We start from the raw sequence: 53,806 nt of genomic DNA, 5'->3' as shown, positions 1-53,806 counted from the left end.
CGCGCCGGACGGCCAGTCCGCAGCGCCGCCACGGTTGGCCCGGCCGCCGGACGGGCACCCGGCGGGCATGGCCCCCGAAGACCGTCCCGAACCGCCCCGCCCCGACGACGCTCTCGACCGCATCCGCGAGGCCCAGCGCGACCTCGAGGAGGCCGACGGCACGCCGAGCGACACGACCGAGCGCACCGCCCGCAGCGGTGTCCCCGAGCTCAAACCGGAGGACGTCACCTCCATCATGCGTGCGCACGACGAGCGCGCACGGCAAGAGGGGCGCTGACCCCGCCCCGGGGACGGGGCGGGCGGCTACTCCCCCACGAACTGCGTCAGGCCGATCCAGTTGCCGCAGGTGTCGTCGAAGATCGCCCCGATGACGGGGCCGGTCTTGATCGGCTCGCCACGGAACTCGACGCCTGCGGCGACCATCCGCTCGTAGTCGGCCTGGACGTCGTCGGAGGAGAAGTTCGTCAGGGGTATCTTCTGGTCGTAGAGGCCCCGCTGGAACTCCTGGGCGATCGGCAGCGCGTTGGGCTCGAGCAGGAGCTCGACGCCGTGCGGCCCGGCGGGCGAGGCGACGGTGAGCCACCGGAACCCCTCGCCGAGCGGCACGTCCTCGCGCTTCTCGAACCCCAGGACGCGCGTGTAGAAGTCGAGCGCGCGCTCCTGGTCGGCGACGAGGACGCTGGTGATGGAGATCTTGATCACGGGGGGCTCCGGCGGGTCGGGTGGGCGACCCGGCGGGCCGCGGTGCCCTGAGCATGCCGCGGGACGTGCACGCTGTCCACCGGTACGCGTCCCACGGCGGACGGGGAGCGCCCCGGAGCCGTCCCCCGCCCCTGGCACACTCGCCGCCATGTTCGACCACGTGACCCTGCGCGTCGCCGACCGGGCGACGTCGGAGCGCTTCTACGCGACGGTGCTGCAGACGCTCGGCTTCGCCCCGCCGACGGGTGGCGACGACTACGCGGAGTGGGAGGACTTCTCGCTCGCCGACGCGACCGCGGAGCGGCCCGTCACCACAGGGCTGCACGTAGCGTTCGCGGCGCCGAGCCGCGAGGCGGTCGACGCGTTCTGGCGCGCGGGCACGGCGGCCGGGCATCCCGACGACGGCGCCCCCGGCCCGCGGCCGGAGTACAGCCCCACCTACTACGGCGCGTTCCTCCGCGACCCCGACGGCAACAGCGTCGAGGCCGTCCACCGCGACGGGCAGCGCACCGACGGGCACGTCGACCACCTCTGGATCCGCGTCGCCGACGTCGCGGCCGCCCGCAACTTCTACGCCGCCGTCGCCCTCCATGCCGGCTACGCGCTCGTCCACGACGCCCCGGAGCGCGCGTCCTTCGACCGCGCCGGCCCGGGCGGCGGCACGTTCTCCGTGGTCGCGGGCGAGCCGACCCGCCACCTCCACCTGGCGTTCGCAGCGCCGGACGAGGCGACGGTGCGCGCGTTCCACGCCGCGTTGACCGGCGCGGGATACCGCGACGAGGGTGCGCCCGGCGAGCGCCCCGAGTACCACCCGGGCTACTACGGAGCCTTCGTCCTCGACCCCGACGGCAACAACATCGAGTCGGTGCACCACGCGCGGCGCTGACGCGGAACGGCCGGGCGGGGCCAGCGGGGCGGTGCGCGGACCGGGAGGGCGACCACGGGCGGGGTTGGGGGCGGACCGGGCGGGCGCGAACCGAACACTCACCCCGCCGGACCGTGACCGGCATCACACGGTCGCGGTAGGCTCACACGTGTGCACCGGCCTGTCCGGCGCGCCCACCCCGCCCCAGGGTCGACGCCGTCGCGGCTCCCGGCCCGCCGCCCAAGGAGTCCCCATGCCGTCAGTCCGCCGGACCGTCCTCGCCGTCGCCATCGCCGGCTCGATCACCGCCGGCTCAGCCGGGGCGGCGCAGGCCGCCACCGGCCCGCGGACGGAGAGCTTCGCCGCCGCGTTCGCCACCTCGCTCGTCGCGCCCGAGCTCGACACGCCGGGTGCGAACGACCCGACGTGCAAGCCGACCGCGGCGCGTCCGCGGCCCGTCGTGCTCGTCCACGGCACGTGGGAGAACCGCTACGACAACTGGGCCTCGCTCGGCCCGCGGCTGAAGAGCGCCGGCTACTGCGTCTTCGCACTGAACTACGGCGACGACGCCCGCAGCCCCGCGTCGTACCTGCCGTCGCTGAAGGGCACGGGCGACATTCGTGACTCGGCCGCCGAGCTCGCGAGCTACGTCACGCAGGTCCGCGGCTGGACCGGGGCGGCACAGGTCGACATCGTCGGCCACTCCCAGGGCGGCCTGCTCGCCCGGCAGTACCTACGGTTCAACGGCGGCGCCAACCCGGCGGATCCGGCGCAGAACGTCGTCAAGCGTCTCGTCACGCTCGGCGCAACGCACCACGGCACGACGCTGTCGGGGATCGCGACGTTCGCGCAGACCTTCGGCCTGCTCGGCGCGTCCGAGCCGCTGCTCGGCACCGCCGCCACCCAGCAGATCCGGGGCTCGAGCTTCCTGCAGACCCTCAACGCGGGCGGCGACACGGTCCCTGGCGTCGACTACACCGTGATCGCCACGCGGTACGACCAGGTGACCACCCCGTACCGGTCGACCTTCCTCACCGCCGGGCCGGGCGCGACCGTCCGGAACGTCACGATCCAGGACGGCTGCCCGATCGACCTGAGCGACCACCTGAGCATGAGCTACGGCCCGCGCACCGCCGGCCTCGTGCGCAACGGCCTGGAGCCCGAGGCCCAGCGGACGGCTCCGTGCCTGCCGAAGGCGCCGGTGCTCTGAGGGCGCTCATCCCGTGGCGGTGAGCACGATCTCGCCCCGGCCGAAGTTCGACGCGCGGTTCGACGAGCACCGAACCGCGACAGCGTGCTCGCCGGGCGCGACGGCGACGCGGCGGTCCGTGGAGAGCTGTGCCACCTCGAGGTCCTCGTGCGTGACGACGACCTCCGACCCCAGGGGCTGCCCGTCCACCGCCACCCGGCACTCGGAGCGCGCCGCCCCCTGGTTCGTCGCCACCAGGACGTTCGCCGCGATCGTCATCGCGGCGGCGCCGTCCGGGACGTCGAGGACCTCCGTCACGACCGTGGTCACCTCACCGGGCTGCGTGGTGGTCCCGCTGACGACCGACCGGCCCGCCGATGCCGAGGGCCCGACGGGTCCGCGCGCACCCGTGGCGCCGGCCTCGCCGCGGGGCCCCGGCGCGCCCGGCTCGCCGGCCGGTCCCGCCTCGCCCCGTGGGCCGGCCGGCCCGGGGTCACCGGCGCGTCCGCTCGGGCCCGCGGGGCCGTCGGCGCCGCGCGGTCCCGTCGCGCCGGCGGGGCCGGCCGGACCCTGCGATCCGGTCGCGCCGCGATCCGGTTCGGGCAGCTCCCCGGCGCGGAAGTCGCGCGCGCGCAGGCTGCCGTCCCGCACCTTGGCCGACGTCACGGCCCCGGTCCTGAGCTTCGGTGCGCTCACGGCCCCGGAGCGCAGCTCCCGGGGCCCGACGGACTTCGCCGGCAGGGTGATCGCGGCGTAGCTCGTGCCTCCGAGAGCGACGAACAACGCGGTGGCGCTCATGACGGTGGCGGGGTTGAGATGGCGCAGCACGCGGCCGCGGCGGACGGGCGGGGTGGACATGCCGCGGAGTGTCGCCCCGACGATGAACGCCGTCAACGCGCATGGACCGGCGGCCGATCGACTCCGGCCCGCGCAGCGTACGCTGGTCCCATGCGCCTCGTACTCAACGTCCTCTGGCTCGTCCTCGCGGGGTTCTGGATGGCCGTCGGGTACGTCGCCGCGGGCCTGCTGCTGCTGATCCCGATCGTCACGATCCCCTTCAGCCTCGCGGCGTTCCGGATCGCCGGGTTCTGCCTGTGGCCGTTCGGCCGCACCCTCGTCCCCGCCCGGGGCGCGGGGGTCGCATCCGGCGTCGGCAACGTGCTGTGGATCCTGCTGGCCGGCTGGTGGCTCGCGCTCGGGCACCTGATCACCGGCGTGGCGCTGTGCCTGACGATCATCGGCATCCCGTTCGGGATCGCCAACTTCAAGCTGATCCCGGTCAGCCTCGTGCCGCTCGGCAGCCGGGTCGTGCCGATCGGGTCTGCGGAGGACACGGCCGGGGTGGCGTTCTAGCGCCACCCAGGCGGCGTTCTCGCCCGCCCGGGCGGTCCGGTCGGCGGCTCGCCGGCTCGTCCCGGGCGCCGGCCGGCGCCCGCCTTCGCACGGGCGTGCGGCCGGCCCTCAGGTCGAGCGCTCTCCCAGCGCGTCGACCATCCGCTTGGCCTCGAGTAGGCCGATCCTGCCGGGCACCCCACGCCGGAGCTCCCGCACGGCCTTGACGAGCTCCCCGTCCCGTACGTGCTGCCGGACGATCGGCGGGACGTCCCACAGCGGCTCCCGCATGCCGAGCGCGGCGGAGAGCACGGCGACCTGCCGGCGCAGGTCGTCTGGGGACGGGTCGGCGTTCGCGTCCCCGGAGGCGGACGGCTCGGGGTGCGCGCCCTCGGGGGCGGACGCCTCGGCGACGACCGACGCCCACGGCGAGGTCGCCCGCTCGATCGGCGGCCGGCCGGCGTAGGCGACCCTCGGGTCGGTCGTCTCCTCCGGCACGTCGGCGCCGTACCGCGCCGCCACCGCGTCGGGCGGATAGGTCGTGACGCCCGCCGCCGTGCGCGTGCCCGCCATGAGGATCGCGCACGGCCCGTCCCCCGCCCCGACGGTGATGTGGGCCGTGCCGGGCGGGCAGTGGAAGACGTCCCACTGCCGCATCCGCCGCTCCTCGCCCTCGACGATGAGCAGGCACTCGCCGGCGAGCACGAGGAAGCTCTCCTCGTCGTCCTCCAGGTGGTACTTGCCGTTCGCCTCGCCCGGCTGCAGCACGTGCACGCCGATGCCGAGGGTCGGCGACGGTGCCTGCGGCGACTCGAACGCGCACCACCTGCCGCCGTCCTCGGCGTGGTCCCACGCGATCTCCTCGAGGTTCAGGACCCACCAACCGTCGTCGGCGGGGATCAAGCCTTCGGGCGTCTGCTCGACGCGCGCCTGGTGCATGGCCCGCACGCTACCCCGCAGGTGCGTCGCCCCCGAGCTCACGGCCGTAGAGGACGACCTTCTCCAGCGTCGCGACCTGGTCATAGAGCGCGCGGGCGCGGGCGTTGTCGTGGTCCGTCTGCCAGTAGAGCTTGGTGGCGCCGCGGCGCCGGGCCTCGGTCGCGACGGTCTCGATCAGGGCGCGCCCGACGCCGCCCGTGCGGGCGTCCGGGCCGACGAAGAGGTCCTCGAGGTAGCAGTAGCCGCCGGGCGACCACGTCGACGGGTGCAGCATCGCGTGGACCAGGCCGATCGGCCGGTCGTCCGCGTCGCAGGCGACGAACCCGAAGACGCCGTCACCCGCACACAGCCGCGCGAAGCTCACCTCGGTCACCTGCGGGTCGAGGTCCTCCTCGTAGAACGCCAGGTAGCCGTCCCAGAGCGCGCCCCACGCCTCGCGGTCGCTCTCGCGCAGCGGGCGGACGGGGATCGCGGCGCGGTCGCTCATGCGGCCACGCTACCGGCGGCCGCGGTGGCGTCTTCCGCGCCCGCCTCGAGGACGTCTCCCGCGCCGCCGACGGGAGAGGCCTCCCCGGGAGCCGCGGCCCGCGCCCGCCACGCCTGCGGGCTCATGCCCCGCAGACGCTTGAACGCCGTGCTGAGGGCGAACGCGCTGCCGTAGCCGACCCGTGGGGCGACGGAGCCGACGGTGGCGCCCGGCTCGAGCAGCAGGTCGGCGGCGAGGGCGATCCGCCAACTCGTGAGGAACGTCATGGGCGGCTCGCCGACGAGCTCGCCGAACCGTCGCGCCAGCGCCGCCCGCGACGCGCCGACCTCGCGGGCGAGGTTCGCGACGGTCCACGACCGCTCCGGCGCGTCGTGCAGCAGCCGCAGCGCGGGACCGACCACGGGATCCGCGTGCGCCCGGTACCAGCCCGGGGCGTCGGCCTCGGGCCGGGCGAACCACGCGCGCAGCACCGCGATCAGCAGCAGGTCGAGCAGGCGATCCAGCACGGCCTCCTGCCCCGGCTCGTCCTTCCCGATCTCGCCCGCCAAGAGCGGGACGAGCGGGCAGTCCCACTCCGCCTCGCGCAGCACGAGCACCGCCGGCAGCGCCCGCAGCAGGCGCTCGCTGACCTCGGCACGATGCTCGTACGTGCCGGTGAGCAGGACCGTCTCGCCGTCCTGCCCCGTCCCCCACGCCCGCACGCCCTGGCCGGTCAACCGCACCGTCTCCGTCCCGTCGGGCGTGGTGCACCGCTGGCCGGGATGGATGACGGCCTGGGGCGCGGTCGCCGGGTCGTCCGCCACGCGGTAGGCGCCGGGGCCCCGGAGGACGGCGACGTCGCCCTCGACCAACCGCGCCGCCTCGCCGTCGTCGGGCAGCAGCCACGCGGTCCCGCGCACGACGGCCACGACCGTGAGCGGCGCCTCGTCCTGCACGCGCAGCGCCCACGGCGGCTCGAGGACCGAGCGCAGGAGGAACGCGCCGCGCGCCCGCGGCCCGTCGAGCAGTCCCGCCACGGCGTCCATGGGGCGCAGCGTAGACGCTGACACATGGATTTGCGAGTTGAGGCCATTCTCCGTCTCGCTCCGCGGTGGTTGGATCGTCCCCATGACCCACACCCCGCAGGACCCCACGCCTTCCGGAACGCCCGCCGCCGAGGCGGACGCCGCCGCCAGGGCCGACGCCGCCGCCGTACCGCACGCCGCCCACGGACCGCAAGGCGCAGCCGGGCCGCGCGCCTCCACCCCGACCGCGGTCGCCCCGTCCCGCGACGCCCTGGTCCTCGTCACGAGCGCCACCGGCAAGACCGGCCGGCGGGTCACCGAACGCCTGCGATCCCGCGGCTTCGCCGTGCGGAGCGGCTCGCGCACCACCACGCCGGCGTTCGACTGGGACGACGCGAGCACGTGGGACGCGGCGCTGCGCGGCTGCACCGCCGCGTACCTGGCGTACGTCCCGGACCTGGCCGTGCCCGGTGCCGCCGAGACCGTCGCCGCGTTCGCCGCCCGCGCGGCCGCCGCCGGCGTCGAGCGGCTCGTGCTGCTCTCGGGCCGCGGCGAGACCGAGGCCCAGCGCGCCGAGGAGCTCGTCCGCGCCGTCGGCGTGCCGTGCACCGTGGTGCGGTCGAGCTGGTTCGCACAGAACTTCAGCGAGAGCTTCTTCCTCGACCCCGTCCTGCAGGGCGAGCTCGCCCTGCCCGTCGCCGGCGGCGTCCGCGAGCCGTTCGTCGACCTCGACGACGTGGCGGACGTCGCCGTCGCCGCGCTCACGGAGGACGGCCACGCCGGCGAGACGTACGTCGTCACGGGCCCGGAGGCGCTCACGTTCCATGAGGCGGTCGCGGCCGTCGCGGGGGCGTCGGGCCGCGACGTCGCGTTCGTCCCGATCCCGCTCGACGCGTTCACCGGCGCCCTGACGGCGGACGGCGTACCGCCCGAGGTCGTCGGGCTCATGACCTACCTGTTCACCGAGGTCCTCGACGGCCGCAACGCGACCCCGGCCGACGGCGTCCTCCGGGCCCTCGGCCGGCCGCCGCGGAGCTTCGCGGCGTTCGCGCGCGACGCCGCGGCGGCGGGCGCGTTCTCAGCGGGCGCGGCAGCGGGCGCGGGACCGACCACGACGGCGGCGGAGCCGGTCCGATGACCGGCCTCCCGGCGGCGGCGACGCTGCTCACCGCCGTCGGCTGCGGTCTGTCGGCGGGTGCGCTGGCCGCGTTCTCGACCTTCGTGATGCCCGCGCTGAACCGGCTGGCGCCCGCGGCCTCGACGGTGGCGATGCAGGAGATCAACCGCGCCGCGGTGACCCCGGCGTTCATGACGCTGCTGCTCGGCTCGACCGCCGCGTGCGGCGGCCTGGTCGTCCTCGGCCTGGCCCGCCGTGGCGCCCCGGAGTCCCCGTGGCTGATCGCCGGGGGCGTGCTCTTCGTCGTCGGCGTCTTCGGCGTGACCGTCGTGCGCAGCGTGCCGCTGAACGACGCGCTCGCGGCCGCCGACCCGCACGCGGCCGACGCCGCCGCGCGGTGGGCCGCCTACGCCCGGGACTGGACGCTCGCCAACCACGTGCGGTCGGTCGCCGGGGCGGTCGCGGCAGGGCTGATCACCGTGGGGTTCGCGGCGGGGTGACGCCGGGCGGTCCCGGCCGACCCGCGGCGCGGGCGCCGTCGGGCGGCGGCGCGAGACCGGCCAGCGGGCCGCCCAGCGCCGCCTCCGCCGCGCGCCGCAGGGCGTCCTCGCCGCCGCGCTCCGCCGTCCCGAAGACGACGCCGTCGGGCCGCACGAGAGCGGCGTGGGCCGGGGCGAGCCACGCCGCAGTGACGGCATCTGTGCTGCCGGGCCACACGGGTGAAGCGGGCGGAGACGACGACGCGGCCACTGCGGACGCATCGCCGCCGGCCCAGCTCCAGCCCGGTCCGACCGGCGGCGCCCCGGGCCCCTGGGGCAGCGGCTCGCCCGCGCGCCACCCGTGGGCCCCGGACGCCACCAGACCGCGGCGGATCGCCGAGGGCGGCTTCCAGCCCCCGCGGGCGACCCAGGCCTGCACCCCGGCCCGGCGGGCGAGGGCGCGCATCACCCCGTCGCGCACCCGGGCCGCGCGCCGACGGCGCAGCTGGACCACGGCGCCCAGGGCCTCGGCCAGCACGGTCATCCGGACGACGTGCGGCCGGCGCTCGGCGGCGTAGGAGTCGAGGACCCCCGCGGCCGCCTCGTCGCGCACGACGACCGCGACCTTCCACGCGAGGTTGTGCGCGTCGCGCAGCCCCGCCCCGAGACCCTGCCCCGCGAACGGCGGCGCCAGGTGCGCCGCGTCGCCCAGGAGCAGGATCCGCCCGACCCGCCAGCGTGCGGCGACGCGGGCATGAAAGACGTAGACCGCGGCCCGCCGCACCGCCGGGGCCGGCCCGCCGAGCCGGGCGCTCAGGAGGTCGGCGACGACCCCGGACCGCTCGATCGCCGCGGCGTCCTCCCCCGGCCCGAGCAGGAACTCCCACCGGTGCTCGCCGCCCGGCAGCGGGCCGTGCACCCAGGGTCGCCGGGGGTCGCAGACGAACTCGAAGTCCTCCGGGGCGAACGCGGCCGGCGCGGGCGCCGAGCCCGGAGCGGTCGGCGCGACCCCGGCCTGCGCCGGACCCGCGACGGCCGAGGCGACGGGCGCCCGCGGCGGGACAGGTGCCGCCGTGTCGACGACGAGCCAGCGCTGCCCCGACGTGCGCCCCACGAGCCGGATCCCCAGGCCCCGGCGGATCGCGCTGCGCCCGCCGTCGCACGCCAGCACGTAGGAGGCCCGGACCGTCTCCTCGCCACCGCCTCCGTCGGCGGCCCGCACCGTGAGCGTCGCGCCACGCCCGTCCTGCCGGACCGCCGCGACCTCGACGCCCAGGCGCACCTCGACGAGCGGCTCGACGGCCAGCCGCGCCCGCAGCAGCCGCTCGAGCTCGGGCTGCCGGAAGAACGCCAGCGCCGGGTGGCCCGTGGTCGTCGGGGGCGGCGGCAGCACGACGAGCGGCCCGCCGTCGGCGCCGCGCAGCCGCACGGTGTCGCCGGCACGCAGGCTCAGGCCGTCGAGCGCACCGGCCGCGTGCAGCACCCGCAGGGCGTCGTCGTCGAGCGCGACGGCGCGGGGATGCGGGTAGACCGCCTCGTCGCGCTCGACCGCCACCACCCGCACGCCCTGCCCCGCCAGCAACAGCGCGACCGTCGCGCCGACGGGACCGAGGCCGACCACGACGACGGGATCGGGGGCGGCGCCGCTCACCCGCGCCACCCTAGGGCCGGCGGGCGTGGCGTGACTCCCGCGGCGCACGCACCCCGCGACGGGCGACGACGCGAGACGCCGGCCCCGCGCGCCGCTAGGCTCGCCGGGTGAGCCCCGAGCCCCCGCGCCGCGCCCCGAACGACCTGCGGCAGTACGACGACCTCGCCGACCGGTGGTGGGATCCGCTCGGCCCGTTCTGCTCCCTGCACTGGCTCGCCCGCAGCCGCGCGCAGCTCATCCCCCCGGCGCCCGCCGGGGGCGGCCGGCTGCTCGACGTCGGCTGCGGCGGTGGCCTGCTCGCGCCGCACGTCCACGGCTACGAGCACGTCGGCGTGGACCTGTCCGAGCCGGGCCTCGCGGTCGCCGAGGCGCACGGCGTCCACGCGGTCAAGGCCGACGCGGCGGACCTGCCGTTCGCCGACGCGAGCTTCGACGTCGTCGTCGCCGGCGAGATCCTCGAGCACGTCACCGACCTCGAAGGAACGGTCGCCGAGGCGCTGCGCGTCCTGCGCCCGGGTGGCACGTTCGTCTGCGACACGATCAACCAGACGCCCCTCGCGCGGCTGGTCCTCGTGACGATCGGTGAGCGGATCCACGGCGGTCCGCCGCCGGCCTGCCACGACCCGGCGCTGTTCGTCGACCCCGCACGGCTGCAGGCGCTGTGCGCGCGTCATGGCGTCACGCTGTGGGTGCACGGCATCCGCCCCGCCGCACGGGCGTTCGCGGGCTTCGCGCTCGGGCGCTCCCAGCGGGTGGAGATGGTCCGCACGGGCTCGCTCGCCGCGGTCTACCAGGGCGTCGGCGTGAAGGACGCGGGGGCACCCGGCACGGGCAGGACGCCGGCCGAGCACGCCGCGGGCCACGCGGGACCGCCCGCGGCCTAGCACCCGCCGGGTCAGGCGCGGACGCGCAGCAGCGCGGCGTAGAGCGTCAGGCCCGGCCCGAACGCCATGAAGATCACCGGGTCGCCGTCGGCGAGGTCGCGCCGCTGACGGATGCGGTCGAGCACCATCAGGACGGTCGCCGACGAGCAGTTGCCGTGGTCGCGCAGGACGGCGGCGGTCTCCTCGAGCTCCTCCTCGGGCAGGCCCAGGCGCTCGCAGACCACGTCGATGATGCGCGGGCCGCCGGGGTGCACGGCCCAGCCGCGCACGTCCTCCGGCGTCAGGCCGCGGGGCGCGAGCAGCTCATCGACGACGCCCGCGACGTGCTTCTCGAGCACCTTCGGGACCTTCGACGAAAGCGACATCAGGAACCCGCGGTCCGTGATGTCCCAGCGCATCTTGCCCATGTGCTCGACGTCCGTCCGAGCGACGAAGTCGACGACCTCGAAGCCCTTCGGCGCGTTCGGCGCCACCGCCGTGGCGACCGCGGCGTCGGAGAAGAGCGCGTGCGCCACGACCTGCTCGAGGTTGCGCGTCGGCGGCTGCAGGTGCAGCGACGTCAGCTCCAGGCAGAGCATGATCGAGACCTTGTCGCGGGCCGCGGTGGCGTCCGAGACCGCCGCCAGTCCCGGGACGGCGGCGTAGCAGCCCATGTGGCCGATGTGCAGCCGCTGGACGCTGTCGTCCAGGCCCAGGTCGCGCGCGAGCAGGATGTCGAGGCCCGGAGTGGCGTAGCCCGTGCACGAGACGACGGTGAGCTGCCCGATGTCGGCCCGGTCGATGCCGGCGTCGGCGATGCACGCCTCGATCGCCTCGCGCCCCAGCGGCAGGCCCTCCTCGAGGAACCGCTGCATCCGTCGCTCCGTCCCCCACTCGCGGACGTCCTCCTCGAACGGGTCGACCGCGCCGTGGCGGGTCTCGACCCCGCTGTTCATGAAGATCTGCTCCGGCACCGTCCGGCCGCCGAAGTGCTCCTTGAAGAACCCGTCCCACGCCTCGGCCTGCGTGCGGGTGGGCGGCAGCGCCGTGCCGATGCCCACGACGGTGGGGACGGAGAGCGTGCGCGGCGCCGTGGCGGCGAGGACCCCCGGGGCGCTGGTCGGGACGTCGACGACGCGGGGAGGCATGTCTCTCAAGTGCCCCCGCCGCGGCGGCGTCAAACGACGAGCTGCCGGCCACTCAGGCCGGGGCGCCCTGCGCGTCGGGCGCCTCCGGGACGAGCACGACGACCGTCGTCCCCGGCTCGCCGTCGTCGTAGCGGACCCGCCCGCCCGCGCTCGCGACGCGACGACCGGTGGCGTCGAGCCCGATGTGGCCGCGCGCGATGGCGTCCGCCCGGTCCTCCGGCGTCATCCCCACGCCGTCGTCGCGGACCGCCAGGACGATCGTGCCGTCCGGTCCGCGCGAGACCACGACGCTCGCATGGGTCGCGTGCGCGTGCTTGCGGACGTTCGTGAGCAGCTCGTGCGTGGCCGCGACCAGGAGGCCGTCGTGCGCCCCTGAGGACGAGACGCCCACCTCGACGGTGACCGGCGGTCCGCCCTGCTGCTGCACCTGCGCCGCGGCGTGCCCGAGCGCCGCCGCCAGACCCGCGTCGTCGAGCACGGAGGCGTAGAGGTCGCGGGTCATGTCGCGCATCGCCGCGATGCTGCGCTGGAGCGTGTCGCTGACGAGCGCGAAGTCGATCTCCTCCCCCGCCCGGTGCTCCTCGATGTCCTGGTACGCGCTCGAGACGAGCTGCAGCGGTCCGTCGTGCAGGCGTGCGGTGAGGCGCTCGTGGTGCAGGCGCTCCCGGGCCGCGAGCTCCTCGGCGTGCTCCGCTCGCGAACGCTCGAGGGTCAGGCGCATCGCGTCGGCGCGGGCGTGCCCCTTCGCGGCCAGACGCGCGAAGACCGTCGCCCCGGCGTAGAGGACGAGGAACCGGACGGCGGTCTCGAGCGCCCCCTCCGCCCCGAGGTCGGTGGCCGCCACGACGGCGTAGCCGACGGCGGCCGAGCCGGCCAGGAGCACGAAGGACGGGGTCGCGATCGCGGCCCACGTCGCCGGGACCGCCAGGAGCAGCCAGCGCATGTCCGACTCGGTGCCCCCGGTCGTGGCGACGCCGGCGAGGATCACGAGCACGTCGATGAACGCGACGGGGACGCCGATCGCCCGCCGCGTGCCGTCGCCGGATGCGGCCCGCCAGGCGACGACCCCGGTGACGGCGACCCACGCCGCCACGACGCCGATCGCCGGCCAGGTCCACGGGCCCGCGGGCCCGATGAGCACCACCGCCATCGCGACGAGCAGCAGGACCACCCGGGCCGCGATGACGTCGCGCCACCACCGGCCCCCCGGGCTCGCGCCGCCGGGCGGGGTGCGGTCCACCGCACCATCGTCCCCCGTCGTGCGGGTGCGGGAGGTGGCGGAGGAGGACGACGGACGGTCTCTGATGGTGCGCCGCAACATCTGGTCCCCGAGCGCGCGCACGGGTCCCGGTACAGGTCTTCCGCAGTTATACCTCGGGCGGGACGTGGTGGAACTCCGCCAGACGGCCGAACGCCACGGACGCGGCCCCGCCGCCCGAACACCACGTTACGACCTTCGACGTACGGGGTAGACGTGGTCCATGCTGGCCAGGGATCGAGCGGACGCCGTCGTGACGGCCCAGGAGCTCCAGCGCGTCATCGCCGCGCAGCGGGCCCTCGGCCGTCGGGACCGGCGAGGATCAGCGCGACGCACGGCAATGTCGTCCGTCGTCGCGCCCGTGACCGCGGAGGCGGTGCGCGTGGCGCCCGTGCTGCGCGCGCACGACGCACGCGCCGCCCCGAAGCACTGAGGCCGGTACGGGACCGGCACCGCCGAGGGCCCTTAGGCCAGCAGGTCGCCCGGGTCGGCCGGCACGTCGACGGCGTGCTCGCGCAGCACCGCGAGGGGCACGAGGTCGAGCGCCTCCTCGTGCGTGCAGGCGAGGACGACGAACGCCGCCGCGCCCGAGCGGTGCGCGCGCAGCCAGTTCGCCGTCGTCACGCACCAGCGGTCGCCCGGCACCAGGCCGGGGAATCCCCACCGCGGCCGCGGCGTGCTGAGGTCGTTGCCGATCTCGCGCTGGAAGCGGAGGAACTCCTCGGTGACCACGGCGCAGATCGTGTGGCTGCCGGGGTCCTGCGGGTCGGCGGTGCACGAGCCGTCGCGGAGGAACCCGGTCATGGGATCCGTGCCGCAACGCTCGAGCGGGCCTCCGAGGACGTTGCGCTCGCTCACGCGCGCAGTATCGCCGCCGCGGCCGCCTGTCGGGCGGTCCGCCGGGGCGCTAGGGTCGCCGCCGTGTCCGCCGAGCCCTGGCTGATCTGGATCGCGAAGCGCGTGTCCCCCGCCCCCGGCGGCCGCCACGACGTCGAGGTGCCCGCGGAGCTGGGCCCGCTGTCGGACGACGGCCGGATGATCGTCGCCTCGCGCTGGAAGGCGGCGCTCGACGTCCACGACGTCGAGCTGTGCGACGGTGGCGCGGCCGTCCGCTTCGTGGGCCTGCGCGTGCTCCCCCACGACGACGCGGAAGAGTTCGAGGACCGCGCCTCCGCGGTGCTGCGTCAGGCGCACGCGGACCTCGTCGCCGGCCTGACGGTGGGCGACGAGATCGCGCGGGGCGCGGCGTCCGCCGGCCCGGGCGGGCCGGCGACGTAGGACGGGCGGACGGCGGGCGGGCCCGCGGTCCGGGGTCAGACGGCGGTGGTGCCGTCCTCGCCCGGGACGCTGGGCTCCGGCGCCTTCATGCCGAGCAGCTTGTAGGCACGGGTGTTGTCCTTCAGGGCCTTCTTGAAGCCCTTCGCGGCGTCCTTGAGCTTCGCCTGGTCCGCGGCCGAGGCGTCCTCGCCGGCGGGGGTGCGGGTCACGACACCGGTCAGCGTCTTCAGCCACGTGCGGAGCCCGCTCGTGGCGCTCATCAGGAGCTTGCGGGCCTGGCGGCCCTTGCTCGTCGAGCCGCGCTCGTCGGCGATGCCGGAGCGGTACGACGCGAGCAGCTTGTCGAGCTTGGCCGTGGCGGCGGCGTAGTCCTTCGCGAAGGTCGAGCTCTTGGGGTCCTCCGGGAAGGCGACGGCGCCGGCCTTCTTCTCGAGGCTCCGGTCGAGCTTCTTGATGGTCTGCTTCAGGCTCGCATCGCTCGCGGAGGCCGGGGCGACGGAGCCCAGGGCGACGGCGAGTGCGAGCAGGATCCCGGCCAGGTAGCGGCCGAGGGTGGGACGGGACACGGTGGTGCTCCAGTGCGGAGGGGACGGACAGGCGACATCTGCCCCCGGGGGGCCCACGGCAAACGGCGCTGGACGACCCGGTCCGCGGCGCGGCGACGGACCGACCCGTTCTCGCGACGCAGGAACCGGCGGCCGCAGACCCGAATGCGCTCCCGGGACCGCGCGCCGTGACGCCCGGACCGCCCCCGTTATCGATCGCCGCGCGGCGGGCAGGGGCCGGACATGAGCACCTCCGAGAGCACTCCCGGCATCCCCACCCAGGCCGCCGACCCGGCGCACCGGTTCGCCGTCGTCACCGGCGCCTCGAGCGGCATCGGCCTCGAGCTGGCCAGGCAGTTCGCGCAGAACGGCTTCGACGTGCTCGTCGCCGCGGAGGACGACGGCATCGACGCCGTGGCGCAGGAGCTGCGCGGTACGGGCCAGCACGCCGAGGCGCTCCGCGTCGATCTGGCGACGACCGCCGGCACCGAGGAGCTGGCCCTGCGCATCCGGACCATCGGCCGGCCCGTCGACGCGCTCGCCCTGAACGCCGGCGTGGGCGTCGGCGGCGGTGCGTTCCTCGAGACGCCCCTCGAGGACCACATGCGGCTCATCGACCTCAACGTCGGCCACGTCGTGCGGCTCGCGCGGCTCGTCGTCCCGGCCATGGTCACCCGCGGGGCGGGCCGTGTGCTCGTCACCTCCTCGGTCGCGGCCTCCATGCCCGGGCCCTGGTACGCCACCTACGCCGCGTCGAAGGCCTTCGTGCAGTCGTTCGCCGAGGCGCTGCGCGTCGAGGTCCAGGGGACCGGCGTGACGGTCACCGCCCTGCAGCCCGGTCCGACCGACACGGAGTTCTTCGCCCGCGCCGGCATGGAGGACACCAAGGTCGCCGGGGGCAAGAAGGACGACCCGGCCAAGGTCGCCGCCCAGGGCTTCAAGGCGCTCATGGACGGGGACGACCACGTGGTCGTCGGCCTGCGCAACAAGGGCCAGGTGCTCACGGGCAACGCCCTGCCCGACGCCGCCGGCGCCCGGATCCATGGGTCGATGACCAAGCCGCAGGACGAGGACTGAGACCGGTCGGCGGCGGGCGCCGAACGGCACTCGCAGCCGTCCGGCGGGGCGCACCACCGACGTCGATGCGGGCGAAGGGACTCGAACCCCCACGGCTTGCGCCACGGGCACCTAAAGCCCGCGTGTCTACCAATTCCACCACGCCCGCTCGGCCGGAACGCGACCGGCGGTCGGAAACCGCTGCCACGTGCCGTCGTGGAGTGTAGGCTGCCGGACGGCATGGCGCGAAACGTGAAGCTCGAGTACCCCAACCGCGACAAGGCGTCGAGCAAGCTCATGCGCGTGCTGGTGATCGTCGCGCTACTGATCTCGTCCGCGCTGATCCTGATCGTGTCGATCCGCGGTTGGCACCTGATGCAGGACGCCAAGACGCTGAACATCGTCTTCGTCGCCCTCAACGTCATCTTCGTCATCCAGCTCCTGCGCTGGAGCCGCGGCGTGCTGCCGATGTCGGCCGGCCTCGCCGCGTTCGTCGCCATCTTCTCCGGCGTCTCCGTCCGTTCCTGGTACGAGCGCGACGCCCCCGGCTACGCCGACGCGGCCCTCTCCGCCGACCTGGGCTTCCTCACCATCCTGATCTTCGGGATGCAGCTCGTGATCATCGTCCTCGCCATCGCCGCGTTCACCCAGAACTGGCAGGTCGAGGTCGAGCGCCGCCAGCGCGACGACGCCGGCGGCGACACCGACCGCCGCCGCGGGGACGCCGTCACCGCCTGAGCAGCCGACGCGCCCCGCCCCGAGGCGCCTAGGATCAGCACCGCACACCTGCCCGGGTGGCGGAACGGTAGACGCGGCGGACTCAAAATCCGCTTCCCGTGAGGGAGTGAGGGTTCGATTCCCTCCCCGGGTATGTATGCGGGCCCCGGCCCGTGCTTCTCGGGTTCGGGCCTGATCGGACGTCGGCGAGGCACGGGCCACCCGCATCTGCCGCGCAGGGGCCCACGTCCCTGCGGGCCCCGGCCCGTGCTTCTCGGGTTCGGGCCTGGTCGGACGTCGGCGAGGCACGGGCCACCCGCATCTGCCGCCGCAGGGGCCCACGTCCCTACGGGCCCCGGCCCGTGCTTCTCGGCCGGCCCCCTACTCCTGCGGCCCGACGATCACCAGCAGCTCCTGCAGGAGCTCCGGCGGGGCGATCATCTTGCCGTCGGGGAGGGCGCCGTGGCCGTGGAGGGTGGCGACCTCGAGGCCGACGGAGCGGGCGATGACCTCGCCCGCCGCCGTGTCCCACGCCTTCACGCCGAACTCGAAGTACGCGTCCGCGCGGCCCGCCGCGGTCCAGCACATGTCGAGGGCCGCGGCGCCCGCGCGACGGATGTCGCGCACCTGCGGCAGCAGGCGAGACAGGATCTCGGCCTGGGCGACGCGGACCTCGGCGTCGTACCCGAAGCCCGTGGCGATCAGGGCGTGGCCCAGGCCGCCCGCCGGCGCGACGAAGGGCGGGAGCTGGCGGCCGTCGACCGTCGCGCGGCCGTCGGCGGCGCCGGCCCACAGCTCGTCGCGGCTGGGGTCGTAGACCACGCCGACGAGGCCCTCGCACGCGACGCTCACGCACCACTGCGGGATCCCGTAGAGGTAGTTCACGGTGCCGTCCAGCGGGTCGACGATCCAACGGCGGCCGGTGGTGCCCAGGACGTCGTCGCCTTCCTCGCCGACGATGCCGTCGTCCGGCACCCGGCGCGCAAGCACGGCGCGGACGGCTTCCTCGGCCGCGACGTCCGCCTCGGACACCGGGTCCGTGTCCGTCGACTTCGTCAGCACCCGCAGGGCCGACAGGTCACCCGCGCGGCTCGTCAGCTCGGCCGCCGCGGCGCGCGCGGCCTCCTCCGCCACCTCGAGCAGGGTGTCGAGGTCGGCGGAGGAGGCAGTGGCCGGCGGGGTGCTCATGCCCCCATCGTGCTGGATGGGGCGGCCGGGCGTGTTGCCGACGGGTGGCGGGCCGGGGCCACCGCCCCGGCCCGGCCGGGCTAGGGCACGCCCGACCGCCGACGTCCGCCCCCGCTCAGGCGAACGCGGCCGGCCGGTCCTGCGCCCACGGGCGGTCACGCTCGAGCTGGCCCGACAGGGAGAGCAGGCGGCGCTCCGTGCCCGGCAGCCCGACGAGCTGGGCCCCCATCGGCAGGTCGCGGCGGTCGCGCCCGATGGGCACCGCGGCGACGGGATAGCCCAAGACGTTCCACACCGGCATGTGCGGCATGCGCTGCGAGACGCCGAGCATCGTCGTCAGGGCCCCGCGCTTCTGGAACGCGCCGATCCTCCACGGCACGTCCGTCATGCCGGGCTGCAGCACCACGTCGACGTCGGCGAAGTACGGCGCGAGGCGCTCGTGGAGCACCGCCTCCTGCTGCAGCGCCCAGCGCAACGCGCGGTCGGGCAGCAGCCGGCCCAGGCGGTAGGAGCCCCGGGTCCGCGGCTCGAGCCACTCCTTGTGCGGCAGCGGCTCGACGTCGTCGGCGATGCCGCGCAGGTACCGGACGAGGAACTGCGGGAACGCCCGCGGCCCGAACGGGACCTCGCGCTCCACGACCTCGTGGCCGAGCGCGCGCAGGCGGGCCGCGGTCTCCTCGATCGCGGCGCGCCGCTCCTTCTGCACGGGCACGCGGCCCACGGGTGCGCGCCACGAGAGGGCGATGCGCAGCCGGCCCGGATCGCGATCGGCCGCCTCGCGGTACGTGCCCTGGGGATGGGCCGGCGCGGCACCGCCGGACGCCCAGCCGTCGTTCGCCAGCACGTCGAGCATGGCGGCGGCGTCGGCCACGGTGCGCCCCAGCGGGCCCGCGACGCCCAGGCCGTACCAGCCCTCGTCGTTCGGGGCGGTCGAGACGAGGTCGCGCGTCGGCTTCAGGCCGAACAGCCCGCAGATCGACGACGGGATGCGGATGGACCCGCCGCCGTCGGAGCCCGTGGCGACGCCGACGACCCCCGCCGCGACCGCCGCGGCGGTGCCGCCGGACGAGCCGCCCGGCGTGCGGTCGAGGTCCCACGGGTTGCGCGTGGCACCGAAGGTCAGGGTCTCCGTGAACGGCCACTGCATCCGCTCCGGCACATGCGTCCGCCCGACGACCACCGCGCCCGCGGCGCGCAGACGGGCGATCGGGGCCGCGTCCGCCGTTGCCGGCGGTCCCTGGGGGCGCCCGCCGAGCGGCGTGACGTCGCCCGCGGCGTCCTGGTCGTCCTTCACCGCGACGGGGACGCCGAGCAGCGGGGTGGTCTCCCCCGCGTCCAGCCGCGACTGGGCGGCGCGCGCCTCCTCCCGCGCGCTGTCGGCGTAGACCGCGCGGAACGCGTTCAGGCGCGGCTGCGTGGCGTCGATCCGCGCCAGCACCGCCTCCGTCAGCTCCGGCGCGGTCACGCGTCCGTCACGCAGGGCGACCGCCTGTGCGTCCCCGCCGGCCCACAGCAGCTCGTCGATCTCCATGGCGCGAGGCTATCCGCGCCGGCGGCGGGGGTGACACCCCCGAGGACGTTCGCGCAGGACCGGCACGGCTCCGTGCTAGAACCGGCGCATGTCCGACACGTCCGCCGCCCGTCCCGTCGCCGTCGTCACGGGGGCCAGCGGCGGCATCGGGGCCGCGACCGCCCGCCGCCTCGCCGCCGAGGGCTTCGAGGTCGTCCTCGGCGCGCGGCGGGTCGACCGGCTCGAGGCGATCGCCCGCGAGATCGACGGCCGCGCGCTGCCCCTCGACGTCACGGACGACGCCTCCGTCGCCGCCTTCGCCGCCCAGGTCCCCGAGGTCGCGGTGCTCGTCAACAACGCCGGCGGGGCGCTGGGGACCGACCAGGTCGTCGACGCGGACCTCGACGGCTGGCGCTGGATGTTCGAGGCCAACGTGCTCGGCGTGGTGCGGGTGACGAACGCGCTGATCGACCGGCTCGAGGCCTCCGGCGACGGCCGCGTCGTCGTCATCGGCTCCATCGCGGGCTTCGAGATCTACCCCGGCGGCGGGGGCTACATCGCCGCGAAGCACGCGGTCTCCGCCGTCACGAAGACGCTGCGGCTCGAGCTGCTCGGCCGGCCCGTGCGGGTCACGGAGATCCAGCCCGGCATGGTCGAGACGGACTTCTCGCGCGTGCGCTTCGGGGGCGACGAGGCGGCCGCCGCGAAGGTCTACGCCGGCATGACGCCGCTCGTGGCCGACGACATCGCCGACGTCGTGGCGTTCGTCGCCACCCGCCCGTGGCACGTGAACATCGACGAGGTCGTCGTCCGCCCCCGCGACCAGGCCAGCGCCCGCGACGTGCACCGCGCGGGCTGAACCACGCCCGGCCGATCCGCCGGTCGCAGGTGGCAGGTCGCACGTGCCTCGCCCGGGACGCGCGAACCCGCCGGCCGCTCGCTCAGTCCTCGCCCTCGTCCACCACGGACTCCGACGGCGCGATGACGAGCCGTCGCGGCCAGGGCACGGGGTCGGGCGGAGGCTCCTGGTGGGGCGCCGGGCCGTCGGGCACGCGGTGCGCCACGGGGCGCAGCGCCACGGCGACGAGGACGGCCCCGGCCGCGGCGAGCGCGGCCGCCCAGCCCGCGCGCCCGCCGTCGGCGATGACGGCGAGGGCCGCGACGAGGGCGAGCGCCCCGAGCCAGCCCGGGCCGGTCTCATGAAGCGTCGAGCCCAGCCCCACGAGCCCGAAGCCGGCCGCGAGCAGCAACAGCTCCCACCCGAGTCCCGCGCGTCCGTCGCCCGGCGTCAGCCCCAGGGCCTCGGTCGCGCCGGGGACGTCGTCGATCAGGAACGTGGCCGCGAGCAGGAGGAAGACGACGGCCAGCACGTCGACCAGCGCCACCGCCTGCCGGTAGCGCCGCTCGAGCCGCAGCACCACCTGGACGAGCAGGACGGCCGCGGCGAGCACGAGGACGAGCCGCATGCCCGCGCGCGGGTCGCCCTGCGGACGCGCCGCGTCGGCCCCCGCCACGAGCGCCACCACCGCGAGGATCCCGGCCGCCGCGAGCACGATCGTCCCGCCGCGCGCGCGGGTGAGGACCGCGCCCACCGTCGCCCCCGTCGCGGCGGCCGCGGCGATCCCCCAGGCCGGGAAGGCGGACGCCGACGCGGCACCCGTCAGCACGAGCGCGTGGGACACCACCGCCACGCTGGAGATCGTCGCCAGGGCCAGCAGGATCTCCTGGTAGGTGCGCGGGCCGTCGCCCTCCCGCGGGGAGCCGAGCGCGCCGAGCAGCGACAGCCCGAGGAGCCCCAGGGCCAGTGCCAGACGGGCCGCGACGGGGGTGCCGTGGCGGAGCTCGAGCTCCGCCGCGAACGCCGCGAGGACGACCGTCCCGGCGGCCAGCGTGTTGCCCCGGTGGGCGTGGACGAGCATGCCGGCCCCACGGTCGCAGGTGGCCCCCGTACGCGTCCAGTCGCCCCCCTCGGGGTGCCTATACTCCCCCGTCGTGTCTTCTCCGGTGGCGATACTCGGCGGTACGGGTCAGCTCGGCTTCGGCCTCGCGCTCAGGCTCGGCCGGGCCGGCGTCCCCGTCGTCCTCGGCTCCCGCGACGGCGCGCGTGCCGTGGAGGCCGCGGTCCGTGCTTCGGCACGCGTCCCCGGGGGCGACTTCTCGGGTGCGGAGAACGCCGAGGCCGCGTCCCGCGCGGACCGCATCGTGGTGCTCTCCGTGCCGTACGCGTCGCAGGCGTCCACGCTGAAGGGGCTCGGCGAGGCGCTGCGCGAGGACCAGATCCTGCTCGACGCCACCGTCCCTCTCGGCCCCGCGGTCGGCGGCAAGCCGACCCAGCTCATCGGGGTCTGGCAGGGCTCCGCCGCCCAGGCCGCGCAGTCGCTGGTGCCGAAGGGCGTGCGCGTCGTCTCCGGCCTGCACACGCTCTCGGCGTCGCTGCTCGAGGACCTCGACCACGACCTGGACCAGGACACCCTGATCTGCGGCGACCGCAAGGCCGACAAGGAGCCCGTGGCCGAGCTCCTCGGCCGCATCGAGGGCCTGCGCGTCGTCGACGCCGGGCGCCTCGAGCAGAGCCGGATCGTCGAGGGCCTGACCCCCCTGCTCATCGGCATCAACATCCGCCACAAGACGCACGCCGGCGTCCGCATCACGGGCCTCGCATGACCGACGAGCGCCCCTTGGGGCTGCCCGAGCGCCCCGTCGTCGTCCTGGCGGGCGGCACGGGCGGGGCCAAGCTCGCGCGCGGGATGCAGGACGTCGTGGGCGACGACCTCGTCGTGCTGGCCAACACCGGCGACGACGTCGAGATCCACGGCGGCCACGTCTCCCCCGACCCCGACCTCGTGACCTTCTGGCTCGCGGACCGCATCGACGAGCGCGGCTGGGGCCTGAAGGACGACACGTTCCTCGTGATGGACGCCCTGCGGGAGCTCGGCGACGACGTGTGGTTCAACCTCGGTGACCGCGACCTGGCGCTCTGCGTCCGCCGGGCCCGCCGGCTCGCCGAGGGCGCCCGCCTGACGGAGACGCTCGCCGAGGCCGCAGCGGCCTACGGCGTCACGGCCCGCGTGCTGCCGCCGTCGGACGACCCCGTCCGCACGCGCGTGCGCGCCGACGACCGCTGGTGGCCGTTCCAGGAGTTCATGATCCGGCGCGCCGCGCTGGTCGCGGACCCCGGTCCCGTGCAGGACGTCGCCTTCGACGGCGCCGACGCCGCCAGCCCGACCCCCGAGGCGCTGCAGGCGCTGCGCACCGCGCGCGCCATCGTCATCGGTCCCTCCAACCCCGTGATCTCCATCGGACCCATCCTCGCCGTCCCCGGCATCCGCCGGGCCCTCCGCGACGCCGAGGCGCCCGTCGTGGCCGTGGCCCCGCTCGTCGACGGGCAGGTCCTCAAGGGCCCCACCCGCGACTTCCTCGCCTGGGCCGGCGTGGGGCTCGACGCCGTCGGCGTCGGTCGGGTCTACGACGGCCTGCTCGACGGGCTGCTGACGGACGAGCAGGCCGAGGTCCCGGGCGTCGCCGTCCGCACGACGGACGTCCTGCTGGCCGATCCGGAGGCCCGCGCGCGGGTCGCGCGGGAGACGCTCGCGCTCTGCGAGGAGCTCGGCGACGGGTCGCGCGCCGTGGAACGGGCACGGGGTACCGCATGAAGACGTTCGCCATCGTGCCCGTGAAGCGGTTCGGTCAGGGCAAGACGCGCCTGGCCGACGCCCTCCCGGCCCGTTCGCGCGTCGCGCTGATGCAGGCGATGGTCACGGACGTCCTGATCGCGCTACGTCGCTCGGAACTCGTCGACGCCGTCATCGTCGTCACGGGCGAGCCGATCGCGGAGCAGATCGCGATCAACTACAACGCCGAGGCGCTGATGGACCCCCGCGACCTCGGGCACTCCGCAGCGGCCGCGCTGGGCATCTCCGTGGCGCAGTCCCGCGGCGCGGAGCGCGTCATCCTGCTGCCCGCGGACGTCCCGACGATCGACCCCGCGGAGATCGACGGCCTGCTGACGACCGCACCCGAGGGCCGCGAGGTCATCATCGTCCCGGACCGCCACGGCGCCGGCACGAACGCCCTGATCCTCACCCCGCCGGACGTCATGGAGACGTCGTTCGGTGACGGCAGCCGCGCCCGCCACGCCGCCGCGGCCGAGGCCGCCGGCGCCGCGGTCTACGAGGCCGAGCCCGCGACGATCGTGCTCGACGTCGACACGGGTGACGACCTCGCCGCGCTGCAGACCCGCCTCGGCGACGTCCGCGGCGGAGCGTCGCACACCCGCGGCCTGCTGCCGCGCATCCTCTAGCGGCTCGGCCCTCGAGCGACCGCACCGCCCTGAGCTCTCCCGCGCCGTCCCCCGCCCTGAGCGTCCGCGCGCTCGCGCCGCTGCCGGAGGTCCGGGCGGGCGACGACCTCGCGGCGCTCGTGCTGGCCGCGCACGATGGCGCGCCGTTCCCGGCGGACGCCTGCGTCGTCGTCTCGCACAAGGTCGTCTCGAAGGCCGAGGGCGCCCTGGTCGAGCTGGCGCGCGTAGAGGTCTCGGAACGCGCCGCCACGCTGGCCGTCGAGCTCGACAAGGACCCCCGCCTCGTGCAGGTGGTCCTGGACGGCACGCGGGAGATCATCCGGGCGCGCCGGGGCGTGCTCATCTGCCGCACCCCCCACGGGTTCGTCTGCGCCAACGCGGGCGTCGACCGGTCGAACGTGGCCGAGGGCTGGGCGGTGACGCTGCCCGTGGACCCCGACGGGTCCGCCCGCCGGCTGCGGGCCGCGCTGCCGGGCCGGCCCGCCGTCGTGATTGCGGACTCCTTCGGCCGCGCGTGGCGCCACGGCCAGGCCGAGGTCGCGATCGGCTGCGCCGGCCTGCGCGCCGTGGCGGACGAGCGCGGCACGGGCGACCGCCACGGCCGCGAGCTGCAGGCGACGGTCATCGCCGTCGCCGACCACGTGGCCTCGGCGGCCGACCTCGTGCGCCGCAAGGCGTCGGGACAGCCCGCCGTCCTCGTCGGCGGCCTCGGCGCCCTCGTGACCGCGGACGACGGCCCGGGTGCCGCCACGCTCGTGCGCGCGGCGGCCGAGGACCTCTTCGGCGCCTGAGGCGGGTCCGGCGCGGACCGACAGGGGCGACGGCGTCCCCGGTCCGACGAGCCGCAAACGTCGTCTCGGGCGATGGTCACATACGGGACACGCGGCGTTCACGCGGCGGTGACCGCAGGCCGCCGGGGCGTTCCTACGCTCGGTCGGAGCTGCGCTCGCGAGCCGCAGCGCCCCCGCCCCCACGCGAAGGACTCCCCCGTGTCACGTCTCACCGGTCCCCCACGGGGCCGCAGGTCCCTGCCTACCCGCCTCGGCGCCGTCGCGCTCGCCGCGGCCTCCCTCGGCTTCGCGGCCGCGCTCCCGTCGGCCGCCTCGGCGTCGGCCTCCGGCGTCGTGATCAGCGAGGCCCGCTTCGGCGGCCCCGGCGGCGCGAACGACGAGTTCGTCGAGCTCTTCAACGCGTCCTCGTCGCCCGTCACGATCGGCGGCTGGAAGCTCCAGGGCTGCGCCTCGGGCTCCGGCGCCGCGAGCGATCGGGTCACGATCCCCACCGGCGTGACGCTTCCCGCCGGCGCCCGCTACCTCGTGGCCAACACCGCAACCGGGGGCTACAGCGGCACCCCGGCCCCCGACGCGACGTACGCGTCCGGGTTCGCCAACAACGGCCAGTCCGGCGCCCGCCTGGTGCAGGCCGACGGCACCGTGGTCGACGGCTTCGGGAGCGCCACGAGCGCGAACTGCAAGGAGGGCACCGGCATCGACCTCGCCGCCATCTCGACCCCGAGCGGCGTGACGGCGCACCGCAAGGGCGCCACCGAGGCACAGGACACCGACGACAACGCTGCGGACTTCGAGAACGCCGCCGCGAACCCGCAGGGCGGCGGCGGCACCGGCGGCGGGACGCCGGACCCCGGAACGGGCGGCGTCACGCCCATCCACGTGATCCAGGGCGCCGGCGCCACCAGCCCGCGCGTGAACCAGACCGTCACGATCGAGGGTGTCGTCACCGGCGTCGACGACGAGGACGGCGCGAACTTCACGCGCACGTTCCCGGAGGACGCCGGCGTCTTCGTGCAGACGACGCCGGGCCAGGAGGACGCCGATCCGAACACTTCCGAGGGCGTCTTCGTCGGCTACGTCGACGGCCCCGGCGGCAAGCGGTCCGACCTGGTCGGCAAGCGCGTGCGCCTGTCGGGCAAGGTCATCGAGAAGTTCGGCCTGACGATGATCCAAGAGACGCAGGACACCGAGCCCACCGTCCTCGGCGACAGCCCGCTGCCCGCCCCGGTGGTGATCGACACGGCCAAGGCCAACGCGCAGACGAACGTCGACCCGGTCGAGAACGGCACGCGCCCGTACTACGAGACGCTCGAGAACATGCGGGTCACGCTGCCCGTCGGCATCGCCAACAGCGGCGGCACCACGAAGTTCGGCGAGCTGTTCGTCACCCCCGGCCTGACGAAGGGGCGCATCTTCCGCCAGAACCCCGCCGTCTCGAACATCGCCCTGATCGACGACGCCGGCGCGGGCGACCCGAAGAACCCCTACGACCGCCCCGACAGCACGACGCTCGTGCGCGGCGACCTGTTCTCGAAGACCGAGAACGCGACGGGCCCCCTCGCCTTCTCCTTCTACAACTACGCGATGGTCGTCCAGCCCGGCGGCCTGCCGAAGGTCACCCGCGACCCCGAGGTCCCCGAGGTCTACGACCTGCCGGCGAAGCCCGCCGGTCACGCGCGGATCTCCGGCTTCAACGTCGAGAACCTCTTCCCGCCGGGCGCCGACCTCGACCTCGGCATCGTCACGCAGGCCCAGTACGAGGAGAAGCTCACCGGCCTCGCCGCCGCGATCGGCGACCGCCTGAAGGCGCCCGACGTCGTCGCGGTCCAGGAGGTCGGCGACAGCCAGGGCAAGGCCGGCGTGCCGGCCAAGACGAGCCAGCAGGTCCTGCAGGACCTGGCCGACCGCATCGGCGGCTACCGGGCCTACGCGCTCGAGGGCTTCGACAGCCGCGGCATCGACGTCGGCTTCCTCGTCAAGGACGGCGTCACCGTCGACGGCGCGCCGCGCCAGCTCGGCCGCGACGTCCCGGCGCAGTCCGGCACGAAGTGCGGCGACAGCGCCGCGCACGTCTCGGACCGCCCGCCGCTCGCGATCGACGTGACGCTGCCCGGCGGCACGGACCTCACGGTCGTGTCGAACCACTTCGCGTCGAAGGGGTCGGCCGACACCTGCCGCGTGCAGCAGGCGACCATCGTGCGCGCCGAGGCCGAGCGCCTGAAGGCCGCGGGCGAGTCCGTCATGGTCGTCGGTGACCTCAACGCGTTCGAGGACGAGTCCCCGCTGGTCGCCATGCAGCAGGGCGGCACGCTCACGAACCTGTGGGACCGCGCGCCGGAGCAGGAGCGCTACAGCTTCGCTTTCCAGGGCCGCCTGCAGACGCTGGACCACGCGCTGGTCACGAGCGACCTGCTGCCCAAGGTCACGGACGTGCGCTACGCCCACGTCTCCAACGACTACGCCGAGCGCTCCGAGCTCGGGCTCCACGTCTCGGACCACGACCCGCCGGTCGTGACGCTGCGCGACAAGGCCGTCGTCGCGAAGGCCGAGGCCACGACGCCGGCGTTCCCCGACCAGGCCGTCGGCACCTTCGGCCCCTCGCAGACCGTGACGGTCACGAACACGGGCGACGCGCCGCTGCGCGTCGACCGCGTGCGGGTGACGGACACGGACGGCCTCTCCGCGGACGACTTCCAGGTCGTCTCGGACGCCTGCTCGGGCGATGACACGGTCGCTCCGGGCGCCACCTGCGCCGTGCGGGTGCGGTTCGCGCCGGGCCGCGCGGCCACGACGTCCACGGCGACGCTGGCGATCTCCTCCGACGGCGGCGACCTGGCGGTCCCGCTCTCGGGCCGCAGCACGACGATGCCCGCGGGCCCCGCCGGTCCGCAAGGTCCCGCCGGTCCGCAGGGCCCGGCCGGTCCGCGCGGTCCCGCCGGTCCGCAGGGCCCGAAGGGCAAGGACGGCCGCGTCCGGATCAGCGTCGGCGGCGACCGCGTCCGCGCCGGGGGTCGTGCCGCCCTGCGGGTCGGCCTGCGCAACCTGACGACGTCGGCCATCCGCGGTGCCCGCGCGAGCGTCCGCCTGCCGGCCGGCCTGCGCGCCGGCTCGGGTCGCAGCGCCGGCTTCGGCACGGTCCGGGCCGGCCGCCTCGGCCGCCTGTACCTGCGGATCCCGGTCGGCTCGCGGGCGCGCCGCGGCACCTACCGGCTGACGGTTCGCGTCTCGCTCGGCGACACGGTCGTCACGGAGCGCGTCAGCCTCCGCGTCCGCTGAGGCCGGCCCGGCCCGCCAGCCTCGAGGGGCGGCGGGCCGGGGATGGCGGTCCGCCCCGCCGACACCCCTGTCCGGGCCGGCCGGCCGCGTCCGCGGCCGGTGCCCGGACGGGTCCCCGGCCGCTCGGACGGCCGCGGGCCTCAGGACCCGAGCTTCTCCACGCGCAGGTGCCGCACGCCGCGGGGCGTCGTCACGTCGACGATGTCGCCGACGGCGCGGCCCAGAACCGCCTGCGCGACGGGGGACTCGATCGAGATCTTGCCCGCGGTGGTGTCGGCCTCGGCCTGCCCCACGAACGTCCACGTCTGCGTGCGCTCCGTGTCGACGTCGACGAGCGTGACCGTCGAGCCGAAGCCGACGACGTTCTGATTCGTCGAGATCTCGGTCACCACGGCGCTGCGGCGGCGCTCGACGAGGCCGGCGATGCGGGTCTCGAGGTGCGCCTGGTCGTCCTTGGCCTGGTGGTACTCCGCGTTCTCCTTGAGATCGCCGAGCTCGCGGGCACGCTGGATGCGCGCCGCGATCTCGCGCCGCCGGGGACCCTCGAGCTCGTCCAGCTCCGCCTTCAGGGCCTCCAGCCCCTCGGGGGTGATCGACTCGCCGCTCTGCTCCATCCCCCCACGGTAACGCCCCGGCCCCCGCGCGGCCCGGGCGGTCGCCGGACCGCGTCGGACCCTCCGCGTCCGCCACCCTTGGGGGCATGTCTGGATCGCAGGACCCCCGGAGCCCGTCCACCCACCACCACTCGGCGCTCCGCCGACGAGGGGTGCGGGTGGTGCGACGGCTCGTCGTGCTCGGGGCGGGCGCGGCGGTGCTGGCGGGCTGCGGGGGCTCCGACGGCGGAGACCCCGAGACCACCACGGCCGGGAAGGCCGCGACCACGCGCGCCTTCTCCCTCACCCTCGACTTCGCGCCGAACGCCGCCCACACGGGCCTCTACCTCGCCCAGGAGGAGGGCCTGTTCGCCGAGCGTCAGGTCGGCGTGAAGATCCGCGTTCCCGGATCCGGCGCCGACGGGGCCAAGCTGCTGGCCACGGGCAAGACCGACCTCGCCGTCATGGACATCCATGACGTGGCGCTCGCGCGCGAGAAGGGCGCCGACATCGTGGCCGTCGGCGCGATCGTCCAGCGCCCGCTCGCCGCCGTGCTCGCGGCGAAGGACGTCGCCCGTCCGCGCGCGCTCGAGGGCCGCACCGTCGGCGTGACGGGCCTGCCCAGCGACGACGCCGCGCTGGACCAGATCGTCCGCGGCGACGGCGGCGACCCGAGGAAGGTCAAGCGGGTGACGATCGGTTTCGAGGCCGTCGCATCCGTCGTCTCGGGCAAGGTCGACGCCGCGATCGGCTTCTGGAACGCCGAGGGCGTCGCCCTGCAGGCCCGCCGGCCCGGCACCAACGTCTTCCGTCTCGACGCCTACGGCGCCCCGAGCTACCCCGAGCTGCTGCTCGTGGCCACGTCGAAGACGCTGACGCGCTCGGGCGACGCCGTCCTGCGCGTGGCCGAGGCCGTGGGTCAGGGCTACGCCGTCGCCGCGGAGGCCCCGGCCACGGACGACGGGAGCGCGATCGCCGCGCTGCGCTCCGGCTCGGGCGACCGCACGATCGACCCGCGGACCACGGCGGAGCAGCTGCAGGCGGTGCAGCCCGCGTTCCGCGACGAGCAGGGTCGCACGGGCACGCTCGACCGCGCAACGATGCGCCGCTGGGCGACGTGGGAGGCGCAGGTCGGCATCACGAAGACGCCGCCCGACGTCACGAAGCTCGTCTGGTCCCGGGCGCCCGGCGCCTGAGCCGGCGCGCCGCACGCGGCCCGGAGCGCCCGGGCCGCGAGGCCCGGCCCCGACCGTGCTCAGTCGTCGAGCAGGGCCTGCAGGAGCGCGCCACCCTCGCGGGAGAGGCGCGAGCGGGGAACGACCTGGTCCAGCCCGACCTCGAGCGCCACGGCGCGGACCTCGGGGTCCACGTGGGGGAAGGAGGCGAGCACGGGCACGCCGGCCGGGCGCACGTCGGCGATCGCCTCGGCCCGCTCGACCCCGTCCTCGGACAGGTCGGCCACGATCGCGGCGACGTCCTCCGCCGCGAGCAGCTCCACCAGCCCGTCCACGTCGGACACGAGCGCGGGGTCGTGCCCCGCGGCGCGCACGATCTCGACGACCTTCGACCCGAACAGCAGGTCGGGGACGACGACGGCGATTCGATCAGCCATCGGTCTGCCCGCGGCCGTTAGTGGGCGCGGAGCCGGCGGAACTCCTGCCGGGCCGTCTCGCCGCGACCCCACATGTTCGTCACCTCGGCCCGTCCGACGCGGACGTCCCGCACGATGATCTCGCCCGTGATGCCGGCCTGGTCCAGCAGGCCCAGCGCGGTCAGCACGGCGGTCGGCGCGGCGGCGTGGCCGAAGCGGTGGGCCACGAGGATGTGCCAGTGCCACTCGCTGCGCGAGTACGGCTGCGCGTTGCACGTCGGCGTGACGTACGTCGCCGCCTCCACGTAGCGGTCCTCGTCGGCGATCCGCAGATCGACCGTCAGGTCGGTCCAGTCGTCGGGCAGCGAGTCCAGGACCCGCTCGAAGTTCTTGGCGAGCGACATCGTCCAGCACTGTACCGCCCGGACCCCGTCCCCGACGGGCGTCGGGCCGGGATCCGCCTGTGCGGCGGGTGCCCGACGACGGGCGCTAGGGTCGAATCGATGTCCGACGTGCCCCCCGATCCCACCGCGGCCGTCCCCGCCGCGCCGGTGGACGCCCCCGATCCCGCCGCGATCGCCGACGACTACCGCCGCCTGACGGCCGGCGCCGGCCTGCAGGACCGCTCGGAGGACGGGAAGCTCGCGCTGACCGGAACGGAGGCCCGCGCCTTCCTCACGGGGCAGGTCACCGCCGACGTCGAGGCGCTCGAGCCGGGCCACGGCACCTACGCCGCCCTGCTGACGCCGAAGGGCAAGGTCATCGCCGACCTGCGGGTGCTCGACGTCGGCGAGCCGGACGCCGCCGAGCTGCTCCTCGTCTGCGAGCGCAGCGGCCTGCAGGCGCTCTTCGACCACCTGCGCCGCCACCTCATCGGGTTCGACGTCGAGCTGCACAAGCGCACGCTGCAGCGGAGCCTCCACGCCGTGATCGGCCCCCGCGCCGACGCGGTCCTCGGCGACGCCGCTGCGGCCCTGCCCCGTGACGAGCACGCGTCCGTGCGCGGCACGCTCGACGGCATCGACGTGCTGCTCGTGCGCACCGACCTGGGGATCGACGTCGTGGCCGAGGCGGAGCGCGGCCCCGAGGTGCTCGCCGCCCTCGTGGCCCACGGCGCCGCCCCCGTGGCGCCCGAGGCCGTCGAGGTGCTGCGCGTCGAGCACGGCCGCCCGCGCCTGCACCACGAGCTCGACGAGACGGTCATGCCCGCCGAGGCCGGCATCGTCGAACGCGCCGTGAGCTTCACGAAGGGCTGCTACGTCGGGCAGGAGACGGTCGCCCGCCTGCACTGGCGCGGCCGCCCGAACCGGCACCTCCGGGGCCTGGCCCTCGACCGCTGGGTGCCCGTCGGCACCGTGATCGTGGAGGACGGCCGCGAGCTCGGCCGCGTCACCACGAGCGTGGACTCCCCCGGGCTGGGCCCGATCGCCCTCGCCCTCGTCCGCCGCGAGGTCGAGCCGGACGCCACCGTCGTGCTGCGGCCGACGGGCGGCGAGCCGACGTCGGGCCGGGTCGTCGCGCTGCCGTTCTCGCGGGCCGGCGGCGGCGTCACCGCCTGAGCCGCCACCCGCGCCCCGTGCGCGCGGTCACACGGACGGCGGGTCGCGGTCCCGACCTCGGGTAGGGTTGCGGGCGACCGTCGGGGAGCACCCGCCGCGACGGCGACCCGGAACACGGAGACCGATGTACGTGGCGCGCAGTCAGATCGTGAAGTTGGCCGCCGGACTGGCCGTCGTCGGAGGCCTCACCGCGTGCGGCCGGGTGGACCAGGCGTCGAAGCCCGCCGGCGAGCGGCCCCCCACGACGAAGCAGCTCAGCGCCGCGATCACCGATCGCGGGGTCAGCCTCTCCCCCGACAGCGTCGGCGGCGGACCGCTGCGCATCGTCGTCTCGAACCAGAGCGCGAAGACCGTCCGCGCCAGCCTCGCCCGCGGGAGCGACTCGGCGGAGGCTCGCACGCGCTACAAGCTCGAGCCGGGCAGCGTCGCGACGCTGAACGCCGACGTCACGAAGGGCACCTGGCGGCTCTCGGCCGGCAAGGACCTCGCACCCGCGACGCTCGTGGTCGGCGCCCGACGCGAGAGCGGCGACGGCGAGCTCCTCCTGCCGTAGCGGGCCGGGCCCCACCCCGAGCGTCGCGGGCCGGGACCGCGTCGGACGTCGGCGAGGCTCGGGGCACCCGGGAAGGCCTCCGGACGACCCCGTTCGTCGGGACGCGTAGGGCCGTACGTGCGGTTCGTCACCGCGCGGGCGCGCCAACGCGACCGACGGTAGGCTTCCGCCGATGTCCGTCGATCTCACTGACCTGCACACCGCGCGCACGGCCCCGGGCGAGCTGCCCGCGACCATGTCCGCCTGGGCGATCCGCGAGGACCGCCTGGGCGAGCCGAAGGACGCGATCCAGCTCGAGACGGTGGACGTCCCGCAGCCGGGCCCGTTCGAGGTCGTCGTACGCGTGATGGCGGCCGGCGTGAACTTCAACAACGTGTGGGCGGCGCTCGGCGAGCCCGTCTCGGTCTTCAAGTACGGGGACCACCCGGAGTTCGGCCATCACATCGGCGGCTCGGACGCCTCGGGCATCGTGTGGAAGGTCGGCGAGGGCGTCACGCGCTGGAAGGTCGGCGACGAGGTCGTCGTGCACTGCAACCAGGCGTCCTACGAGGACGTCGAGGTCCACGGCCTGGACCCGATGGCCGCGCCGTCGCAGCGGATCTGGGCCTACGAGACGACGTGGGGCTCCTTCGCCGAGTTCTGCAAGGTCCAGGCCCAGCAGCTGCTGCCGAAGCCGAAGCACCTCTCCTGGGCCGAGGCGGCCTCGTACGGCCTGACGTACTTCACGGCCTACCGGATGCTCATGGACCGCGCCGACATCAAGGCCGGCGACAAGGTCCTCGTCTGGGGCGCCGCCGGCGGCCTGGGCGTCTTCGCGATCCAGCTCGCGAAGGCCGCGGGTGCCGAGGCCGTGGGCGTCGTCTCCTCGGACGAGAAGGGCGAGCTCGTCAAGGAGCTCGGCGCGGTCGGGTACATCAACCGCAACGACTTCAAGGGCATGATGCGCACCGGCGACGAGACGCCGGAGCAGGAGAAGGAGCGCTTCGGCGTCTCCCGCCAGTTCGCGAAGAAGGTCAAGGAGCTCTTCGGCGGCGAGTCGCCCGACATCGTCTTCGAGCACGTCGGCAAGGCGACGTTCCCGACCTCGGTCTTCACGGTCAAGCCGTTCGGCAAGGTCGTCATCTGCGGCGCCACCTCGGGCTACACGCTCGACTTCGACGTGCGCTACCTGTGGATGAAGCAGAAGGAGATCATCGGCTCCCACTTCGCCAACGCGTACCAGTGCATGAAGGCCAACCAGCTGATCGACGAGGGGAAGATCCAGCCCGTCCTCTGGCGCACGGCGCAGTTCGCGGAGACCGCCGAGGTCCACCAGCTCATGCGCGACAACAAGCACTCGGGCAAGATCGCGATCCTCGTGGGCGCCCAGGACGCCGACGAGGGCCGCACGGCGGACGGCCCGGGCGCGATCATCGCCGAGGTCGGCGCCTGATGCGCGCGGCCGGGACGCACGCCGCCGTGGCGGCCCGTGCGTCCCGATCGGGCGCGATGGGCGCGGACGTGGGACGATAGGGCGACCATGAGTGTCATCGCCTACGAACTCCCGTTCTACGGGAACGGCCTGCGTGCGGACGATCTCGCCGCGGCCCTCCAGGAGCTCACCCCCAAGGTCCTGCGGCTCGGGGCGCTCGAGGCGCGTGTCGTGCGCTCGCGGGAGGACGCCTACCGGTTCCGCATGTCGATCCTCGTGCCCGACAAGGTCACGTGGCAGCGCCTGTGGAACTCGGAGGAGCTCATCGAGTTCCGCACGGTCCACAGCAACCTGTACCAGAAGCCCCTGAACTACGAGATCAACATCCCGATCGCGCACGGCCGCGCGCCCGGCGTCGTCGATCCGTACGCGGACGAGCCGTTCGGCCCCGCGAAGGCGGCCGAGGACCCGCGCATCACGGGCATGCCCGCCCCGACGGGCAGCGGCTAGGACGCTCGGCGCCCGGTCGGCGCCCGGTCGCCCGCAGGAACGACGAAGGCCCGCCATCGGCGGGCCTTCGTCGTTCGCGGACGTCCCTGCGGGCCAGGCCGCCCGAAGGGGCCAGGCGGGCACGGGGCGCCGCAGGGCGCAGCAGACCCCCGGGGCGGCCCGGCGACCGGGCCCCGACGGGGTCAGTTCTGCTCGAGCGGAGCCATCGTGAGGCCCGCGCCCTGCAGCTGCTCCCAGTAGTGCTCGGCCAGCTCCTTGTGGCCGGTCCAGACGATCGCGAGACCCGTGCGGTGGATCTTGTCGGCGATCCGCAGGCCGGCGTCGACGGTCACACCGGGGATGAACCGCGCCAGGACGATCGCGACGCCCTGGTGGGTGTTGTGGTCGTCGTCGCGGACGATGACGTTCCAGGAGCCGCCGAGGCCGGTGCCGGGATCGGCGGCGCGTGTCTTCTCGGCGGTCTGGCTCACGGTCGTGCAGGGTAGCGAGGTTGCCGCGCCGGCGGACGGCCGCCGACGGGACGCGGGTCGCTCTCCACGATAGGCGACGCCCGGCCGTGTGCCAAGGTCCAGGCATGGCCGCCGCCCACTCCGTCCACCGCTACGCGACGCGGCTCTCCTGGACGGGCAGCACCGGCGTCGGCTACGACGCCTATACCCGCGCGCACGCGGTCACCGCAGCGCCCGCCTCCGCCGACCTGCAGCTGAGCTCCGACCCGGCGTTCCGGGGCGACCCGGCCCTCCTGAACCCCGAGGCCCTCTTGCTGGCGGCGGCCAGCTCGTGCCAGCTGCTGGCGTTCCTGGCGGTCGCCGCTCGGGCCCGGATCGACGTCGTGGAGTACACGGACGAAGCGTCGGCCGAGATGCCGGAGCCCGCGGGCGGGTCGGCGCCGATGTGGATCGAGCGCATCGTGCTGCGGCCTCGCGTCGTCGTGCGCTCCGACGCGTCGGAGGACCGCCTGCGCCGGCTCTGCGAGCTCGCCCACCGGGAGTGCTTCATCGCGAACAGCCTGCGCAGCGAGATGACGATCGAGCCGACGTTCGTCCGGGCCTGAGCGGGCATTGCGGCGGCGGGTCGCGGTGGGCGGCGGGTCGCGCGGACCGGTCGGGGCCCGGGCGCGGGTCCGCGCCCCGACCCCGCGCGGCCCTCAGGCTTCGGGGTCGTCCGCGGCCTGCTCGGCGGCGGAGTGGTCCTGCGCCTCCGTGGCATTGACCGCCGTCTCGCGCTCCACGCGCTTCCAGTAGCGGTCCAGGCCGGCCCACAGGCCCTCGAAGGGGCCCGCGGCGTAGTACGTCGGCAGGCCCTCCTCCCCCGCGCGCTCGAGCACCCACACGCGGATGAAGTCCGCCATGCCCTGCGCGTCCGTCGTCCGCGCGGCCTGGGCGTAGAGGTCGAGCGTCTCGTGCAGCGTCGCGATCTGCTCGGGGATGTCGTCCGTGGTCTGGCCGAAGTGCATGTAGGCGATGCGCTGGGGCTCCCAGGCCGCGACGACGTCGAGCGACCGGTGCCACAGCGGCGGGTCGATGTCCGGCGGCGGGGTCGGCGGGAGCGCCGGCCCGCCGTCGATGCGGATGCCGGTCACGTCGCCCGTGAACGCGGTGCGCGTCGGCCGGTGGAGGTAACAGACGTGGTGCTGGGCGTGGCCGGGCGTGTAGGCGACCTCCCACGGGCCCTCGGACTCGCCGCCGTGCAGCACCCGGACGTTCCTCTCCGGGATCGGGATCACCCGGCCCCAGAGCTGGTCGAAGTAGTCGCCGAAGACCTTGCGGGCGCTCGCGACGAGCCGCGTGGGGTCGATCATGTGCTTCGCGCCGCGGTCGTGGACCCAGACCTCGACGTCGGGGAACCGTTCGACGAGCGCGCCGGTGCCGCCCGCGTGGTCGAAGTGGATGTGCGTCAGGAGGATGGCCCGCGGCGTGCGGCCGTCGAGCGCCTCGACCACCCGCTCGATGGTGCTCTCCGCGCCCGGGTCGACGATCACGTCGCCGAAGAGGTGCGCCGACATCGCCTTCGGCCGGCCCAGGTGGAGCAGGTCGACGGTCTGCGGGACGAGGTCGGAGCTCACGCCCGGACCCTATCTGGGCGTCGCCCCGGCCCGCCCGTCGCAGGCCGTGGCCCGCGCCCCTGCGCCGGACGGCCGGACGACTCGCCGCGAACGCGGGTAGGAAATACACTCCCGCCATGACGAGCCCCCGCCTGCCGCAGCCCGACCGCCCGTGGCTCATGCGGACCTACGCCGGCCACTCGACGGCGAAGGCCTCCAACGAGCTCTACCGGGGCAACCTCGCCAAGGGTCAGACCGGTCTCTCCGTCGCGTTCGACCTGCCGACGCAGACGGGCTACGACCCCGACGACACCCTCGCGCGCGGCGAGGTCGGCAAGGTCGGGGTGCCCGTCTCGCACATCGGCGACATGCGGACGCTGATGGACGGCATCCCGCTCGAGACGATGAACACGTCGATGACGATCAACGCGGTGGCCGCGTGGATGCTCTCGATGTACATCGTGGCGGCCGAGGAGCAGGACGCCGACACGCCGCCGGAGGAGGTCCAGCGCCGGCTGCAGGGCACGACCCAGAACGACATCATCAAGGAGTTCCTCGCGCGCGGGACCTATGCGTTCCCGCCCGGCCCGTCCATGCGGCTGATCGCGGACATGATCGCCTACACGGTCGAGCACGTCCCGAAGTGGAACCCCATCAACATCTGCAGCTACCACCTGCAGGAGGCCGGGGCCACCCCCGTCCAGGAGATCGCCTACGCGATGTCCAACGCGATCGCCGTCCTCGACGCCGCCCGCGAGCGCGTCGACCCGTCGCAGATGACCAAGGTCTTCGCCCGGATCTCGTTCTTCGTCAACGCCGGCGTGCGGTTCATCGAGGAGCACGCGAAGCTCCGCGCGATGAGCGAGCTGTGGGAGCAGATCGGCCGCGAGCGCTACGGCGTGACCGACGAGAAGGCCCTGCGGTTCCGCTACGGCGTGCAGGTCAACTCGCTCGGGCTGACGGAGGCGCAGCCGGAGAACAACGTGCAGCGCATCGTGCTCGAGGCGCTCGCCGTGACCCTCGGCCGCAACGCCCGCGCCCGTGCGCTGCAGCTGCCGGCGTGGAACGAGGCCCTCGGCCTCCCGCGCGCGTGGGACCAGCAGTGGGCGCTGCGGATCCAGCAGATCCTCGCCTTCGAGACCGACATGCTCGAGTACCCCGACATCTTCGAGGGCTCCGTCGTCATGGAGGGCCTGGTCCAGGAGCTCGCCGAGGGCGCCCGCGCCGAGATGCAGGTCGTCGAGGAGCACGGCGGGGCGGTGCAGGCCGTGGACTACATGAAGAGCGCGCTCGTCGAGAGCCACCGCGAGCGGATCGCCCGCATCGAGCGCGGCGAGCAGATCGTCGTCGGGATCAACAAGTACACGGAGACGGAGCCCTCCCCGCTGACCGCGGCGAACGACGGCGGCATCATGACCGTCGACCACGCGGTGGAGCAGCAGGCGAAGGACGCGCTCGCGCAGTGGCGCGCCGGCCGGGACCAGGAGGCCGTGGACGCCGCCCTGACGCGTCTGGCCGAGGTCGCCGCGAGCGACGAGAACATCATGCCCGCGTCCATCGCCGCCGCCCGCGTCGGCGTGACCACGGGCGAGTGGGCCAAGACGCTGCGCTCCGCCTTCGGCGAGTTCCGCGCCCCGACCGGCGTCGGCGAGGCCGCGTCGACCACGGACCGCTCCGAGGCCGTCGAACAGGTGCAGGCCGAGGTCGAGCGCGTCTCCGAGGCCCTGGGCCGCCGGATCAAGATCCTCGTCGGCAAGCCGGGGCTGGACGGCCACTCCAACGGGGCCGAGCAGATCGCCGTGCGCGCCCGCGACGTCGGCATGGACGTCGTCTACGAGGGCATCCGCCTGACGCCGGAGCAGATCGCGCACTCCGCGGAGCAGGAGGGCGTGCACGTCATCGGCCTGTCCATCCTCTCGGGCAGCCACCTCGAGCTCATCCCCGCGGTGATCGAGGAGCTGCGGGCCAAGGGCGTCGACGCACCCGTGATCGTCGGCGGGATCATCCCCGAGGCCGACGCGGCTCCCCTGCACGAGGCGGGCGTGGCCGGCGTCTACACGCCGAAGGACTTCGACATCTCCGTGATCATGGCCGACATCGTGCGCATCGTCGCGCAGGCCAACGGCGTGCTCGACGAGGCCGACGTGCCCGCCCCCACCGGCGGCACGATCGACACGGGCGCCACCGCCTGAGCGGTGGGCCGGTCGCCGCGGCGGCCGGGAGCGCAGTGCTGAGCGTCGGGCGGCCACCGGGCCGCCCGACGTCGTTCCGGGGCCCTTCGAGCCGGCCCGCTGACCGGTGCGGTCACGTTTTCGGGGTCTCGGCCGAATACCAGGCAAGAGCCCACGGACGGCGGCGCCGCGCGAGAGCCCCCGCGGCGTCCCGGATCGTGCCGCACGGCGGTCCGAAGGCGCCCGCACACCGGCCCGGCGACGCGCAGGGTGAGGCCCCGGAGCCCGAGCCGCCTCCGCCGCCCAGGAGCGGGCAGCGTCCGCCGATCGGCGACCCACCGATCAGGGGATGGGCACCTCCCCCAATCGGTGTTCACCTGCACCCCCGCGAACGTCCTCGGAAGACGAGGACGGCGCACGCACGACCGCCGCTGAACGGTGCGGTCGTAGGCTCGAGACCCCCACCGGTTTCGAAATAGCCCCTGGGTAACGGTGTTCGACCCCCTCTTTCGGCCCCAGACGGGGTGAACTCGGGCGCCTGAATCGGACAGACGTCCAAAACCGGTTGGGGGATTCTCCTGGTCCGCCGATCGGTGGACATCAGCATCTGGCGCCGGTCACGCGACGGCACCGACCCGCCGCCGCCCCAGCCCCCCCGAGGAGACCCGATGAGCACCACCACGACCCGCACGCGCACCGACCGCCGTCCCACCTCCGAGGAGCTCCTCGAGCGCTGGGAGTCCTACCGCGCGACCGGTGACCGCGCGATCCGTGACGAGCTCGTCTTCCTGCTCACCCCGCTCGTCCGCCACATCGTCGGCCGCAAGGTGCGTCAACTTCCCGCGTACTGCGAGATGGACGACCTCGCCGCATCGGGCTTCGAGGCCCTCATCGTCTCGCTGGAGCGTTTCGACCCAGCGAAGGGCGCGACGCTCGAGCAGTTCGTGTGGACCCGCATCAACGGCGCGATCCTCGACGAGCTCCGCCGCCGAGACTGGGCCCCCCGCTCGCTGCGTCGCTGGGAGCGCGAAGCCGAGGGCGCCCGCCGCGACCTCCGCTCCCGCCTGGACCGCGAGCCCACCGACGCGGAGCTGGCCACCCACCTCGAGTCGAGCGTCGACGAGGTGCGCACCCGCCGCGACCAGCTCGCCCTCGCCGAGGTCGAGTCCCTCGCCACGACCGTCGCCGGCTCCGACGGCGTGACCGTCGACCGCGCCGACACCATCCCGACGACCGACCGCTCCACGGACCCCGCCCACGCCCTCGAGGTCAGCGAGGCCCGGGCCCGCGTCGCGGCCGCCGTCGCCGAGCTGCCCCAGCGCGAGCGCGAGGTCGCCCTCCTGCTCTACGTCGAGGGCCGCCGCCTGCGCGAGATCGGCGAGCTGCTGGGCGTCTCGGAGTCCCGCGTCTGCCAGATCGCCGGCACGCTGCGCCGCCGTCTCCGCGCCGCCCTCGGCACGCACGCCGAGCTGCTCGTCGCCGCCATCGACTGAGCGTCACCCTTCCGCGTCGCGTCGTCCCCCGGCCTCGCCGCGCCACCCTCCGCCGAGAGCCCCCTGCGCCCCCGCGCAGGCCCACCGGCCCCGGCGGCTCCCCGCCCCTCCTCCGCCGCTCGTCGGCCCCAGCGTTCCCCCTCCGCCGCAGACCCTGCGGCGTTTTTCGCGTTCCGGCAGCGAGCTCGTCGGGAATGAGAGGCGCGGGGCGCGGGGCCCGCCGGGGCCCGGCGTGGACGGTCGACGCACGGTGCGCCGCGGGGCCGCCGTGTCGGCGCCGCGCGGGCGGTGTTCCCGCGTCCGGCTAGCGGACGCTGATGTAGCCGATCGCCGCGCCCGCGGGGTGCGTGCGCTCGGCGACCTTGTCCGAGGTGTTGCCCTCGATGGTCTCGACCGTGCCGTCGGGCTTGACGCCCGTGACGATGCCGGTGTGCTGGTTGAGGATGATGATGTCGCCGACCTTGGGCTTGACGCCGGGGCCGTTCGGGGTGGCCTTGCCGGCGCCCTGGGCCCAGGCCCACATCTGGTCGACGGACCCGAAGCCCTGGCCGTTGTCGCCCAGCGGCGTGCCGGTCTCCTTCGCGGCCCAGGAGACGAAGTAGGCGCACCACGGGCCGGGGCCCGGGGCGCCCGCGACGGCGTCGCGGTACGTCTTGATCTCCGGGCTGTCGTTCGACCCCGGCGGCTGCTCCACCACGCCGTGCTGCGTGCGCGCGGCGGCGACCATGTCGGTCGACCCCTGCCCGCCGCCACCCACGGCCTCGGCGCCCTGCAGGGCCTTCGCGAAGGTGGCGCGGCCCGCGTCGTTCACGACCGGGGTGGCCGTGCCCACGAGGGCGGCCTGGCGCGCCGCGGCGGCGCGGGCGGCGGCCCCCGGGTCGACCATGGTCTGGATCTCGGCGATGCGGTTCAGCGTCGTAGCCAGGGTCATCCTTCGGGTGATCGGCGCGGGCGGCGCAGGCTTGAGCGGTGGTGTCGGTCCTCGACCGGCGCGGCGGAGCCGGCCCGCCGGAGGACACGCGTTCGCCACGGGAACGATGCGGGATCGCGACGATCGCGGCGTAGAACTCCTGGCCATGGAGGAACGCGACCCCGACCGCCCGGCACCCCGATGATCGCGGGCGTCCCCGCCCCGGTCGCCCCCGTCGCGCCGGCTGCTCGCGTGTCCGTCCTCGTCGCCGACGACAACGCGCTGTACCGCGACGGCGTCGTCCGGGCATTGACGCGCCGCTCGCTCGACGTCGTGGCCGAGGTCGGCGACGGGGTCCAGGCGATCGAGGCCATCCGCCGGCTGCGCCCCCGGGTCGCCCTGCTGGACCTGCGGATGCCGCACCTCGACGGCATCGACGTGGCCGAGCAGGTCCGGGCCGACCCCACCCTGGGTGGCGTCCGGGTGCTCATCCTGAGCGCGGAGGACCGCAGGGCCGCGGTCCAGCGCGCCGAGGCCGCTGGCGTGGTTGGCTACCTCGACAAGGACGTCACCCGGCGCGACATCTGCGACGCGGTCATCGCCGCCGCCGCCGCCGACGCGCCGCACGACGGCGCAGGCGCGCCGCTCGTCACCGCCTGACCCGGCCCCCTGCCGCGGCGCCGCCCGGAACGACGTCCCTCAGGCGGTGACGAGTCCGGCCGTCGCGGTCGTGACCGCGGCCAGCACGGTCTCGAGGTCGTCGTCGGTGAGGTGCGGGCCCATCGGCAACGAGAGGACCTCGGCCGCCGCGCGCACGGCGCGGGGCACGTCGGCCTGCGCCGCCGGTGTGCCCGCGTAGGCGGGCTGGCGTCCCGGGACGGACGGGTAGTGCACGAGGGTCTGGACGCCGGTGGCGTCCAGGGTCGCTCGCAGGCCGTCGCGGTCGGGCGTGCGCACGACGAAGAGGTGCCAGCTGGGCGCCGCGCCCGGGGCGACGGGCGGCAGCCCCAGGCCCGTGCCCGCCAGCCCGTCGAGGTACCGCCGGGCCACGGCGGCGCGGCGGGCGCTCGCGGCGGGCAGCCCGCGCAGGCGCACGCGCAGGACGGCGGCCTGCAGCTCGTCGAGCCGGCTGTTGACGCCCTGCTCGAGGTGCACGTACTTCTGCTCGCTGCCGTAGTTGCGCAGGCGGCGCAGGCGCCGGGCCAGGTCGGCGTCGTCCGTGGTGACCGCGCCGCCGTCGCCCATGGCCCCGAGGTTCTTGCCGGGGTAGAAGCTCCACGCCGACGCGTCCGCCCAGCTCCCCACGGGCCGACCGTCCAGGCGGGCGCCGTGGGCCTGCGCGGCGTCGTCCAGGATCCACAGGCCGTGGCGGTCGGCCAGGGCGCGCAGCTCCGGGTGCGGCGCCGGGTGCCCGTAGAGGTCGACGGGGACGATCGCCGCGGTGCGCGGGCCGATCGCGGCGCGAGCGGCCTCCGGGTCCATGAGGTGCGAGGCGGGGTCGACGTCGACGGGGACGACGGTGGCACCGACCGCGGACACCGCGAGCCACGTGGCGACGAACGTCTGCCCCGGCACGAGGACCTCGTCGCCCGGGCCGATGCCACGGGCCTGCAGCGCCAGGCGCAGGGCGTCGAGGCCGCTGCCGACCGCGACGCAGTGCTCCGCGCCGGCGAACGCGGCGAACTCCGCCTCGAACGCGTCGAGCTCGGGCCCCAGCAGGTAGCGGCCGGAGCGCGCGACGCGCAGCAGCGCGGCCTCGATCTCGGCCCGGACCGCCGCGGGCGGCGTCAGGTCGAGGAACGCGACGGTCATCGGACGGCGGAGCGGAACTCGTCCTGGTCGCGGATGTAGTCCGCCTCGTCGTAGGGCTTCGAGGCCAGCACCATGCAGACCGAGCCGGACGAGAAGTTGTCGATCTCGCGCCACACCATCGACGGGATGTAGAGCCCGACGTAGGAGCGGTTGAGGTGGAAGCGCTGCGAGATGACGCCGTCGTCGAGCACGAGGTCGAAGCTGCCCGACATCGCGACGACGACCTGCTCGAGGTCGCGGTGGGCGTGGCCGCCGCGCTCCGCGCCTCCCGGCACGTCGTAGAGCCAGTAGACGCGCTGCATCGCGAACGGCACCTGTGTGTCGTTCTCGACGAAGCTCAGGTTGCCGCGTCGGTCCTCGATGCGCGGGAAGGCGATGAGGTGACAGGCCGCCAGGCCCGCCGCGGTCTGGACGGTGCTCACGCTCCCGTGATCGGCCGCACGGAAGCGGTCTTGACCCCCACCTCCCGGGCTCAGGCCGCGACGGGCGCGACCGTCCGCGACCACGCGCAGGCGAGCCCGGAGACGATCTGCTCGTTGAGGTAGTCGCCGGCGAGGCCGCGGCCACCGCCGATCACCTCGACGTCGAGGCCCAGGGCGTCGAAGGCCTCGCGGGCCGCGGCGAAGCCCGCGGCGTTCGCGGCGACGGGCAGCGGGAACGTGCGGGCCGCGACGTGGTCGACGACGTCGATCGGCGCGCCCGGGCGGGCGATCCCCGCCGCGACGAGGCCGGAGCGCGTCGCCGACGCGGCCGCGTCCTCCGCCAGGTCGTGGCGCAGCTCGACGCAGAACAGCCGGCGGTCGCCCGCGTCGCCGGCCGCCGGGGTGGCGACGGTGATCCGCATGGCCGCGTTCTCCGGGTCGACGACGTGGACGACGGACGGCGCGGCGAGCACGTCGCCCGCGTCCAGCTCGGCCCACGCGACGACGGTCCGGGCCCGCTCGGGCGCGTAGGGGACGCCGCAGGCCGCGAAGAGCTCCGGCGCCGGCACGGCGAGGACGGGGCGCGCGGCGAGGACGGAGCGTGCGTCGTCGAAGCCGAGGGCGACCCGACCCTCCCCGTGGTGAACGAGCGTCCGCAGCGGCCCGACCCGCTCGATCCGGACGAGCGGCTGCGCCTGCAGCCGCGCCACGACGCGGTCGACGAGCACGCCGACCCCGCCGCGGACGCCGTGCTGCGGCCGGTCGGGACGGAACCCCCACGGGGCGCCGCTGCAGGCCTCCCACACGGAGCGGGGCCACAGGACGGGCGTCCAGACGCGGCGGCGCAGCGCGGCGAGCACGACGTCGGAGCCGCCGGCCACGACCTTGGCGACGAACGGGGCGATCAGGGCGTCGTGCACCGTGGCGCCATGGTTCTCGCGGGAGGCCTGGGCCAGGGTGCGGGTCTCCGCCGGGCCCGTGAGCGCGCCCGGGGAGCGGTCGGGGTCCACCTCGGTCGCGGCGGCGGCGCGCTGCGCGGGCGTGAGCGCGGCCCGGACGCCCGCCGGGTCCGAGGTCAGGAAGAGGTCGTCGACGAGCCGCCCGCCGATCGCCGTGGCCCCGGGCACCAGTTCGACGAGGTCCTCCCCCGCCAGGCCGGCGACGTAGTCGCGCACGAGCGGGAGGAACGGCACGTGGCCGGTGGTCGTCAGGTCGTAGGCCTCCAGCGGCCGGACGTCGGCGGCGTCGGGTGCGGCCTCGTGGTGCAGCTCGAGGACGCGGAGCCCCAGCTCGAGCGAGCGGCCGCCGACGCGGCGGGAGGCGAACCCGCCCCCCACGCCGCGCGTCGGCAGCAGCAGCCGCACGGGCTCCCCCGCTGCGGCCAGCCGATCGGCCGCGACGAGCGCCGCCCATGCGCCGCCGACGATCACGGTCTCGCGGCCGGTGGCGGCGTCGAGCGGGTGGTCAGGCACGACGGAGCACCACGTAGCTCATGGCGCAGAGCTCGGGTGCGTGACGCGCGGCGTCGAGCAGGCGCTCGACGACGGCGGCCGGCAGCGACTCCATCTCGGCGTTCGGCACCGGCTTGAGGAGGACGCCGCCGCGGTGGACGACGGAGAGCCCGGCGGCGTGGCCGAGGGCCGTGATCTCCTCCGCGCTCATCATGCGGCTGACCTGCGTGGCCTCGCCGAGGGCGGAGACCTCGTCCAGCGAGCGCAGCTGTCCGGCGTCGACGGCCAGGAGGCGGTGCAGCGAGCGCGGGTTGGGCACGGTCACGTGCAGCAAGCCACCGGGAGCGAGGCGCTCCGCGGCGCGGGCGACGAAGCCGGCCGGATCCGGGATCTGGTGCAGGATGCTCGTGGCCAGCACGTGGCCGTAGTCCCCCCCGTCCGGGAAGGCGACGGAGAGGTCCGCCTCGACGACGTCGACTCCGGGCAACGCCCGCTCGCGGAGCCGCTCGAGGTAGTGGCCCGCGCGGTCGACGGCGGTCACGGCGGCGCCGGCGTCGACGAGCATCCCGGTCATCAGGCCGGTGGCGCATCCGAGCTCGAGCAGCCGATCCCCCGAGCGGATCCAGGAAGCGATCGCCCGGCCGGTGCCGACGGTGTACCACCGGTCGAAGTCGGCCTCCGGGTCGTAGCTCAGGGTGTAGTCCATGGCCCGATCATCGGAGTGGCCACCCCGTTCTTGAGTCCACGCCGCCGCGGATCCGCCCGCCGGCCCTTCATTCCGGGGCGTCCGGGCCGATCAGCCGGTCATGGGCTCTCTCCCGCCGCTCCCCGCCGTCCCGGTGGTGAGCATCTACTGCACGGCGTACAACCACGAGCGCTTCGTCGCCGAGGCCGTGGAGAGCGTGCTGGCCCAGGACTGGCCCGCGGACCGGCTCCAGTTCGTCGTCGTCGAGGACGGCTCCACGGACGGCACGCTGGAGGCTCTGCAGCCGTACCGCGACGAGGTGCGGATCATCCACCAGGAGAACCGCGGCGTCCGCGGCGCCGTCAACCGCGGCATGGCCGAGCTGACGGGCGATGTCATCACCTCGATCTCCGGCGACGACGTCTGGGTCCCCGGGCGCATCCGCCTCCTCGTCGAGACGCTGCAGGCCCACCCGCGCGCCGGCCTCGTGCACTCCGACCTCGAGGTCATCGACGGCGACGGCGCGCTCATCTCGCCGTCGTTCCGCGACGTGACGGGGATCTCGGCCGTTCCCGGTCCGCTCCTCGACGCGCTCCTGAAGCACAACGTCGTCTGCGGCGCGAGCGTCATGCAGCGCGCGTGCCTCAAGCACCTCGTCCACCCGATCCCGGACCACGCGCCCTGGGAGGACTACTGGTGGGCGTGGACGCTCGCGCGCGCCGCGGACGTCGCGTACCTGCCCGAGGTCACCTGCCGCTACCGGATGCACGGGAACAACCTGAGCTTCGGCGCCGGCCCGGAGAAGGTCGCCGAGGCGATGTACCAGGAGCGCGGGCTGCGGCGCGCGATGCTGCGGAGCGTGCAGCCGGGCGACGTGCACGCCCAGGCGGCGGTCGACGGCCTGCGGGCGTTCCGCGCCGCGTGCGGCGCCGGCCCCGGCAAGGCCGAGGCCGCCGCCGGGCGCACCACCGTCCCCGTGACGGACGACGACCGCCGTCAGGCCGCCCTGCGCGCCGACGCCGGCCGCGACGCCCTGGCGGTCGGCGACGTCGCCGGTGCCGTCGTCCACGGCGTCGCCGGCCTCGCCGCCGACCCGAGCCACACCGCGCTCGAGGCCTGGCTGCAGGACCTCGTCGGCGGCTGGGAGGGGTCGCTGCCCTCCGAGCCCGAGCTGCGGCGCACCGTGGTGCTCGCCGACGCGGACGAGCTCGTCGCCCGTCCCGAGCTCCTGAGCGCGTACGTCGCCCACGTGACCGACGCGGACGACGTCACGCTCGTCGTGCACGGCGCCGGCTGGTCCGGCCGGGCGCTGATGGACGCGTTCGCCGGCCCGCTGGAGGCCACGGACGCCGACGTGTTGGCGACGGGCGACGAGCCCCTCGGCCGCGCGGCGTTGGCGGCGCGGGCCGACCTGGCGCTCGGCGCCGTCGCCGCCACCGACGGGCTGCCGTCGTGCGGGCCCGACGACCTGGCAGGCGTCCTCGACGCGACCACCACCGCGGCGTCACCCCTGCTGCCCTCCCCCGCCCCGGTGCCCGCGTGACGGCGGCCCCCGTCGAGATCCGCCGCTACCGCCCGGAGGACGCCGCCGCCTGGGACGCCCTCGTGGAGCGCTCCCGCGTGCCCCACGTGCTCCTGCGCCGGGGCTACCTCGAGTACCACGCCGACCGCTTCGCCGACCACTCGCTCGTGGTCCTCGTCGACGGCACGCTCCGCGCCGCGCTGCCCGCCAGCCGCGCGGGCGACGTCGTCACGAGCCACGGGGGCCTGACCTTCGGCGGCTTGATCTGCGACGGCGCGTCCTCGGCCACCCGGGTGCGCGCCTGGCTCGAGGGCCTCATCGACGCGCTCCGTGCCGTCGGCGTGCGCGAGCTCGTCTACAAGCCCGCGCCGCACATCTACCACCGCACCCCCGCCGAGGACGACCTGCACGCCCTCTGGGCGCTCGGAGCACGGGTCGTGCGCCGCGACCTCGCCACGACGATCCGCACCGCGGAGCGCCCGGCCTACAGCAAGGGCCGCCGCGCGGCCGTCAAGCGCGGCCGTCGCCTGCACGTCGCCCACGACCTCGACCTCCACGGATTCTGGGCGCTGGAGGAGGCGACGCTCCGCGAGCGCCACGGCGTCGCGCCGGTCCATACCGCCGACGAGATCGCCCTCCTGGCGGCGCGGTTCCCCGACGAGATCCGCCTCTACACCGCCCGCGAGGCGCCGGGCGCCCCCGTCCTGGGCGGCGTGGTCGTCTACAGCACGCCGCTCGTCGCCCACGCGCAGTACATCGCCGCCGGCCCCGAGGGCCGCGACGCCGCCGCAATCGACGCGATCGTCGACCGCCTGCTCACCGACGTGCACGCGGCCACGCCGTACTTCGACTTCGGCATCTCCACGGAGGACGAGGGCCGCACGCTCAACGCCGGGCTCGTCCGCAACAAGGAGAGCTACGGCGGCAGCACCACGGTCTACGACCGCTACGTGCTCGACCTGGGCTGAGCGGGCGGCTGCGCCGCGCCGATCGGCCGGCCGCCGGCCTGCAGCAGACCGCCCCACCCATCGGCCACCGACGCCCGACAGCGCTCCGGCTCGTCCCCCGCCGCGACGTAGAGCGCCGTCAGCATCCGCACACCGAGGTCCAGGCGGGTGCGCGGCAGCGGTCCCGGCGTGACGAGCGAGACGAGCCCGTGGCACGTCGCCCAGCTCTCCGTGGCGAGCTCGAGCGGGTCCACGTCGGGGCGGTACCGGCCCGCCTCGACGCCCCGCTCCGCCGCCGCGACGAGCACGAGCAGGGTCGCCTCGGCCGCGTCCGGATCCTCGAGGGGGAAGCTCGCGTCGAACATCACGCGGTAGAGGTCGGGGTGGTCGAGCGCGTTGCGCAGGTAGGCGGCCAGCAGCGCCGCCAGGTCCCGGACGGGGTCCGTCGTCGGCTCGACGGTCGCCAGCCACCCCGCCAGCCGGGTGAACCCCTCCTGCCGCAGGGCGCTCCACACGCCGTCCATACCGGCGAAGTGCGTGTAGACGGCCATCGTCGAGACGCCCGTTCCCGCGACGAGCGAGCGCAGGGTGATCGGCTCGCGGGTGCGCAGCATGTGGGCGGCCCGCTCCACGAGGAGCGTGCGGACCGCCGGGTCCTTGGGCCTGGCCATGGCCGCGGACCCTACCGGGAACGTTGCATAGCATTGCAATGCTATGGTGATGCGGACCGGATTCCCCGGACCATCCCGAAGGAGCACCGCATGTCCATCACGCTCACGAACCCCGCCGGCATCCCGCAGGTCGACCTCTACCACCACGTCGCCGTCGCCACCGGCTCGCGGCAGGTGTTCCTGGCGGGCCAGGTCTCGTGGGACGCCGACGGCGCGACGGTCGGCGTCGGCGACCTGGCCGCCCAGGTCGAGCAGTCCCTCCTGAACGTCGCCACTGCGCTGGCCGCCGTGGGCGGCACCCTGGCCGATGTCGTCAAGTTCACCGTCTACCTCGTCGACTGGACGCCGGACAAGATGGCGGCGTACGTCGAGGGGGTGGCCCGCGCGGCGGACCGGCTCGGGGTGCCCGTCCCCCAGGCCCCGCTGACCGGCATCGGCGTCGCCGCGCTCGCCGGCCCCGAGCTGCTCGTCGAGATCGACGCGACCGCGATCCTCGACTGACGGATCGCCCCGGGGGGGCCTCAGCCCCCGGTCACGACCGCCGTCGGGTGCAGGCGCTCGAAGGCCCGGCGGTCGTCCTCGACCTGACGGTCGATCCACGCGCGCAGCGCCGGGTCCTCGGTGGCTACGGTCTCGCTGAGGCCGTGGCGCACGTGCGCGTCGGGCACGAAGACCGGCGGGGTGCCCGCCGCGCGCAGGCGCAGGAGCAGGTCGGTGTCCTGGTACCAGACCCGCAGGCCGGGGTGGAAGAACTCGCCGGGCTCGACCGCGTGCCGCTCGATGGCGACGCGCGAGACGGCGAAGCACCACGCGGCGAAGTCGTGGCGCATCGCGCCGTCGATCGTCTGCGGGAACGCCACCGGGGCGCCGGCCTCGAGCGCGTCGCGCAGCGGCGGCCACCAGCCCGGGAGGACCTCGACGTCGTCGTTGCAGACGACCACGAAACGGCCACGGGCGGCGCGGATGCCGGCGTTGACCGGCGCGGTGAAGCCCTGTGGCGGCGCGCCGTTGTCGACGATCACGATGTCGTGCGGCGCCTGGGTGGCGCGGCCGATGGCGGCGACGCAGCGGCGCAGGCGCTCGCTCGTGGCGTCGAGCGTCGGGATCACGACGGTGAGCTCGGGCGGGGTCCCCGGCGGGTTGCGGTCGAGGCCGCGCCCGGCCGCGTCGCGGGTCGGGGCCACGCCGACGCGGGAGCCCGGGCACGGCACGACGGCGCCGGCGGCGGCCAGGCGCGCCGTGACGGCGGCCGGGGCCAGCGCGTCGGGCACGTCGAGAACGGGGAGCGCGCGGAGGGCGTCGCGGCGGGCGGCGAGCGCCGGCGCGGCGACGGGATCGCCCGCGCCGGCCGTCGCCACGGCGACGCCGGCCCCCGAGAGCGCGGCGTGCAGCGGACCCAGGAAGTCCGGCGCGACCTCGGGGGCGCCGGCGAGCAGCACGACGACCTCACCCGTGGCGCGCTCGATGCCGGAGCGCCACGCGGCGGCCAGGCCGCCGCGCTGGGCGCGGCGGACGACGGCGGCGTCGCCGTCGATGCGGGCCAGCAGGTCCTCGAGGCCGACGGAGGCGTCGTCGACGACGACCACCTCGTGGACCGGGACGTCGGGCACGTCGGAGAGCGCGACGAGGCAGCGCAGCGCGGCCTCGGGGCCGCCGGTGAGCGGGACGACGATCGAGACGGGGATGCTCATGCGCCGGCCCTCCGGACGGTCAGCAGATACTGGTACGCGCCCAGGCGGGCGGCGGTCTCCTCGCGCTCGGCGCCGAGGCGCACCGCGGCGTCGACGAGCGGCTCGAGCCCCGGGGGCAGCGGGGCGTGGTCGTTCACGCCGATCTCCGCCGCCTCGAGCCCGAGCCGATCGAGCATCAACCCGATCTCGTCGAGCGTGAAGAAGTGCACGTGGGTGCGGTCCAGCAGGCCGGCGTCCTCGTAGGTCCAGCGGTCGTTCACCAGCAGCGGGACGACGACGCTCCAGTGCTTGACGTTCGGGATCGAGCAGACGAACACGCCGTCCGGAGCGAGGTGCGGCAGCAGGACGCGCAGCAGACGCTCCGGGTCGCGCAGGTGCTCCAGGACGTCGCCGAAGATCATCGCGTCGAAGTGGCCCGCCGCGTGCGGCAGGGCGTCGAGGGTGTCGAGGTCGAGCTCGAGGACCTCGTCGAGCACCCCACGGGCCTCGGCGGCGGCCTCGGGGAAGCCCTCGATGCCCGCGACGTGCAGGCCCGGGCGCTCGGCCTTCAGCGCGGCGCCGAGACCCCCGGCGCCGCAGCCGACGTCGAGCACGCGGCGGGCCGACTCCGGCACCCGCACGCGCAGCTCGGGGCGCTGCCAGAGGAAGTACTCGTCCTCGTGGTCCGTCCGGCGGACGCCGGCGCCGACCTCCGCCGTCATCGGGTGGCCCCGGCGACGGCGCCCTCGAGGGCCTCGGCGTCGGCGGCGAAGATCGCGGCGTCCTCCTCCAGGCCCATCTCGGCGGCGACGATCGCCAGGCCACGAAGGGCGTCGGCGTCCGGGCCGGAGCGCTCGACGACGGCCATCCACTCGTCGGCGGCCGACTGCAGGAACCCGCGGCGCACGTACAGGCGGGCGAGCTGCTCGCGGCGATCGCGCCACGGCAGGCCGATCCGCTCGAAGACGCCGGCGAGGGCCTCGAAGGCCTCGTAGCGCTCGAGGCGGGCGAGGGCGTTGAGCATCGTGAGCACCAGGTCGGCGGCGGACGGCGCGAGCGAGACGTCGCGGCCGGCCCACGCGCAGAACAGCGCGTGCTCCGCCGGGGGCAGCACGCCGGCGGCGCGGGCCAGGACGTCGTCGACCGGCAAGCCGGCGGCGATGCCGGCGAACGCGGCGTGGCGCAGGGCGGCGGGCTCGCGGTTCGCGCCCGGCGCCACGAGGGCCGCCTCGACCAGGGCGTCGCCGAGGCGGTCCTGCAGCAGGAGCGTCTCGACCAGCAGCACGCGGGCGGCGTCGGAGCCGGGGCGGGCCTGCAGCACGGCACGCAGCTCGGCCTCGGCCTCCTCCGTGGCGCCCGAGCGGTGCAGCGCGCCGGCGACGAGGAAGCGGCCGGACGGCGGCAGCTCCGTCACCAGCTCGCCGATGCGGGCCAGCGTCTCGGCGCCCGACAGGCCGCGCTTGCGCAGGAGGGCCGCGAGCGACTCCGCGGTGCGGAGGTGCTCGGGCCAGCGGCGCAGGGCGTCCGTGAGGAGCTCCTCGGCCTCGGCCGTGCGGTCCGTCGTGGACAGCAGGTCGGCCAGGCCGCGGGCCGCGAGGAACGTGCCGGCGCCGCGGGCGGCGACGAGCGTGCTCGGCGCGTCGCCCATCTGCAGGCAGGTGCGGTAGCGCTCCTCCGCCCGGGCGTCGTCGCCCCGCAGGTGCGCGACGTGGGCCTGCAACAGGACGATGTCGGTGAACGCCGGGTAGAACGCGAGGACCTCCTCGGCGCGCCGATCCGCGTCGTCCAGGCGGCCGACGGTCCGCAGCGCCTCGACGAGGTGCGACGCGAGCATCGGCATGAACCCGTAGCTCGCGCGCTCCGGGTCGTCGGCCAGGTCGGTCCAGGACTGCTCGAGGTGCTCGATGGCGGCGTGGTGCTCGCCGGCGGCGACGTGCTCCATGCCGAGGTTGAAGCGCATGAACGGCGACACGTCGCCGTCCGCGAACTGCCGGTCGAGGATCTCGCGGTTGCGGGTGCCCTTGTCCTTCTGCTGGCGGACCTCGCCGAGGTAGCCGAAGTGCTCGATGCGGACCGTCGAGATCTCGCGACGCTCCGGCAGGTACGCCGGGATGTCCTGCAGCTGCTCGTGGAGCCGGCCGGTGAACCGGCGTCCCGGGCGACGACGGACGAGGCGCATCGCGTCGTGGGTCGTCGCGGTGCCGTCCTCGAGGTCGCCCGTGTGGTTCGTCTCGATGAGGAAGATCGCCTCGCGCCAGGTGTGCGTCAGCAGCTCGCGCAGCCGGGGGCCGTCGCCGTCGAAGAGGACCTCGTCGGCGTCGAGGTAGAGGATCCAGTCGCAGGTCGCGGCGTCGAAGGACACGTTGCGGGCCGCGGAGAAGTCGTTCTGCCACTCGTGGTGCAGGACGCGGGCGCCGCGCTGCTCCGCGATCTCGACGGTGCGGTCAGTCGAGCCGGTGTCGACGACGATCATCTCGTCGACCCAGTCGCGGACGGCGTCGAGGCAGCGCGGGAGCATGGCCTCCTCGTCCTTGACGATCATGCAGAGCGAGACGGTCTGGTCCTTCGCCGGGCGGGCGGCCCGGGCGATGGCCTCGGCGCGCGGGGTCAGGGAGCGCAGGCCGTGCGCCACGTCCTGCGGCAGCGGCATCCGCGTGACGCCGGACTTGCGGCGCCGGCGGATCTCACCGATGTTGCGGGCGACGTCCGCGAGGGTCGGGTCGAGGCGCTGCGCGGCGACGAACAGGGCCTGGGCGGCGTCGAGCGCGCCCAGCTCGTAGAACGCGACGCCGGCCTCGTTGAGCAGCACGGGCTCCCGCGGATCCTCCTCGAGGACGCGGACGAGGCGGCCGGCGGCGACGAGCAGCCGCGCGGCGGTCTGCGCCGTCGAGCCGGCGTCGTGGTTGACGGCCAAGGACGCCAGGACGCGGCGAGCCTCGTAGCGCCGGTGCGGGTCGGACTCGGCGGCGACGCCGTCGTAGAGCTTCACCCAGCCGGACAGATCGTGACGACGCAGCAGCTCGTCGGCGATCGGGGCGAGGCGCTCGACGAGCGGCTTCGCGGTCGGGGCGGGTCCAGGGGTCAAGCGCAACGCCATGCCCGCTTGATCGGCCCTCTCCCCCGCGACTTGAATCGAAACGCGGGAGGGGACCAGGCCGGCCCCCGCGGAGGGGGGCCGAACGACACGACGCCCCCGAGGCCGAAGCTCCGGGGGCGTCGTGGTCCTGCGGTCCTGCGGTCCTGGTCCTGCGGTCCTACTGGCTGATCTAGCGCAGGAGGGACAGCACGCCCTGCGAGGCCTGGTTGGCCTGCGAGAGGATCGCCGTGCCGGCCTGCGACAGGATCTGGTTCTTCGTGAGCGACACCATCTCGGAGGCCATGTCCACGTCGCGGATGCGGCTCTCGGAGGCGGTGAGGTTCTCCTGCGTGACCGACAGGCTGTTCAGGGTGTGCTCCAGGCGGTTCTGCACTGCACCGAAGTCGGCGCGGACCTGGGACACGTTCTTGATCGCCGTGTCGATCGAGGCGAGGCTGACGCCCGAGAGCGTCGTCGCGCCGGACACCGTGCCGAGCTCGGTGGCGAGGGAGACGAGGGCGACCGTGGTCGTCTCGTCGTCGTTCGCGCCGACCTGGAACGTCACCGTGGCGGTCGAGCCGTCGAGCAGCTTCGTGCCGTTGAAGTCCGCCCGCGTGCCGATGGCGCCCAGCTCGGTCGTGAGCTGCGAGACCTCGGCGTCGATGGCGGCCTTGTCGTCGGCACCGACGGTGCCGTTCTGGTACTGCACGGCCAGGGTACGAACACGCTGCAGGATGGAGTGAACCTCCGTCAGCGCACCTTCCGCCGTCTGGACGAGCGAGACGCCGTCCTGGGCGTTGCGCTTGGCCTGATCGAGACCACCGATCTGGCCGCGCATCTTCTCGGAGATCGCCAGGCCCGCCGCGTCATCGCTGGCGCGGTTGATGCGCAGGCCCGAGGACAGGCGCTCCATGGACTTAGCGATCTTGTCGCTGGTGCCGTTGAGGTTGCGATGCGCGTTAAACGCCTCGACGTTGGTGTTGATGCGAAGGGACATGCGCTGATCTCCTTGATCGGCTG

The 53,806-nt window shown here is 75.2% G+C and carries 56 protein-coding genes, 2 tRNA genes and 2 pseudogenes; 31 read left to right on the top strand and 29 right to left on the bottom strand.

What is annotated here, in order from left to right; genetic code table 11:
* Positions 1-67 precede the first annotated feature (67 nt).
* On the top strand, positions 68-277 hold the full coding sequence (locus tag F593_RS0117110; protein ID WP_022929972.1) for a hypothetical protein: 210 nt from the start codon (positions 68-70) through the stop codon (positions 275-277).
* Between the two features lie 26 nt (positions 278-303).
* Here the strand turns inward: F593_RS0117110 and F593_RS0117105 are convergent, their stop codons facing one another.
* A complete protein-coding gene (locus F593_RS0117105; protein WP_022929971.1) occupies positions 304-702 on the bottom strand; it encodes a VOC family protein in 399 nt (132 codons plus the stop codon).
* 148 nt (positions 703-850) lie between these two features.
* On the opposite strand from F593_RS0117105, the pseudogene F593_RS31250 reads away from it, so the two are divergent.
* The 3 genes and pseudogenes from F593_RS31250 to F593_RS0117095 all read left to right on the top strand — a co-directional run.
* A pseudogene (locus F593_RS31250) lies at positions 851-1,195 on the top strand (VOC family protein); the annotation flags it as partial.
* A gap of 27 nt (positions 1,196-1,222) precedes the next feature.
* Positions 1,223-1,588, top strand: a pseudogene (locus tag F593_RS31245) (VOC family protein); the annotation flags it as partial.
* 232 nt (positions 1,589-1,820) lie between these two features.
* A complete protein-coding gene (locus F593_RS0117095; RefSeq protein WP_022929970.1) occupies positions 1,821-2,777 on the top strand; it encodes an esterase/lipase family protein in 957 nt (318 codons plus the stop codon).
* 6 nt (positions 2,778-2,783) lie between these two features.
* On the opposite strand, the gene F593_RS31120 is transcribed toward F593_RS0117095, so the two are convergent.
* Positions 2,784-3,614 carry a collagen-like domain-containing protein gene (locus F593_RS31120; RefSeq protein ID WP_022929969.1) on the bottom strand — a complete coding sequence of 277 codons (831 nt, stop codon included), beginning with the start codon at positions 3,612-3,614 and terminating at the stop codon, positions 2,784-2,786.
* 90 nt (positions 3,615-3,704) lie between these two features.
* Here F593_RS31120 and F593_RS0117085 point away from each other — a divergent pair, with 90 nt between their 5' ends.
* Complete coding sequence (locus F593_RS0117085; protein ID WP_022929968.1) at positions 3,705-4,109, top strand: YccF domain-containing protein; 405 nt, start codon at positions 3,705-3,707, stop codon at positions 4,107-4,109.
* A 108-nt stretch (positions 4,110-4,217) separates the two neighbouring features.
* Here F593_RS0117085 and F593_RS28705 read toward each other — a convergent pair whose 3' ends face one another.
* From F593_RS28705 to F593_RS26150, 3 genes are read right to left on the bottom strand one after another with little or no spacing between them, the layout of a single operon-like run.
* Positions 4,218-5,027, bottom strand: a complete 810-nt coding sequence (locus tag F593_RS28705) for a cupin domain-containing protein (protein ID WP_022929967.1) — start codon at positions 5,025-5,027, stop codon at positions 4,218-4,220.
* 10 nt (positions 5,028-5,037) lie between these two features.
* Positions 5,038-5,514 (bottom strand): GNAT family N-acetyltransferase, encoded by a 477-nt coding sequence (locus F593_RS26155; RefSeq protein ID WP_022929966.1) that lies wholly within the window; start codon positions 5,512-5,514, stop codon positions 5,038-5,040.
* A complete protein-coding gene (locus F593_RS26150; protein ID WP_084630149.1) occupies positions 5,511-6,539 on the bottom strand; it encodes an AraC family transcriptional regulator in 1,029 nt (342 codons plus the stop codon). Before F593_RS26150 ends, F593_RS26155 begins: the two co-directional genes overlap by 4 nt.
* A gap of 82 nt (positions 6,540-6,621) precedes the next feature.
* On the opposite strand from F593_RS26150, the gene F593_RS26145 reads away from it, so the two are divergent.
* Together F593_RS26145 and F593_RS0117060 are read left to right on the top strand one after the other, a co-directional pair.
* Positions 6,622-7,656, top strand: a complete 1,035-nt coding sequence (locus F593_RS26145) for an NmrA family NAD(P)-binding protein (protein ID WP_022929964.1) — start codon at positions 6,622-6,624, stop codon at positions 7,654-7,656.
* A complete protein-coding gene (locus F593_RS0117060; RefSeq protein ID WP_022929963.1) occupies positions 7,653-8,135 on the top strand; it encodes an anthrone oxygenase family protein in 483 nt (160 codons plus the stop codon). The genes F593_RS26145 and F593_RS0117060 overlap by 4 nt, the downstream gene beginning before the upstream one ends.
* Here F593_RS0117060 and F593_RS26140 read toward each other — a convergent pair.
* Entirely contained in the window at positions 8,110-9,765 is a 1,656-nt protein-coding gene (locus F593_RS26140) for an FAD-dependent monooxygenase (RefSeq protein ID WP_022929962.1), read from the bottom strand. The genes F593_RS0117060 and F593_RS26140 overlap by 26 nt on opposite strands.
* 107 nt (positions 9,766-9,872) lie before the next feature.
* Between F593_RS26140 and F593_RS26135 the strand changes: the two genes are divergently transcribed.
* Positions 9,873-10,649 carry a methyltransferase domain-containing protein gene (locus F593_RS26135; RefSeq protein ID WP_022929961.1) on the top strand — a complete coding sequence of 259 codons (777 nt, stop codon included), beginning with the start codon at positions 9,873-9,875 and terminating at the stop codon, positions 10,647-10,649.
* A gap of 11 nt (positions 10,650-10,660) precedes the next feature.
* On the opposite strand, the gene F593_RS0117045 is transcribed toward F593_RS26135, so the two are convergent.
* On the bottom strand, positions 10,661-11,776 hold the full coding sequence (locus F593_RS0117045; RefSeq protein WP_022929960.1) for a type III polyketide synthase: 1,116 nt from the start codon (positions 11,774-11,776) through the stop codon (positions 10,661-10,663).
* Between the two features lie 52 nt (positions 11,777-11,828).
* A complete protein-coding gene (locus F593_RS0117040) occupies positions 11,829-13,016 on the bottom strand; it encodes a sensor histidine kinase (protein ID WP_022929959.1) in 1,188 nt (395 codons plus the stop codon).
* Between the two features lie 241 nt (positions 13,017-13,257).
* On the opposite strand from F593_RS0117040, the gene F593_RS30015 reads away from it, so the two are divergent.
* Positions 13,258-13,467: a hypothetical protein gene (locus tag F593_RS30015; protein WP_157251911.1), complete on the top strand. Its 210-nt coding sequence runs from the start codon at positions 13,258-13,260 to the stop codon at positions 13,465-13,467.
* Positions 13,468-13,499: 32 nt separating this feature from the next.
* Here the strand turns inward: F593_RS30015 and F593_RS0117030 are convergent, their stop codons facing one another.
* The gene (locus F593_RS0117030; RefSeq protein WP_022929957.1) at positions 13,500-13,892 is read right to left on the bottom strand and encodes a DUF2237 family protein; all 393 of its coding nucleotides are present in this window, start codon (positions 13,890-13,892) and stop codon (positions 13,500-13,502) included.
* Between the two features lie 63 nt (positions 13,893-13,955).
* Between F593_RS0117030 and F593_RS0117025 the strand changes: the two genes are divergently transcribed.
* The gene (locus tag F593_RS0117025; protein WP_022929956.1) at positions 13,956-14,312 is read left to right on the top strand and encodes a hypothetical protein; all 357 of its coding nucleotides are present in this window, start codon (positions 13,956-13,958) and stop codon (positions 14,310-14,312) included.
* Positions 14,313-14,347: 35 nt separating this feature from the next.
* Here F593_RS0117025 and F593_RS0117020 read toward each other — a convergent pair whose 3' ends face one another.
* Entirely contained in the window at positions 14,348-14,878 is a 531-nt protein-coding gene (locus tag F593_RS0117020) for a hypothetical protein (RefSeq protein WP_022929955.1), read from the bottom strand.
* Between the two features lie 222 nt (positions 14,879-15,100).
* Between F593_RS0117020 and F593_RS0117015 the strand changes: the two genes are divergently transcribed.
* Positions 15,101-15,934 (top strand): SDR family NAD(P)-dependent oxidoreductase, encoded by an 834-nt coding sequence (locus tag F593_RS0117015; protein WP_022929954.1) that lies wholly within the window; start codon positions 15,101-15,103, stop codon positions 15,932-15,934.
* Positions 15,935-16,000: 66 nt separating this feature from the next.
* Here the strand turns inward: F593_RS0117015 and F593_RS0117010 are convergent.
* Positions 16,001-16,082 (bottom strand) — tRNA-Leu (locus F593_RS0117010).
* A 71-nt stretch (positions 16,083-16,153) separates the two neighbouring features.
* On the opposite strand from F593_RS0117010, the gene F593_RS0117005 reads away from it, so the two are divergent.
* Together F593_RS0117005 and F593_RS0117000 are read left to right on the top strand one after the other, a co-directional pair.
* The gene (locus tag F593_RS0117005; RefSeq protein WP_022929953.1) at positions 16,154-16,651 is read left to right on the top strand and encodes a hypothetical protein; all 498 of its coding nucleotides are present in this window, start codon (positions 16,154-16,156) and stop codon (positions 16,649-16,651) included.
* A 50-nt stretch (positions 16,652-16,701) separates the two neighbouring features.
* Positions 16,702-16,784 (top strand) — tRNA-Leu (locus tag F593_RS0117000).
* 227 nt (positions 16,785-17,011) lie between these two features.
* Here the strand turns inward: F593_RS0117000 and F593_RS0116995 are convergent.
* Entirely contained in the window at positions 17,012-17,818 is an 807-nt protein-coding gene (locus F593_RS0116995) for an inositol monophosphatase family protein (RefSeq protein ID WP_022929952.1), read from the bottom strand.
* 115 nt (positions 17,819-17,933) lie between these two features.
* Positions 17,934-19,349, bottom strand: coding sequence for an amidase (locus tag F593_RS0116990; RefSeq protein WP_022929951.1), 1,416 nt, complete (start codon positions 19,347-19,349; stop codon positions 17,934-17,936).
* A gap of 88 nt (positions 19,350-19,437) precedes the next feature.
* Here F593_RS0116990 and F593_RS0116985 point away from each other — a divergent pair, with 88 nt between their 5' ends.
* Entirely contained in the window at positions 19,438-20,187 is a 750-nt protein-coding gene (locus tag F593_RS0116985; RefSeq protein WP_022929950.1) for an SDR family NAD(P)-dependent oxidoreductase, read from the top strand.
* A gap of 82 nt (positions 20,188-20,269) precedes the next feature.
* Here the strand turns inward: F593_RS0116985 and F593_RS0116980 are convergent, their stop codons facing one another.
* Positions 20,270-21,247, bottom strand: coding sequence for a hypothetical protein (locus tag F593_RS0116980; RefSeq protein ID WP_022929949.1), 978 nt, complete (start codon positions 21,245-21,247; stop codon positions 20,270-20,272).
* A gap of 73 nt (positions 21,248-21,320) precedes the next feature.
* Between F593_RS0116980 and npdG the strand changes: the two genes are divergently transcribed.
* The 5 genes from npdG (at position 21,321) to F593_RS0116955 (ending at position 27,695) form a co-directional block, all read left to right on the top strand.
* Positions 21,321-21,992 (top strand): NADPH-dependent F420 reductase, encoded by a 672-nt coding sequence (gene npdG, locus F593_RS0116975; protein WP_028721768.1) that lies wholly within the window; start codon positions 21,321-21,323, stop codon positions 21,990-21,992.
* Positions 21,989-22,981, top strand: coding sequence for a 2-phospho-L-lactate transferase (gene cofD / locus F593_RS0116970; RefSeq protein ID WP_022929947.1), 993 nt, complete (start codon positions 21,989-21,991; stop codon positions 22,979-22,981). Before npdG ends, cofD begins: the two co-directional genes overlap by 4 nt.
* Positions 22,978-23,628 (top strand): 2-phospho-L-lactate guanylyltransferase, encoded by a 651-nt coding sequence (gene cofC / locus F593_RS26130; RefSeq protein ID WP_051160570.1) that lies wholly within the window; start codon positions 22,978-22,980, stop codon positions 23,626-23,628. Before cofD ends, cofC begins: the two co-directional genes overlap by 4 nt.
* A 29-nt stretch (positions 23,629-23,657) precedes the next feature.
* Positions 23,658-24,419 (top strand): coenzyme F420-0:L-glutamate ligase, encoded by a 762-nt coding sequence (gene cofE, locus F593_RS0116960; RefSeq protein ID WP_084630147.1) that lies wholly within the window; start codon positions 23,658-23,660, stop codon positions 24,417-24,419.
* Between the two features lie 198 nt (positions 24,420-24,617).
* On the top strand, positions 24,618-27,695 hold the full coding sequence (locus tag F593_RS0116955) for a lamin tail domain-containing protein (RefSeq protein ID WP_022929945.1): 3,078 nt from the start codon (positions 24,618-24,620) through the stop codon (positions 27,693-27,695).
* A gap of 140 nt (positions 27,696-27,835) precedes the next feature.
* Here the strand turns inward: F593_RS0116955 and greA are convergent, their stop codons facing one another.
* Positions 27,836-28,309 carry a transcription elongation factor GreA gene (gene greA, locus F593_RS0116950; protein ID WP_022929944.1) on the bottom strand — a complete coding sequence of 158 codons (474 nt, stop codon included), beginning with the start codon at positions 28,307-28,309 and terminating at the stop codon, positions 27,836-27,838.
* 86 nt (positions 28,310-28,395) lie between these two features.
* On the opposite strand from greA, the gene F593_RS28700 reads away from it, so the two are divergent.
* Positions 28,396-29,484, top strand: coding sequence for an ABC transporter substrate-binding protein (locus F593_RS28700; protein WP_084630145.1), 1,089 nt, complete (start codon positions 28,396-28,398; stop codon positions 29,482-29,484).
* 59 nt (positions 29,485-29,543) lie between these two features.
* Here F593_RS28700 and F593_RS0116940 read toward each other — a convergent pair whose 3' ends face one another.
* A complete protein-coding gene (locus tag F593_RS0116940; protein WP_022929942.1) occupies positions 29,544-29,900 on the bottom strand; it encodes an ANTAR domain-containing protein in 357 nt (118 codons plus the stop codon).
* A gap of 17 nt (positions 29,901-29,917) precedes the next feature.
* On the bottom strand, positions 29,918-30,283 hold the full coding sequence (locus F593_RS0116935) for a hypothetical protein (protein ID WP_022929941.1): 366 nt from the start codon (positions 30,281-30,283) through the stop codon (positions 29,918-29,920).
* Positions 30,284-30,382: 99 nt separating this feature from the next.
* Between F593_RS0116935 and ygfZ the strand changes: the two genes are divergently transcribed.
* From ygfZ to F593_RS26120, 4 genes are all read left to right on the top strand, one after another.
* Positions 30,383-31,438, top strand: coding sequence for a CAF17-like 4Fe-4S cluster assembly/insertion protein YgfZ (gene ygfZ, locus F593_RS0116930; RefSeq protein ID WP_022929940.1), 1,056 nt, complete (start codon positions 30,383-30,385; stop codon positions 31,436-31,438).
* Positions 31,439-31,568: 130 nt separating this feature from the next.
* Positions 31,569-31,991: a hypothetical protein gene (locus F593_RS0116925; protein WP_157251909.1), complete on the top strand. Its 423-nt coding sequence runs from the start codon at positions 31,569-31,571 to the stop codon at positions 31,989-31,991.
* Between the two features lie 172 nt (positions 31,992-32,163).
* Positions 32,164-33,423 carry a crotonyl-CoA carboxylase/reductase gene (gene ccrA / locus F593_RS0116920; protein ID WP_022929938.1) on the top strand — a complete coding sequence of 420 codons (1,260 nt, stop codon included), beginning with the start codon at positions 32,164-32,166 and terminating at the stop codon, positions 33,421-33,423.
* Positions 33,424-33,510: 87 nt separating this feature from the next.
* Positions 33,511-33,912: a hypothetical protein gene (locus F593_RS26120; protein WP_022929937.1), complete on the top strand. Its 402-nt coding sequence runs from the start codon at positions 33,511-33,513 to the stop codon at positions 33,910-33,912.
* A 182-nt stretch (positions 33,913-34,094) separates the two neighbouring features.
* On the opposite strand, the gene F593_RS0116905 is transcribed toward F593_RS26120, so the two are convergent.
* Positions 34,095-34,382 carry an ATP-dependent Clp protease adaptor ClpS gene (locus F593_RS0116905; protein ID WP_022929936.1) on the bottom strand — a complete coding sequence of 96 codons (288 nt, stop codon included), beginning with the start codon at positions 34,380-34,382 and terminating at the stop codon, positions 34,095-34,097.
* A 104-nt stretch (positions 34,383-34,486) separates the two neighbouring features.
* On the opposite strand from F593_RS0116905, the gene F593_RS0116900 reads away from it, so the two are divergent.
* Positions 34,487-34,966, top strand: coding sequence for an OsmC family protein (locus tag F593_RS0116900; protein ID WP_022929935.1), 480 nt, complete (start codon positions 34,487-34,489; stop codon positions 34,964-34,966).
* Positions 34,967-35,059: 93 nt separating this feature from the next.
* Here the strand turns inward: F593_RS0116900 and F593_RS26115 are convergent, their stop codons facing one another.
* Positions 35,060-35,977 (bottom strand): MBL fold metallo-hydrolase, encoded by a 918-nt coding sequence (locus tag F593_RS26115; protein ID WP_022929934.1) that lies wholly within the window; start codon positions 35,975-35,977, stop codon positions 35,060-35,062.
* Between the two features lie 116 nt (positions 35,978-36,093).
* Here F593_RS26115 and F593_RS0116890 point away from each other — a divergent pair, with 116 nt between their 5' ends.
* Positions 36,094-38,148, top strand: a complete 2,055-nt coding sequence (locus F593_RS0116890) for a protein meaA (protein WP_022929933.1) — start codon at positions 36,094-36,096, stop codon at positions 38,146-38,148.
* A 647-nt stretch (positions 38,149-38,795) separates the two neighbouring features.
* Positions 38,796-39,620 carry a sigma-70 family RNA polymerase sigma factor gene (locus F593_RS26110; protein WP_022929932.1) on the top strand — a complete coding sequence of 275 codons (825 nt, stop codon included), beginning with the start codon at positions 38,796-38,798 and terminating at the stop codon, positions 39,618-39,620.
* Positions 39,621-39,924: 304 nt separating this feature from the next.
* Here the strand turns inward: F593_RS26110 and F593_RS0116880 are convergent, their stop codons facing one another.
* Positions 39,925-40,551, bottom strand: a complete 627-nt coding sequence (locus tag F593_RS0116880; protein WP_022929931.1) for a CHAP domain-containing protein — start codon at positions 40,549-40,551, stop codon at positions 39,925-39,927.
* Positions 40,552-40,782: 231 nt separating this feature from the next.
* Between F593_RS0116880 and F593_RS26105 the strand changes: the two genes are divergently transcribed.
* Positions 40,783-41,190, top strand: coding sequence for a response regulator (locus tag F593_RS26105; RefSeq protein ID WP_169449213.1), 408 nt, complete (start codon positions 40,783-40,785; stop codon positions 41,188-41,190).
* Positions 41,191-41,229: 39 nt separating this feature from the next.
* On the opposite strand, the gene F593_RS0116870 is transcribed toward F593_RS26105, so the two are convergent.
* From F593_RS0116870 to F593_RS0116855, 4 genes are read right to left on the bottom strand one after another with little or no spacing between them, the layout of a single operon-like run.
* Entirely contained in the window at positions 41,230-42,342 is a 1,113-nt protein-coding gene (locus F593_RS0116870; RefSeq protein WP_022929930.1) for a DegT/DnrJ/EryC1/StrS family aminotransferase, read from the bottom strand.
* The gene (locus tag F593_RS30930; protein WP_022929929.1) at positions 42,339-42,764 is read right to left on the bottom strand and encodes a sugar 3,4-ketoisomerase; all 426 of its coding nucleotides are present in this window, start codon (positions 42,762-42,764) and stop codon (positions 42,339-42,341) included. The genes F593_RS0116870 and F593_RS30930 overlap by 4 nt, the downstream gene beginning before the upstream one ends.
* 50 nt (positions 42,765-42,814) lie before the next feature.
* Positions 42,815-44,236 (bottom strand): NAD(P)-binding protein, encoded by a 1,422-nt coding sequence (locus tag F593_RS0116860; protein ID WP_022929928.1) that lies wholly within the window; start codon positions 44,234-44,236, stop codon positions 42,815-42,817.
* A complete protein-coding gene (locus tag F593_RS0116855; protein ID WP_022929927.1) occupies positions 44,229-44,921 on the bottom strand; it encodes a class I SAM-dependent methyltransferase in 693 nt (230 codons plus the stop codon). Before F593_RS0116855 ends, F593_RS0116860 begins: the two co-directional genes overlap by 8 nt.
* A gap of 100 nt (positions 44,922-45,021) precedes the next feature.
* On the opposite strand from F593_RS0116855, the gene F593_RS28695 reads away from it, so the two are divergent.
* Both F593_RS28695 and F593_RS0116845 read left to right on the top strand, forming a co-directional pair.
* Complete coding sequence (locus F593_RS28695; RefSeq protein WP_022929926.1) at positions 45,022-46,443, top strand: glycosyltransferase; 1,422 nt, start codon at positions 45,022-45,024, stop codon at positions 46,441-46,443.
* The gene (locus tag F593_RS0116845) at positions 46,440-47,390 is read left to right on the top strand and encodes a hypothetical protein (protein ID WP_022929925.1); all 951 of its coding nucleotides are present in this window, start codon (positions 46,440-46,442) and stop codon (positions 47,388-47,390) included. Before F593_RS28695 ends, F593_RS0116845 begins: the two co-directional genes overlap by 4 nt.
* On the opposite strand, the gene F593_RS26095 is transcribed toward F593_RS0116845, so the two are convergent.
* On the bottom strand, positions 47,369-48,040 hold the full coding sequence (locus tag F593_RS26095) for a TetR/AcrR family transcriptional regulator (protein ID WP_022929924.1): 672 nt from the start codon (positions 48,038-48,040) through the stop codon (positions 47,369-47,371). The two genes, F593_RS0116845 and F593_RS26095, sit on opposite strands and share 22 nt — an antisense overlap.
* A gap of 90 nt (positions 48,041-48,130) precedes the next feature.
* On the opposite strand from F593_RS26095, the gene F593_RS0116835 reads away from it, so the two are divergent.
* On the top strand, positions 48,131-48,541 hold the full coding sequence (locus F593_RS0116835) for a RidA family protein (RefSeq protein WP_022929923.1): 411 nt from the start codon (positions 48,131-48,133) through the stop codon (positions 48,539-48,541).
* Positions 48,542-48,561: 20 nt separating this feature from the next.
* Here F593_RS0116835 and F593_RS0116830 read toward each other — a convergent pair whose 3' ends face one another.
* The 4 genes from F593_RS0116830 to F593_RS0116815 all read right to left on the bottom strand — a co-directional run bounded on the left by F593_RS0116830 (position 48,562) and on the right by F593_RS0116815 (position 53,783).
* On the bottom strand, positions 48,562-49,731 hold the full coding sequence (locus tag F593_RS0116830; RefSeq protein WP_022929922.1) for a glycosyltransferase: 1,170 nt from the start codon (positions 49,729-49,731) through the stop codon (positions 48,562-48,564).
* Positions 49,728-50,432: a class I SAM-dependent methyltransferase gene (locus F593_RS26090; RefSeq protein WP_022929921.1), complete on the bottom strand. Its 705-nt coding sequence runs from the start codon at positions 50,430-50,432 to the stop codon at positions 49,728-49,730. The genes F593_RS0116830 and F593_RS26090 overlap by 4 nt, the downstream gene beginning before the upstream one ends.
* A complete protein-coding gene (locus tag F593_RS28690; protein WP_022929920.1) occupies positions 50,429-52,807 on the bottom strand; it encodes a TPR domain-containing glycosyltransferase in 2,379 nt (792 codons plus the stop codon). Before F593_RS28690 ends, F593_RS26090 begins: the two co-directional genes overlap by 4 nt.
* A gap of 169 nt (positions 52,808-52,976) precedes the next feature.
* The gene (locus tag F593_RS0116815; protein ID WP_022929919.1) at positions 52,977-53,783 is read right to left on the bottom strand and encodes a flagellin N-terminal helical domain-containing protein; all 807 of its coding nucleotides are present in this window, start codon (positions 53,781-53,783) and stop codon (positions 52,977-52,979) included.
* Positions 53,784-53,806 lie beyond the last annotated feature (23 nt).

Origin of the sequence: Patulibacter americanus DSM 16676 (assembly GCF_000420025.1) — a bacterium.
In the GTDB taxonomy this organism is placed as follows: domain Bacteria; phylum Actinomycetota; class Thermoleophilia; order Solirubrobacterales; family Solirubrobacteraceae; genus Patulibacter; species Patulibacter americanus.
Note: the sequence above shows the minus strand (reverse complement) of the source record. Positions and strands in the feature narration are given on the sequence as shown.

What these genes read in the sequence shown, in the direction of transcription:
- F593_RS30015 (WP_157251911.1), top strand. Translation starts at nt 13,258, where the DNA reads ATGCTGGCCAGGGATCGAGCGGACGCCGTCGTGACGGCCCAGGAGCTC.
- greA (WP_022929944.1), bottom strand. Translation starts at nt 28,309, where the DNA reads ATGGAGCAGAGCGGCGAGTCGATCACCCCCGAGGGGCTGGAGGCCCTG.
- F593_RS26150 (WP_084630149.1), bottom strand. Translation starts at nt 6,539, where the DNA reads ATGGACGCCGTGGCGGGACTGCTCGACGGGCCGCGGGCGCGCGGCGCG.
- F593_RS0116870 (WP_022929930.1), bottom strand. Translation starts at nt 42,342, where the DNA reads ATGACCGTCGCGTTCCTCGACCTGACGCCGCCCGCGGCGGTCCGGGCC.
- F593_RS0117015 (WP_022929954.1), top strand. Translation starts at nt 15,101, where the DNA reads ATGAGCACCTCCGAGAGCACTCCCGGCATCCCCACCCAGGCCGCCGAC.
- F593_RS0116995 (WP_022929952.1), bottom strand. Translation starts at nt 17,818, where the DNA reads ATGAGCACCCCGCCGGCCACTGCCTCCTCCGCCGACCTCGACACCCTG.
- F593_RS26155 (WP_022929966.1), bottom strand. Translation starts at nt 5,514, where the DNA reads ATGAGCGACCGCGCCGCGATCCCCGTCCGCCCGCTGCGCGAGAGCGAC.
- F593_RS0116830 (WP_022929922.1), bottom strand. Translation starts at nt 49,731, where the DNA reads ATGAGCATCCCCGTCTCGATCGTCGTCCCGCTCACCGGCGGCCCCGAG.
- ygfZ (WP_022929940.1), top strand. Translation starts at nt 30,383, where the DNA reads ATGTCCGACGTGCCCCCCGATCCCACCGCGGCCGTCCCCGCCGCGCCG.
- F593_RS26120 (WP_022929937.1), top strand. Translation starts at nt 33,511, where the DNA reads ATGAGTGTCATCGCCTACGAACTCCCGTTCTACGGGAACGGCCTGCGT.
- F593_RS0117110 (WP_022929972.1), top strand. Translation starts at nt 68, where the DNA reads ATGGCCCCCGAAGACCGTCCCGAACCGCCCCGCCCCGACGACGCTCTC.
- F593_RS26090 (WP_022929921.1), bottom strand. Translation starts at nt 50,432, where the DNA reads ATGACGGCGGAGGTCGGCGCCGGCGTCCGCCGGACGGACCACGAGGAC.
- F593_RS0116855 (WP_022929927.1), bottom strand. Translation starts at nt 44,921, where the DNA reads ATGGACTACACCCTGAGCTACGACCCGGAGGCCGACTTCGACCGGTGG.
- F593_RS28695 (WP_022929926.1), top strand. Translation starts at nt 45,022, where the DNA reads ATGGGCTCTCTCCCGCCGCTCCCCGCCGTCCCGGTGGTGAGCATCTAC.
- F593_RS0117045 (WP_022929960.1), bottom strand. Translation starts at nt 11,776, where the DNA reads ATGCCTCCCCGCGTCGTCGACGTCCCGACCAGCGCCCCGGGGGTCCTC.
- F593_RS0116985 (WP_022929950.1), top strand. Translation starts at nt 19,438, where the DNA reads ATGTCCGACACGTCCGCCGCCCGTCCCGTCGCCGTCGTCACGGGGGCC.
- F593_RS0116935 (WP_022929941.1), bottom strand. Translation starts at nt 30,283, where the DNA reads ATGTCGCTCGCCAAGAACTTCGAGCGGGTCCTGGACTCGCTGCCCGAC.
- F593_RS0116880 (WP_022929931.1), bottom strand. Translation starts at nt 40,551, where the DNA reads ATGACCCTGGCTACGACGCTGAACCGCATCGCCGAGATCCAGACCATG.
- F593_RS31120 (WP_022929969.1), bottom strand. Translation starts at nt 3,614, where the DNA reads ATGTCCACCCCGCCCGTCCGCCGCGGCCGCGTGCTGCGCCATCTCAAC.
- F593_RS0116980 (WP_022929949.1), bottom strand. Translation starts at nt 21,247, where the DNA reads ATGCTCGTCCACGCCCACCGGGGCAACACGCTGGCCGCCGGGACGGTC.
- cofC (WP_051160570.1), top strand. Translation starts at nt 22,978, where the DNA reads ATGAAGACGTTCGCCATCGTGCCCGTGAAGCGGTTCGGTCAGGGCAAG.
- F593_RS0117085 (WP_022929968.1), top strand. Translation starts at nt 3,705, where the DNA reads ATGCGCCTCGTACTCAACGTCCTCTGGCTCGTCCTCGCGGGGTTCTGG.
- F593_RS28700 (WP_084630145.1), top strand. Translation starts at nt 28,396, where the DNA reads ATGTCTGGATCGCAGGACCCCCGGAGCCCGTCCACCCACCACCACTCG.
- F593_RS0117095 (WP_022929970.1), top strand. Translation starts at nt 1,821, where the DNA reads ATGCCGTCAGTCCGCCGGACCGTCCTCGCCGTCGCCATCGCCGGCTCG.
- F593_RS0116940 (WP_022929942.1), bottom strand. Translation starts at nt 29,900, where the DNA reads ATGGCTGATCGAATCGCCGTCGTCGTCCCCGACCTGCTGTTCGGGTCG.
- F593_RS26145 (WP_022929964.1), top strand. Translation starts at nt 6,622, where the DNA reads ATGACCCACACCCCGCAGGACCCCACGCCTTCCGGAACGCCCGCCGCC.
- F593_RS0116990 (WP_022929951.1), bottom strand. Translation starts at nt 19,349, where the DNA reads ATGGAGATCGACGAGCTGCTGTGGGCCGGCGGGGACGCACAGGCGGTC.
- F593_RS0116835 (WP_022929923.1), top strand. Translation starts at nt 48,131, where the DNA reads ATGTCCATCACGCTCACGAACCCCGCCGGCATCCCGCAGGTCGACCTC.
- cofD (WP_022929947.1), top strand. Translation starts at nt 21,989, where the DNA reads ATGACCGACGAGCGCCCCTTGGGGCTGCCCGAGCGCCCCGTCGTCGTC.
- F593_RS26095 (WP_022929924.1), bottom strand. Translation starts at nt 48,040, where the DNA reads ATGGCCAGGCCCAAGGACCCGGCGGTCCGCACGCTCCTCGTGGAGCGG.
- F593_RS0116890 (WP_022929933.1), top strand. Translation starts at nt 36,094, where the DNA reads ATGACGAGCCCCCGCCTGCCGCAGCCCGACCGCCCGTGGCTCATGCGG.
- F593_RS0116900 (WP_022929935.1), top strand. Translation starts at nt 34,487, where the DNA reads ATGGCCGCCGCCCACTCCGTCCACCGCTACGCGACGCGGCTCTCCTGG.
- F593_RS28690 (WP_022929920.1), bottom strand. Translation starts at nt 52,807, where the DNA reads ATGGCGTTGCGCTTGACCCCTGGACCCGCCCCGACCGCGAAGCCGCTC.
- F593_RS0117005 (WP_022929953.1), top strand. Translation starts at nt 16,154, where the DNA reads ATGGCGCGAAACGTGAAGCTCGAGTACCCCAACCGCGACAAGGCGTCG.
- F593_RS26110 (WP_022929932.1), top strand. Translation starts at nt 38,796, where the DNA reads ATGAGCACCACCACGACCCGCACGCGCACCGACCGCCGTCCCACCTCC.
- F593_RS0116815 (WP_022929919.1), bottom strand. Translation starts at nt 53,783, where the DNA reads ATGTCCCTTCGCATCAACACCAACGTCGAGGCGTTTAACGCGCATCGC.
- F593_RS0117060 (WP_022929963.1), top strand. Translation starts at nt 7,653, where the DNA reads ATGACCGGCCTCCCGGCGGCGGCGACGCTGCTCACCGCCGTCGGCTGC.
- ccrA (WP_022929938.1), top strand. Translation starts at nt 32,164, where the DNA reads ATGTCCGTCGATCTCACTGACCTGCACACCGCGCGCACGGCCCCGGGC.
- F593_RS28705 (WP_022929967.1), bottom strand. Translation starts at nt 5,027, where the DNA reads ATGCACCAGGCGCGCGTCGAGCAGACGCCCGAAGGCTTGATCCCCGCC.